48 protein-coding genes and 1 tRNA gene (1 of these 49 running past the window's edge) are annotated in these 57,671 nt (G+C 68.0%); 17 read left to right on the top strand and 32 right to left on the bottom strand.

Features of this window, described 5'->3' with window-relative positions; translation table 11 throughout:
• The 5 genes from VKT83_11015 to VKT83_10995 form a co-directional block, all read right to left on the bottom strand.
• On the bottom strand, positions 1–1,330 hold the 5' portion of the coding sequence (locus VKT83_11015; protein HLY22986.1) for an extracellular solute-binding protein. It extends 20 nt beyond the left edge of the window; only the first 1,330 of its 1,350 coding nucleotides appear in the window; the start codon lies at positions 1,328–1,330; the stop codon falls past the left edge of the window.
• A gap of 208 nt (positions 1,331–1,538) precedes the next feature.
• Positions 1,539–2,399: an ABC transporter ATP-binding protein gene (locus tag VKT83_11010; GenBank protein HLY22985.1), complete on the bottom strand. Its 861-nt coding sequence runs from the start codon at positions 2,397–2,399 to the stop codon at positions 1,539–1,541.
• Between the two features lie 16 nt (positions 2,400–2,415).
• Positions 2,416–5,586, bottom strand: coding sequence for an efflux RND transporter permease subunit (locus VKT83_11005; GenBank protein HLY22984.1), 3,171 nt, complete (start codon positions 5,584–5,586; stop codon positions 2,416–2,418).
• A gap of 28 nt (positions 5,587–5,614) precedes the next feature.
• Entirely contained in the window at positions 5,615–6,952 is a 1,338-nt protein-coding gene (locus tag VKT83_11000) for an efflux RND transporter periplasmic adaptor subunit (protein ID HLY22983.1), read from the bottom strand.
• Positions 6,949–7,434 carry a MerR family transcriptional regulator gene (locus VKT83_10995; GenBank protein HLY22982.1) on the bottom strand — a complete coding sequence of 162 codons (486 nt, stop codon included), beginning with the start codon at positions 7,432–7,434 and terminating at the stop codon, positions 6,949–6,951. The genes VKT83_11000 and VKT83_10995 overlap by 4 nt, the downstream gene beginning before the upstream one ends.
• 259 nt (positions 7,435–7,693) lie before the next feature.
• On the opposite strand from VKT83_10995, the gene VKT83_10990 reads away from it, so the two are divergent.
• Positions 7,694–8,095 (top strand): PPOX class F420-dependent oxidoreductase, encoded by a 402-nt coding sequence (locus tag VKT83_10990; protein ID HLY22981.1) that lies wholly within the window; start codon positions 7,694–7,696, stop codon positions 8,093–8,095.
• A gap of 43 nt (positions 8,096–8,138) precedes the next feature.
• On the opposite strand, the gene VKT83_10985 is transcribed toward VKT83_10990, so the two are convergent.
• Entirely contained in the window at positions 8,139–9,380 is a 1,242-nt protein-coding gene (locus VKT83_10985) for a CoA transferase (protein ID HLY22980.1), read from the bottom strand.
• Positions 9,381–9,465: 85 nt separating this feature from the next.
• The gene (locus VKT83_10980) at positions 9,466–9,792 is read right to left on the bottom strand and encodes a hypothetical protein (protein HLY22979.1); all 327 of its coding nucleotides are present in this window, start codon (positions 9,790–9,792) and stop codon (positions 9,466–9,468) included.
• 109 nt (positions 9,793–9,901) lie between these two features.
• Here VKT83_10980 and VKT83_10975 point away from each other — a divergent pair, with 109 nt between their 5' ends.
• Both VKT83_10975 and VKT83_10970 read left to right on the top strand, forming a co-directional pair.
• Positions 9,902–10,240, top strand: coding sequence for a hypothetical protein (locus tag VKT83_10975; GenBank protein ID HLY22978.1), 339 nt, complete (start codon positions 9,902–9,904; stop codon positions 10,238–10,240).
• Positions 10,241–10,365: 125 nt separating this feature from the next.
• On the top strand, positions 10,366–10,974 hold the full coding sequence (locus VKT83_10970) for a hypothetical protein (GenBank protein HLY22977.1): 609 nt from the start codon (positions 10,366–10,368) through the stop codon (positions 10,972–10,974).
• Between the two features lie 97 nt (positions 10,975–11,071).
• Here the strand turns inward: VKT83_10970 and VKT83_10965 are convergent.
• Positions 11,072–11,166 (bottom strand) — tRNA-Sec (locus VKT83_10965).
• Between the two features lie 124 nt (positions 11,167–11,290).
• Here VKT83_10965 and VKT83_10960 point away from each other — a divergent pair.
• On the top strand, positions 11,291–12,322 hold the full coding sequence (locus VKT83_10960; GenBank protein ID HLY22976.1) for a DUF3048 domain-containing protein: 1,032 nt from the start codon (positions 11,291–11,293) through the stop codon (positions 12,320–12,322).
• Positions 12,323–12,411: 89 nt separating this feature from the next.
• A complete protein-coding gene (locus tag VKT83_10955; GenBank protein ID HLY22975.1) occupies positions 12,412–12,789 on the top strand; it encodes a hypothetical protein in 378 nt (125 codons plus the stop codon).
• An 80-nt stretch (positions 12,790–12,869) separates the two neighbouring features.
• Here the strand turns inward: VKT83_10955 and selB are convergent, their stop codons facing one another.
• The 7 genes from selB to rny all read right to left on the bottom strand — a co-directional run bounded on the left by selB (position 12,870) and on the right by rny (position 20,339).
• Positions 12,870–14,897 carry a selenocysteine-specific translation elongation factor gene (gene selB, locus VKT83_10950; protein HLY22974.1) on the bottom strand — a complete coding sequence of 676 codons (2,028 nt, stop codon included), beginning with the start codon at positions 14,895–14,897 and terminating at the stop codon, positions 12,870–12,872.
• 7 nt (positions 14,898–14,904) lie between these two features.
• Entirely contained in the window at positions 14,905–16,314 is a 1,410-nt protein-coding gene (gene selA / locus VKT83_10945; GenBank protein HLY22973.1) for an L-seryl-tRNA(Sec) selenium transferase, read from the bottom strand.
• 18 nt (positions 16,315–16,332) lie between these two features.
• Positions 16,333–16,557 carry a zinc-ribbon domain-containing protein gene (locus VKT83_10940; GenBank protein ID HLY22972.1) on the bottom strand — a complete coding sequence of 75 codons (225 nt, stop codon included), beginning with the start codon at positions 16,555–16,557 and terminating at the stop codon, positions 16,333–16,335.
• A gap of 45 nt (positions 16,558–16,602) precedes the next feature.
• Positions 16,603–17,442 carry a PHP domain-containing protein gene (locus VKT83_10935; GenBank protein ID HLY22971.1) on the bottom strand — a complete coding sequence of 280 codons (840 nt, stop codon included), beginning with the start codon at positions 17,440–17,442 and terminating at the stop codon, positions 16,603–16,605.
• Positions 17,443–17,516: 74 nt separating this feature from the next.
• Positions 17,517–17,816 (bottom strand): stage V sporulation protein S, encoded by a 300-nt coding sequence (locus VKT83_10930; GenBank protein ID HLY22970.1) that lies wholly within the window; start codon positions 17,814–17,816, stop codon positions 17,517–17,519.
• A 120-nt stretch (positions 17,817–17,936) separates the two neighbouring features.
• On the bottom strand, positions 17,937–18,737 hold the full coding sequence (locus tag VKT83_10925) for a TIGR00282 family metallophosphoesterase (GenBank protein ID HLY22969.1): 801 nt from the start codon (positions 18,735–18,737) through the stop codon (positions 17,937–17,939).
• Between the two features lie 42 nt (positions 18,738–18,779).
• A complete protein-coding gene (gene rny / locus VKT83_10920) occupies positions 18,780–20,339 on the bottom strand; it encodes a ribonuclease Y (protein ID HLY22968.1) in 1,560 nt (519 codons plus the stop codon).
• Positions 20,340–20,661: 322 nt separating this feature from the next.
• Between rny and VKT83_10915 the strand changes: the two genes are divergently transcribed.
• The gene (locus VKT83_10915; protein ID HLY22967.1) at positions 20,662–21,306 is read left to right on the top strand and encodes an SCO family protein; all 645 of its coding nucleotides are present in this window, start codon (positions 20,662–20,664) and stop codon (positions 21,304–21,306) included.
• A gap of 2 nt (positions 21,307–21,308) precedes the next feature.
• Here VKT83_10915 and VKT83_10910 read toward each other — a convergent pair whose 3' ends face one another.
• The 10 genes from VKT83_10910 to VKT83_10865 all read right to left on the bottom strand — a co-directional run bounded on the left by VKT83_10910 (position 21,309) and on the right by VKT83_10865 (position 36,048).
• Positions 21,309–23,507 (bottom strand): AAA family ATPase, encoded by a 2,199-nt coding sequence (locus VKT83_10910; GenBank protein ID HLY22966.1) that lies wholly within the window; start codon positions 23,505–23,507, stop codon positions 21,309–21,311.
• Positions 23,504–24,634, bottom strand: a complete 1,131-nt coding sequence (locus VKT83_10905) for a DNA repair exonuclease (protein HLY22965.1) — start codon at positions 24,632–24,634, stop codon at positions 23,504–23,506. Before VKT83_10905 ends, VKT83_10910 begins: the two co-directional genes overlap by 4 nt.
• A complete protein-coding gene (locus VKT83_10900; GenBank protein ID HLY22964.1) occupies positions 24,631–27,801 on the bottom strand; it encodes a UvrD-helicase domain-containing protein in 3,171 nt (1,056 codons plus the stop codon). Before VKT83_10900 ends, VKT83_10905 begins: the two co-directional genes overlap by 4 nt.
• On the bottom strand, positions 27,794–28,444 hold the full coding sequence (locus tag VKT83_10895; protein HLY22963.1) for a regulatory protein RecX: 651 nt from the start codon (positions 28,442–28,444) through the stop codon (positions 27,794–27,796). Before VKT83_10895 ends, VKT83_10900 begins: the two co-directional genes overlap by 8 nt.
• 182 nt (positions 28,445–28,626) lie before the next feature.
• Positions 28,627–29,838, bottom strand: a complete 1,212-nt coding sequence (recA, locus tag VKT83_10890) for a recombinase RecA (protein HLY22962.1) — start codon at positions 29,836–29,838, stop codon at positions 28,627–28,629.
• Between the two features lie 154 nt (positions 29,839–29,992).
• Positions 29,993–30,643 (bottom strand): RNA 2',3'-cyclic phosphodiesterase, encoded by a 651-nt coding sequence (gene thpR / locus VKT83_10885; protein ID HLY22961.1) that lies wholly within the window; start codon positions 30,641–30,643, stop codon positions 29,993–29,995.
• Entirely contained in the window at positions 30,640–31,926 is a 1,287-nt protein-coding gene (locus VKT83_10880; GenBank protein ID HLY22960.1) for a competence/damage-inducible protein A, read from the bottom strand. Before VKT83_10880 ends, thpR begins: the two co-directional genes overlap by 4 nt.
• A gap of 13 nt (positions 31,927–31,939) precedes the next feature.
• Positions 31,940–32,974 carry a RodZ domain-containing protein gene (locus tag VKT83_10875; protein HLY22959.1) on the bottom strand — a complete coding sequence of 345 codons (1,035 nt, stop codon included), beginning with the start codon at positions 32,972–32,974 and terminating at the stop codon, positions 31,940–31,942.
• A gap of 132 nt (positions 32,975–33,106) precedes the next feature.
• On the bottom strand, positions 33,107–34,189 hold the full coding sequence (locus VKT83_10870; protein HLY22958.1) for a GDP-mannose 4,6-dehydratase: 1,083 nt from the start codon (positions 34,187–34,189) through the stop codon (positions 33,107–33,109).
• Positions 34,186–36,048, bottom strand: coding sequence for a bifunctional sulfate adenylyltransferase/adenylylsulfate kinase (locus VKT83_10865; GenBank protein ID HLY22957.1), 1,863 nt, complete (start codon positions 36,046–36,048; stop codon positions 34,186–34,188). The genes VKT83_10870 and VKT83_10865 overlap by 4 nt, the downstream gene beginning before the upstream one ends.
• A 339-nt stretch (positions 36,049–36,387) precedes the next feature.
• Between VKT83_10865 and VKT83_10860 the strand changes: the two genes are divergently transcribed.
• Positions 36,388–37,119 carry a hypothetical protein gene (locus tag VKT83_10860; GenBank protein ID HLY22956.1) on the top strand — a complete coding sequence of 244 codons (732 nt, stop codon included), beginning with the start codon at positions 36,388–36,390 and terminating at the stop codon, positions 37,117–37,119.
• 211 nt (positions 37,120–37,330) lie between these two features.
• Entirely contained in the window at positions 37,331–38,647 is a 1,317-nt protein-coding gene (locus tag VKT83_10855; GenBank protein HLY22955.1) for a GGDEF domain-containing protein, read from the top strand.
• A 22-nt stretch (positions 38,648–38,669) separates the two neighbouring features.
• On the opposite strand, the gene VKT83_10850 is transcribed toward VKT83_10855, so the two are convergent.
• Together VKT83_10850 and VKT83_10845 are read right to left on the bottom strand one after the other, a co-directional pair.
• A complete protein-coding gene (locus VKT83_10850) occupies positions 38,670–39,170 on the bottom strand; it encodes a hypothetical protein (protein ID HLY22954.1) in 501 nt (166 codons plus the stop codon).
• An 80-nt stretch (positions 39,171–39,250) separates the two neighbouring features.
• A complete protein-coding gene (locus tag VKT83_10845) occupies positions 39,251–39,847 on the bottom strand; it encodes a PEP-CTERM sorting domain-containing protein (GenBank protein ID HLY22953.1) in 597 nt (198 codons plus the stop codon).
• A 375-nt stretch (positions 39,848–40,222) separates the two neighbouring features.
• Here VKT83_10845 and VKT83_10840 point away from each other — a divergent pair, with 375 nt between their 5' ends.
• Positions 40,223–40,885, top strand: coding sequence for a response regulator transcription factor (locus tag VKT83_10840; GenBank protein ID HLY22952.1), 663 nt, complete (start codon positions 40,223–40,225; stop codon positions 40,883–40,885).
• Between the two features lie 52 nt (positions 40,886–40,937).
• Here the strand turns inward: VKT83_10840 and VKT83_10835 are convergent, their stop codons facing one another.
• Positions 40,938–42,047, bottom strand: a complete 1,110-nt coding sequence (locus VKT83_10835) for a DegT/DnrJ/EryC1/StrS family aminotransferase (GenBank protein HLY22951.1) — start codon at positions 42,045–42,047, stop codon at positions 40,938–40,940.
• Positions 42,044–42,874, bottom strand: coding sequence for a PIG-L deacetylase family protein (locus tag VKT83_10830; GenBank protein HLY22950.1), 831 nt, complete (start codon positions 42,872–42,874; stop codon positions 42,044–42,046). The genes VKT83_10835 and VKT83_10830 overlap by 4 nt, the downstream gene beginning before the upstream one ends.
• Before the next feature lie 268 nt (positions 42,875–43,142).
• On the opposite strand from VKT83_10830, the gene xrtA reads away from it, so the two are divergent.
• The 8 genes from xrtA to VKT83_10790 all read left to right on the top strand — a co-directional run bounded on the left by xrtA (position 43,143) and on the right by VKT83_10790 (position 52,307).
• Positions 43,143–43,970, top strand: coding sequence for an exosortase A (xrtA, locus tag VKT83_10825; protein HLY22949.1), 828 nt, complete (start codon positions 43,143–43,145; stop codon positions 43,968–43,970).
• Positions 43,967–44,644: an EpsI family protein gene (locus tag VKT83_10820; protein HLY22948.1), complete on the top strand. Its 678-nt coding sequence runs from the start codon at positions 43,967–43,969 to the stop codon at positions 44,642–44,644. The genes xrtA and VKT83_10820 overlap by 4 nt, the downstream gene beginning before the upstream one ends.
• Positions 44,645–44,789: 145 nt before the next feature.
• Complete coding sequence (locus VKT83_10815; GenBank protein ID HLY22947.1) at positions 44,790–45,425, top strand: hypothetical protein; 636 nt, start codon at positions 44,790–44,792, stop codon at positions 45,423–45,425.
• A 190-nt stretch (positions 45,426–45,615) separates the two neighbouring features.
• Positions 45,616–47,820: a tetratricopeptide repeat protein gene (locus VKT83_10810; protein HLY22946.1), complete on the top strand. Its 2,205-nt coding sequence runs from the start codon at positions 45,616–45,618 to the stop codon at positions 47,818–47,820.
• Positions 47,821–47,870: 50 nt separating this feature from the next.
• Positions 47,871–48,101, top strand: coding sequence for a CopG family transcriptional regulator (locus VKT83_10805; protein HLY22945.1), 231 nt, complete (start codon positions 47,871–47,873; stop codon positions 48,099–48,101).
• Positions 48,102–48,108: 7 nt separating this feature from the next.
• On the top strand, positions 48,109–49,482 hold the full coding sequence (locus VKT83_10800) for an alkaline phosphatase family protein (GenBank protein HLY22944.1): 1,374 nt from the start codon (positions 48,109–48,111) through the stop codon (positions 49,480–49,482).
• Complete coding sequence (gene cysC, locus VKT83_10795) at positions 49,482–50,027, top strand: adenylyl-sulfate kinase (GenBank protein ID HLY22943.1); 546 nt, start codon at positions 49,482–49,484, stop codon at positions 50,025–50,027. The genes VKT83_10800 and cysC overlap by 1 nt, the downstream gene beginning before the upstream one ends.
• A 174-nt stretch (positions 50,028–50,201) precedes the next feature.
• The gene (locus tag VKT83_10790; protein ID HLY22942.1) at positions 50,202–52,307 is read left to right on the top strand and encodes a hypothetical protein; all 2,106 of its coding nucleotides are present in this window, start codon (positions 50,202–50,204) and stop codon (positions 52,305–52,307) included.
• Between the two features lie 13 nt (positions 52,308–52,320).
• Here the strand turns inward: VKT83_10790 and VKT83_10785 are convergent, their stop codons facing one another.
• Genes VKT83_10785 through VKT83_10775 form a run of 3 tightly spaced genes read right to left on the bottom strand, consistent with a single transcriptional unit; the run spans position 52,321 to position 57,540 of the window.
• Positions 52,321–53,256: a glycosyltransferase gene (locus VKT83_10785; protein HLY22941.1), complete on the bottom strand. Its 936-nt coding sequence runs from the start codon at positions 53,254–53,256 to the stop codon at positions 52,321–52,323.
• A 34-nt stretch (positions 53,257–53,290) separates the two neighbouring features.
• Positions 53,291–55,465 carry a sulfatase-like hydrolase/transferase gene (locus VKT83_10780; GenBank protein ID HLY22940.1) on the bottom strand — a complete coding sequence of 725 codons (2,175 nt, stop codon included), beginning with the start codon at positions 55,463–55,465 and terminating at the stop codon, positions 53,291–53,293.
• Positions 55,466–55,479: 14 nt separating this feature from the next.
• A complete protein-coding gene (locus tag VKT83_10775) occupies positions 55,480–57,540 on the bottom strand; it encodes a hypothetical protein (GenBank protein ID HLY22939.1) in 2,061 nt (686 codons plus the stop codon).
• Between the last annotated feature and the right edge of the window lie 131 nt (positions 57,541–57,671).

Below are 57,671 nucleotides of genomic sequence, written 5' to 3'. Positions count from 1 at the left end.
TGCTCTTGATCTGACCCATACCCCACTTGATCGACCCTTCCAAATCGTTGCTCTGGACGTAGCGGGTCATCATGTCGGGCACGACAAACGTCGCAAACACTTCGGCCACGGCCGCGGTGTACGGCCCGGGATAACCACCGATGAGCGCGTATTTGCCCATGTCTTGCAGGTGCGTGACCGTCGGGTCGCTGCCCAACACGACCATCGGCTTCGTGTACCACTTGTTGAGCATCGGCATGTTGTAGCCCTTGCTCTCGGTCGCGCTGAACTTGACGTCCGCGATGTACTTTTCGAGGAACGCCTTGGCCGCGGCCTGGTTCTTCGAGAACTTCCAGATGCCCATCGCGACCGGGTCGACGACCGGCATCGGCCGGTCGACGCTGCCTTTCGGCTCGATCCACGGCCCGGCCACCTGGATCTTCTTGTAGAGGTCCGGATTGACTTTTTCGATCGACCGGAATGCCGAGATCGCGTCGTGGATCCAGATCGCCACACCTGACCCGAGATACCGGTTGTCGGAAACGTTGTCCCACGACAGCACTTGCGGGGTCATGCACTCGTCGTAGAGCGCCTTGCCGAAACGCATCGCTGCGCGCAGTTCTTTGGAATCCCAGGCGATCTCCTTGCCTGAGGGATCAGTTTCCTTGACGCCGAAGGCGTAGAAGATCGCGCGCCAGTCGTGGTCGGAATCGTTGCAGTGCGAGATCTGAACGCCGGTGTCGTGCTTCGGGGTCTTGCTCTTGCCCACGCGCCCCGCGACGCGGGCAAGATCCCACGTGCTCGGCTCCTTGAGGCCGTACTCTTTGAACAGATCGGTTCGCCACAGCATCGGCTGCGCGATGTAGAATTCCGGCAGCAGGTACCAGGTCCCGTTGACCCGCGCGATCTGGTCGGCCATCGGGATCCAGCCGCCGTTGGCCTTGCCGATCTTGTCCGCGAGGTCGCTCAACTCCACCAGCTGCTGATGGTACTGAGAGACAAGAATCCGTGTATGATGCTGGACGACATCGTGCCCGGCGCCCGCGGCCAGTTCGGAGGCGAGCCGGGCGGGCAGCTGGTCGATCGGGATGTGGTCCACGCGGACGGTGACGGCGTTTTCGACGCCCCAGTCGTTGGCGTACTTGTCGAACGCCGTGTCGTACGCCGGAATGAAGTGGCTCCACACCAAGATGCGAAGCGACGACCCACGGATCTGGGCCGGCGCAGCGCCCGCCTTCCACGGCGTCACCAGTTGCGATGCGGCCGCTCCGGCAATTCCCGCGCCGGCCGCCGTCAGGAGCCCCCGGCGGGTCAGGGTCCGAGCGGACTGCTTCACTGCGCGTTTTGCCATTCCCACACCTCCCGTGCGCACTTTAACGGTCCGACCGATCGCGTGCGGAAACCCGGGCGACTCACCCGGGCACGCCATCTGTCAACGCCTTACGATGGCGTACAGGATTGGGTTCTCGAAACTGGCTGCGTGGTTGGTTCGGCCCGGTTCGCCCCCACCCCGCGGGACTCCTGCCCTTCCCCGAAGATCCAACGACGGGGCGCGGGCCTCACTCGGCCCAGTGGCCGAGACGGCGGGCCTGGGTGACGATCGCCTGGGTGTAGGGGTGCTGGGGGGAGGCAAACAGCGCATGGGTCTCCGCCGACTCGACGATGCGGCCCCCGCGCATGACGTGAACCAAGTCGGCGGTTTGCGCCACGACGCCGAGATCGTGGGTAATGAGGAGCAGGGCCATCCCGAGGTCCCGCTGCAGACGGCCGAGCAGGTCGAGAATCTGGGCCTGCACGGTGACGTCGAGCGCCGCGGTCGGCTCATCCGCGATCAGGAGATCCGGGCCGGGGGCAATCGCGCCGGCGATCAGCACCCGCTGGCGCTGGCCGCCCGACAGCTCGTGGGGATAGCGGCGGAAAAACGTCCCGTCCAACCCGACCCGGGTCAGCGCCTCGACGGCCCGGTCGCGGGCCCCGCGCCGGCCCAGGTGGGCGACGATCCCTTCCATGACCTGGTCGCCGGCGGTCATCAGGGGATCGAGGGCGGCCCCGGGCTCCTGAAAGATCATCGCGACCCGGCGGCCGCGCACCCTCGTCAGCTCCCGCTCCGACATCGCGGTCAGATCCGCGCCGTCGAGGAGGATGCGTCCCGCGGTCACGCGGGCCGGCACCGGGAACAGGCGCAGTACCGCGTAGGCGGTCATGGACTTGCCGGCCCCGGAGGCTCCAACGAGCGCGGCCGTGCGGCCGGCCGGGACGAGAAGCGACACGTCCTCGAGCACGGGCAGCAGCCCCGGCGTCCGTCCCTGCCCGGACGGTGCCGCCCGCTCTAAGCTGACGCTCAGCCCCTCGATCCGCAGCTCGCCGCGCGCCGAAGCGGATCGCTCGGCATCTGCCTCCGGTACGGCGTTCGCGGACACCGCAGCCGGGCCGCCGCTACGCTTCGCTGCGGCGGCGCCGCGGGAGCAGGCGCTCGAAGAACACGTACAGGACCGGAATCAAGAGCAGCGTGAGGCCCGTGCTGACCGTCAACCCGCCGATCACCGCACGGGCCAGCGGCATGTTGGTCTCGCTGCCTTCGCCGAGGCCGGTCGCCATCGGAATCATCGCGAGGATCGTCGCGATCGCGGTCATCAAGATCGGGCGAAGCCGGATCCGGCCCGCCTGCAATACCGCGTCGTACGCGGACAGCCCCCGCTCCTGCATCTTGTTGGAGTAGTCCACCAACAGGATGCCGTTGCTGACCACGACCCCGATCATCGTGATGACGCCCATGAACGAGATGATCGAAAGGGTGGTGTGCGTCAGCAGCAGCATCCAGATCACGCCGATGAACCCCATCGGGACCGCGAACATGATGACGAACGGGTCGACAAGCGACTTGAACTGGCTGGCCATGATCATGTACACGAGCATGAGCGCCAGCACCAGCGCGAACCCGAGGCTCGAGAACGCCCCCTGCTGCTGCTCGGTCTGCCCCGCCATGTGGTAGGTGAAGCCTTCGGGGAAGGACGTCCGGTCCAGCGCTTTCGCGACGTCCTGCGACACCGCGCCCAACGGACGGTTGATGACGTTGGCCGTCACGTCGATCACCCGCTGTTCGTTCTTCCGGCCAATCTGGAGCGGCTGGCTGCCGAGCGTAATGCGCGCGACGTCGCGGAGGAGGACCGGCACGACCGGCGCCACCGTCCCCGCCGGCGTGGAGGCGCCGGCCGGCGGGTCGGTGAGCACGTTGAGTGGCACGCTGCCGAGATCCTCCGGATGCGTGCGATACGCGTCCTGCAGCTTCACCACGATATTGTACTCGTTGCCGGTGACCGGGTCGATGAACTGGCTCGCCGTCGCCACGTTGCCGGCCATCGCGGTGTTGACGGCGTTGGCGACGTCCGTCGGCGAGATGCCGAGCTGCGCGGCCTTTTCCTGGTCCACCTGGACATTGAAGTTCGGGTACTGTCCCCGCGGGGTGATCTGGACGTCGGCGGTGCCGGGGGTGCCCGCGACCATCGCGGCCACCTGCTGGGCGAACTGCGCGCCGACCTGCTGGTTGTAGCCGATGATCTGGATGTCGATCGGCGCCGCCGCGCCCACGTTGACGATCCGGTGCTCGAGTCCGCCGACGTTGACGAACATCAACACGCCCGGGAATTTGCCGTTGAGCGCCGCCCGGACCGCGTTGGACCAGTCGGTCGACGAGCGGCGCCGCATCGTCGGCGGCACGAGACGAACCTCGACCTCGCCGTAGTTGGGGCCGGAGTTCGACCCAAAACCGCCGCTGTTGACGCCGGTGTTGGTGTACACAGCCAGGACGTCTTTGACCGGGATCACCTTACGGACGACGTTGGCCACCTGCTCCACCACGTCCGAGGCCTGCTGGACCGCCGTGCCCTGCGGCACCTGCACCGCGACGGAGAACTGGCTCTCGTCAGTATCCGGGAAGAACTCGGTGCCGATCCCTCGGGCGGCGAAGACCGAGATCAGGAAGACCAGCGCGATTCCGGCCACCACGATTGAGGCGTGCCGGAGCGTCCATCCGAGCGCCCGCTCATAGCGCTCGTCCAGGCTCTCCATGAGGCGCTCGCTCCAACGGACGAAGCGCGCGACAAAGCCGTGCCGTTCGACCTCGGTCCCACGGCGAGCACGGAGGAGCCTGAGGCTGAGCACCGGGTCGATCGTCATCGACACCACGTACGAGGCCCCGAGCGCAAAGATGATCGTGAGCGCCATCGGCAGGAACAGACGCTGCGAGATGCCGCTCAGGAAGACGACCGGGAAGAAGACCGCGATCGTCGAGGCCGTGGACGCCAGCACCGGGAGGCCGACTTCCTGGGTCGCCTCCAGGACGGCCTGGAGCACCGGCGTCCCCGGCACGGAGAGATGCCGGGTGATGTTTTCTCGGACGACGATGGCGTCGTCGACCAGTCGTCCCATCGCCAGCGTCAGCCCGCCGAGCGTGAAGATGTTGAGGCTCTGGCCTGTAAAGTACAGGAGAAGCAGCGCGGTCGAGACCGACAACGGCACACCCAGGCCGATGATCACCAGGCTCCAGAGACTGCGCAGGAACACCAGGACGACGAGGAAGATGAGCACGGCGCCGATGACCGCCTCGCGCTGGAGCGTGGCGATTGCCGCCCGAATATACTGCGACTGGTCGAAGCCGATCTGGAGCGTCACGCCCTTCGGAATGCCGGACAGACGCGGCAGGGCCTGCCGCAGGGCATCCACGACCTGGATGGCGTTGGCATCGGGTTCGCGCGCCACGAACATGAGCACGCCCGGCTTGCCGTTGATCCGCACGATCTGCGTCTGGTCGGCCGCCGCGTCCTGGACTTGCGCGATGTCGGCGATGTGGATCGGGACGCCGTTGTGTGTGGTCAGGACGACGTTCTGGATCGCCGGGACGCTCTGCAGCAGGCTCGGGACGTTGAGCTGATAGTCGATCCGGTTGTTCCTGAGGTCGCCGGAGGGGATCAGGGCGTTGTACCTGGTGATCCCGCTGATCACGTTCTGCAGCGTCAGCCCCTTCGCCACCAGCCGGTTCGGATCGACGTTCACATTGAACTGCCGGACGAGACCGCCGTTCACGAACGCCTGCGATACCCCGGGAATGCGCTCCAGCTGCGGCTCGATCGTATTGTAGCCGAGGTCGTACAACTGGCGGGCGTCGAGGCCGCCCCCACCCACGACGACCTGGGCCACCGGAATGTTGGAGATGTCGAACTTGAGCACGAACGGCTGGGTCACGCCGGTCGGCAGGCTGCGCATCACCCGCTGCACGTTCTGGATGACCTCGACCTCGGCGATGTTAAGGTCCGTGCCCCAGTTGAACCAGACCTGGATGCTCGCGGTGCCGGTGCGCGTCGTGGAGAGGATCTGCTGGACCCCCGCGACGCGCGTCACCGCCTGCTCGAGCGGGTACGTGACGGTCCGCTCCATCGTCTCCGGGTTCGCCCCGCTGTACTGCGCGGAGACCACAATGACCGGAACGGTGATCTTGGGGAACAGGTCGCGCGGCAGGCGCTGGAGAGCGATCACGCTCAGCACCACCACCGCGATGCAGGCCATGAAGACCGCGATCGGGTTCTTCGTGGCGCCGCGGGTCAGGAACATCGCGCTCCTCCGGTCTCCTCAGCCGCCGTCACGGGGTCCCCGCCGACGCGGCGGGCGAGGTGCGGACCTGTTGTCCCTGGCGGACGAGATCGGCGCCGCGGAAGATGACGGTGTCGCTGGGCGCGAGTCCCCCAGTGATCTCGACGCTCTCACCGGTGGCCTGCCCCACGTCGACGTTCTGTTGCCTGACCTTCTCATCCTCAACGACCCAGACATAGTGCTGTGCGCCGAGGGTCTGCACCGCGGACAACGGCACGACGAGCGCCTGCCGCGTGCCGGCCGACAGCTGCACCGTCGCGTACATGCCCGGCCGCAGCATCTGCTGCGGGTTGGCGATATCGACCTCCACCTGGAGCGTTCGCGTCGTCGGATCCACGCCGCCCGCGATCCGGTTGACCGCGCCGGTGAACACCCGGCCGGGATACGCGTCGATCAAGATCTTGACCGGATCGCCCTTGTGGATCATCGGCAGGTCGGGCGAGCCGACGTTGAGGACCACGTCGAGGTGGTCGAGATCGGCGATCGTCAGAATCGACGTCGACGTGCCCGGGGCTACGTAGGCGCCGGGGTCGAGCTGCCGGCTGACGACCACGCCGGCAAACGGCGCGGTGATCGTAGCGTACTGCAACTGGACGCGCGCGTTCTCGAGCGCGGCGGTCTGCGTCGCGGCCTGGGCCTGCGCCGTTTTCACCTGCGACGCCGACGCGGCTTCCTGCTGGCGGGCCGCGTCGGCCTGCGCCATGGCCTGCCCGACCTGCGCGCGCGTCGCGTCCAGCGTGGCCTGCGCCGAGACGACCTGCGCCTTCGCGTCGTCGAGGCTCTGCTGCGCGATCGCGCCCTGCTTGGCCAGTTCGGCCGCGCGATTGTAGGTTGCCTGCATGTCCGCCAGTTCCGCCTGCGCCTTGACCACCGCCGCGCGTGCGTTCGCGACGCCCGCTTCGGCGCTCACGCGTTGCGCCCGCACCGCGGAGAGTTGGGCCTGCGCGGTCTGCACGGCGCTCTCGGAGGCGCTCAAAGTCGCCTGCTGCTGAGCCACCTGCGCATCGAGCTGCGCGTGGTCGATCTGCGCCAGAACCTGTCCGGCCCGGACGGCGTCGCCCGGCCGCACCGTCACGGCCAGGAGGTAACCGGACGTCTTCGGAAAGATCACCGACTGAGTGAGGGACGTGATGCTCGCCGTCAATTGGAGCGTCCGCGCCAACGAGACGCGCTGCGCGTGCCCGACCACCACGATGGGCGCGGGGCGACGGTTCCCCGTCTGGGAGGCCGGCGCGCTCGACCGCGGCGTCGCACCGCGGCCGACGACCAGGCCCGCCGCCAGCACGATGCCCGCGACGATCACCCAAACCCACACCGTTCGCTTCACTGCTCGCCTCCCGCCGCCTGTGTCGCGGACGCCGCCTTCACCTTCGGCACGGCGCCGTCCCGGTTCGACCGCAAGAGCCGCCGCAGGTCCCGAACGTGCCGTTCCAGTTTTTGTCCGAACGCCGTCAACTGGCCTATTTTCTCGTGCACGGACCGCGCCTGGGCCTCGGTCACGTCGAGCGCCTGCTCCAGCGCGGCGCGGCGCGCCGGCTCATCGGGCGCTTTGCTCGCCTCGACGAGGTGCCGTTTGCGCGCGTCCTCCGCGTCCAGCAGCCGCTTGACCTCGCTCAGCGACAAGCCGAGCAGCCGCCTCAGTTCTTTGATCTCTTCGATGCGCCCAAGGTCCGCCGCGGTATACAGCCGCTGGCCGCCCGCCAGCCGTTCGCTGGGGACGAGCAGTCCGATCTCGTCATAATAATGAAGCGTACGGGGCGTCAGGCCGGTGACGTGACATACCTCGCCGATTTGATAGAAGTTTCCCATGCGGCGCCATTGTAGAAGGGACCTGACGTGCGTGTCAACCCCCTGCCGTTCACGTTAGGTCTTGGCCCGACCACGTTGAGCGGGGCGATCGGCGGACCCCCGATCCGCCGTCACAAAAATATCGGGCGCGGGTCACGAACTCATGAACACCGGATGTAGGTTCCGCAGAAGACCGTCGAGGAAGTTCACCCACGACCGCAGGAGGCGGCGAGGCGGCCGGACGCTTCTGGGGAAGACAGGAAATCAGAGGTGATGCACGGTGGCAACCCAGATCCCGGAGCCGGTTCGCAAGTTCTTCGAGAAGCCCAACTTCGCGGTGCTGGCGACCCGCGCGAACGGCGCGCTCCAGGCTACCCCGATGTGGTTTTTGTACGAGGACGGTCAGATCGTCCTCAACAGCTCAGAGGGCCGCGCAAAGCTGCGCAACATGCACAAGCATCCGGAGGTGGCGCTGGCCGTCGTCGATCGCGACAATCCCTATCAGTACGTGCAGGTCCGGGGCACGGTCACGGCCTTTGACGCGAAGAGCGGCGCGCGCGACATCGACCGCCTCTCACAACGGTACAACGGCAGGCCGTATCCCTATCCCGGCGGCGACGCGCCCGAGAAGCGCGTCACGATCCGCGTCACGCCGACCAAGATCACCACACAGGGATTCTAACCAGGAGGCCGCGAAGCGGCCGGAGGTCCTGCGTCAGACGGGGCTACACCGCGCCCGCGGCGCGCAGGCGCGCGATCTCCCCGGCGTCGTAGCCGATTTCCGCCAGCACCTCGTCGGTGTGCTGGCCGACGAGCGGCGGCGCGAGCCGCAGCGAGGCCGGCGTTTCCGAAAACCGGAACGCCGTGCCCACGGTGCGGAGCGGCCCGTAGGCGGGATGCGGCAGCATCACGTCGAGGCCGAGCGCGCCGACCTGGGGATCCGCGAAGACCTCGGCTAAACCGCGCACCGGACCCGCTGGCACGCCGGCCGGCTCGAGGCGCTCGATCCATGCCGCGGCGGGCGCCTCCGCGAACCGCCGCGTGAGGTCGGCGATCAACTCCTGCCGGTGCTCGACGCGGCCCGCGTTGGTCGCGAGCCGCGCGTCGGCCGCGTGGGGCAGGTCGAGCGCCCGGCAGAACCGCTTCCACTGCTCGTCGGTCCCGACCGCGACGAGAAACCACCGTCCGTCGGATCCCTGAAACGCTTGGTACGGCACGAGGTTCGGATGGCCGGAGCCCGACGGCCGCGGCTGACGGCCTGTGGCAAAAAAGCTCTGCGCCGCGTAGGTCATCCACGCCACGCCGGTGCCGAGCAGCGAGGCATCGACCCGCTGTCCGCGTCCCGTGCGCTCGCGCGCGTACAGCGCCGCGAGCACGGCGCCCGCCGCGGTGGATCCGGTGGCCAGGTCGACGACGGCCACACCGACGCGCACCGGCTCCCCGCCGGCCTCGCCGGTCGTGGACATCAGCCCCGTGGCCCCCTGCATCAGCAGGTCGTAGCCGAGCTTCTTCGCGTCCGGCCCGACGGGACCGAAGCCCGAGATCGAACAGTAGACGAGCCGCGGGTTGAGCCGCGACAGCGCGTCCCAATCGGCGCCGAGCGCGGCCTGCGTGCCCGGCCGGAAATTCTCCACGAAGACGTCGGCGCCGCGCACGAGCCGCGCGAGCACCGCGCGACCCGCTTCCATGCCGAGGTTCAGGGTCAGGCTCCGCTTGTTACGGTTGATGGAGAGGTAATACGTGGCGTCGCGCGCGGGCGGCCCCGTGCCCGCAGACGCCCCGCCGGTCTGTTCCACAAACGGCGGTCCCCAGGAGCGCGTCTCGTCGCCCGCGCCCGGCCGTTCGACTTTGATCACGTCCGCGCCGAGATCGCCGAGCAGCATGCCACAGAACGGCCCGGCCAGAATACGCGACGCGTCGACGACACGCACGCCGGCGAGCGGTCCGATATTGGCGGATTTCTCCATGCGGCACTCTTTTGTCTGGCGGCGTGCGACTCCCTTTGCGCCGCGATGCCGCGCCGGCCGGAACGCGCGGCGCGCAGCGTCCGTATTAGTTGATGAACGTCCTCAACATGAATCGCGTGATCGTAAGGCCTCGGCCGGTCGTGGCGGGCACGCTCGCCGCGGTCGTTCTATGCGCGCTTGCCGGCTCCGCATTCGGCGTGGCCGGCACCTCGATCCCCCGCGCGCCGTCGCACCGCGCGCCCATCCTCAACTGGCTCACGGACGACCTTCCGCGGACGGACGCGGCCGTACTGAACGCGCCGGTCACGCCGCCGCGCCGCCCGCTCGCCCGTCCGGCCTCACGGTGGCGCGGGACGGGCGGCCCCACGACGGCTCCGCGCGGCGCGCTGTTCCGGTCCCACATTACGCGCATCTCTCTCCCTCCGCCGGCGCCCGGCACCCCCTAACACAATCCGCACACAACGCCGCGGGCGGTGCCGCCGCAGGCGGCCGCTCCGCGACTCAGAGGAGGGAAACCCGTCATGGGATTGTTCGATATGCTGCGCGCGCGATCCGGTCACCGGCCGGTCCAGCTCATCGGCCGCATCGCGGACGAGCCGCAGCTGGCCACGCACGACGGCGTGAAGTACATGGTGTTCCACCTCGAAGAAGGGTCCGGGAAGGAGTTCCGGCTGAAGATGCTGCCGACGACGCCGAAGCGGCGCCGCGGCGAGCGGGTAGACCTGACGTATCACGACGACGCGGCCGGGATCGCGTGGGTCGATGCAATGACCGCGGCGCCCGACGCGGACGCGACCCGGCGGCGCAACCAGGAATATCTGGCGAGTATTGAGGCCAGCCGGAGACGAACAGGCTCGTAAAAATCTCGTGAATGGCCTGCTCTTCACAATCATGGGAACCATATCGTCTCTCGGGTGGATAGATGGGATAGATAGTCGTGCCCGGCGGTAAGTTGTGGGCACGGCGTCCAGGAGGGACAGACAACATGCGAATTCCAATGGCGTTGGTCCTGAGCGTCGTTCTGCTCCCGGCCTTGGGGCTGGTCGGAGTCGGTTACGCCCAGGCCCAGCCCCTGCAGGTCTCGCCGGTTCCAATCTGGGGGATCGTGCTCGGGACAATTATCGTCGCCGGACTCCTCTACTTGCTCGTGCACGGTCCGGACGGCGGCTACTATCGGTATCCTTATTACGGCCAATACTACGGGCACTATTACCGTCCCTACTATCGACCATACAACGGCTACTATCTCGCGTCCGCCCCGATCATCACGGTCGCACCGCCGATTGCCGGGGTCGTCCTTGGGGTCATCGTCGTCAACCATCTCCAATACATCCTGACGCGTGACGCCGACGGGCATGAGTATCGCTATCCTTACTACGGTCCGTACCGGCAGGTCTACTATCGGCCGGCGTATCGGCCCTATACGAGTGCGTACCAGTATGCTCCGGTGCGGCAGGGAGATCAGCGCTGGGACAGTGACAGGAGAATTCTCGCGCCGGCGTCCCAGCGGCCGAACCCGACGTATCAGCGGCAACAGCAGCGGTGCGGGCATCCGCAGGAACCGCCCTGCCCCAACAATAACCAGCAGCCGTAAGACCCGGGATTCGGCGACCGGCCCCGGCTAGAGCCCACCTAGTGGGCTCGGCCGGGGCTGAGTCGTCGCCCCAACATTGGCTCCGCGCGGATGAGAGTGGCGGAGGGGTGTGGGAATCGAACCCACCGCGAACCCGAAGGGCCCGCCGCTGATTTTGAAGACCAGGAGACCCACCAGGATCCATGCCCCTCCACGACCGCGTACCTTTCGATCCGGCCTTGTCCGCCCCCCTCCGTCATGTTATGCTCTGGCGGCGGCGAAGGACTTTCCCGCGCATTCTCGCTCCGACCGTGAGCGTACAGCGAACAGGTTCGCGATGAACGACCGTCCCCGACCCATCGTCGCGGCGCTGGCCCTGGCCGGCGTCCTCGCCCTCAGCGGGTGTGCGCCGCGGTCGTCGTCCGAGGCGCCGCCCGCCTACGCCACCGCCTCCCCGGCGATCGTGGAGAGCCCGCTGGACGGGCAGCCCGTCCCCCGCGCCACGGCGACACAGCGGCCCATCGCCATTATCGTGGAGAACCATCCGGAAGCCCGTCCGCAGTGGGGGCTGTCGCGGGCCGCCCGCGTGTACGAGTCGCTGACCGAGGGCCCGATCACGCGATACCTCGCGATGTTCGCGCCGACCCAGGACATCGACCGGGTCGGGCCGGTGCGCTCGATCCGGACCCAGTTTCTCAACTACGTCATGGAGACCGGCGCGGCGCTGGCCCACGTCGGCGGCAACGAAGACGCGCTCGACCTGATCCCGGCCCTGCACGTCACCAACCTCGATGAGTTCAAGTTCCCGAGCGCGTACCGGAGAATCCCGCGGCTGGGCATCGCGTACGAGCACACGATGTTCACCTCGACCATGGCGCTGCGGGACGTGACCGACCAGCACGGTTGGGGCGAGTGGGCGGCCGTCGCCCATCCCGCCTGGAAGGACGGCGCGCCGCCGTCTCAACGGCCCGCCTCGCAGATCGTGACGATCGACTTTTCGGACCCCCGGTTTCTGGTCCGGTGGCTGTATCGCGCCACGACCAACGACTACGTCCGCGAGCTGGCCGGCGCGCCCGACATCGACGCCGGCAGCGGGACCGTGCTGCGCGCGTCGACAATCTCGATCATGGTCGTTCCGCGCGTCGAGGGGCGCACGCACATTCACGAAGACACATGGACATATGATGACGTCGGCGCGGGCCCGGCCTGGATCGTCGAAGACGGCGCCGTGACGCCGGCGACGTGGCACAAGGCGGCGCGCGGAGCGCGGCTCGTCTTCACCGACCGGACCGGCGCCGAGATCGCGATGAACCGCGGCCCCCAATGGATCGAGATCGTTCCCCCGACGGTGACGCCCGGATTCGAGTAGCCGCCCCGGTTACGGCTCCGCCCCCCTGTGGAAAAAACTAATGACCGGTTCCCGGGCGGAGCAGGTCCCCTTAAAGGAGGCTATCGTTTATGAGCAGGATTTTTGTGTCTCCGCGTGCGGCCGGCCGGGTGCTGTTGACCGTGATGGTCCTGTTGACGCTCGCGAGCACCGCGGCACTGGCGCAGTACTCACCCCCGCCGACGCCGCCTTCGTATCCGGCGCAGCCGTCCCAGCCCGCGCAGCCGTCCCAACCGGCGCAGCCGTCCCAACCGGCGGTGCCGTCCCAGCCCGCGCAGCCGTCCCAGCCCGCGCAGCCCTCGGCCCCCGGCGGCGCGATCCTCGGCATGAGCACGACGACCGCGGTGATCGTCGGACTGATCATCGTGCTGATTATCATCGTGGCGATCGTCGCGATCACCCGCGGCAGTACAAGCAGCAGCACGACGGTGACGCGCGACAGACTCTAGACGCATCACATCCGCGCGATCCCACGACCGCGCGGCCGCAACGGTCGAGGTAGGGAGCGAACGCGCCTCCCTACCTCGTCTTACGTCCCGGCCCCCCGGGTCACCCGCGCCGGCACACGCTTGTCGCCGACGCGCCGTGTCACGTGGCGCGCGTCGAAGTACTCGAGAAGGACGAGCGTAAACTTCCGGCTGTTGCCGAGCAGGTCGCGCAGCGACGCGACGGTGATCTCCCCGTGGCGCTCGAGATGGGCACGCACGCGCGCTTCTACGTCGGCGAGCGCATCGCGGTGGAACACGACGCCCGCGCCCGCGTCCACCAGCACGCCTTCGTCCAGCAGCGCCACCAACATCCGCTCCGCGGCGACCCGGTCCGTCGTCCGCGCCAGCGCGTCGGCCCGGTCCGGCGGCGCGTAGCGGCCCTCTCGGTAGGCGTCCTCGATCGCGCGCGCCGCCGCCTCGTCGGCCGCGCTCCGGCGTGGGACGAAGCCCCGCACGCGGGCGTGACCGCCCGCGAGCTCGACCTCACCCGACTCGGCCAGCGCGTCGAAGACGTGGCCGTACAGGCGGTCGTCGCCTCCCGCGAACGCGCGGGCCTTCAGCTCCTCCCGCGGCACGCCGACGCGCCACGGGGCCTCCTCGTGGCCGGCGGCCAGCGTCCGCAGAATCGCGTCCCGCACGCCGGCGGCGACGGCCGCCGCGAACAGCCGGCCGCGCATCGCGAGCACCCGGCCGCCGGACGTGAGCGCGTCGGCCTCGGCCGCGACGCGCTCCCGGCCCTCGCCCAGCAGCGGCGCGAGCGCGTCGAGCGACGTGCCGGCCGCCCCCGCGGCCCGGATCGCCCCGAGGATCCGCACGTCGAGGCCGGAGGTTTCGAGCGCTTCGATCTCGGCGGCGGCCGCCGCGCCCCGGCGGCGCAGCGCGGCCGGCGCGGCGATCACTTCCCCTCCGCCGATGGTCGTCATCGGCGAGTACCGCCGGAGCACGAACGGATCGCCGCGTAGTGCGACCGCCGGCCGCTCGAGCACAATCTGCGCGACCGCGGACTCGCCCGGCGCGAGGTGCGCGCGGTCGGGCAGCCGGACGCGCCCGATGACCTCATCGGCGGCGATATACATCCGCACCCGGCCGCGATCCCGCAGCGGCGGCGCGTCCCCCAGCAGCCGGAGGCGGGCGTCGATCACATGCGCCGGCGCGATCGTGCCGGGCGTGGCGAGCACGTCCCCTCGTCCCACCTCGTCCTTGCCGACGCCGGCGAGGTTGAGGGCAACCCGCTGCCCCGCGGCGGCCTCGGCGACGGCGGCGCCGTGGCTCTGCACGCCGCGGACGCGCACCACGCGCCGCCCGGGCAGCAGTTCGAGCGCGTCGCCGGCGCGGATGCGCCCGCTCCACAACGTCCCGGTGACGACCGTTCCAAACCCCTCCATCGTGAAGCTGCGATCCACCGGCAGCCGCGCCGGCGCGGCGAGATCGCGCCGCGGCGCCTCCTCCAGCGCGCGGCCGATCGCGGTGACGAGTTCGGGGAGTCCCGCGCCGGTCCGCGCGGAGACCCGAAGCACCGGCGCGCCCTCGAGAAACGTCCCGGCGCACAGCGCGCGGACGTCGTCTTCCACGAGCGCCAGCCAGTCCGGCTCGGTCGCCAGGTCCATCTTGTTGAGGACCACGAGGCCGCGGCGGACATGGAGAAACCGCAGGATGTCGAGATGCTCGCGGGTCTGCGGCATCACGCCTTCGTCCGCGGCAATCACGAGGAGCACGAGATCGAGGCCGGCCGCGCCGGCGAGCATGTTCTTGACGAGCCGCTCGTGGCCGGGGACGTCCACCACGCCGACGCGGCGTCCGCCCGGCAGGTCGAGATGGGCGAAGCCGAGATCGATCGTCATCCCGCGGCGCTTCTCCTCTTCGAGACGGTCGGGATCGATGCCGGTGAGGGCCGTGACCAGGGCGCTCTTGCCGTGGTCGATATGCCCTGCCGTCCCGATCACACCGCCGTCCGGCGCGGGACCCGAGGCGGCGGAGAGGGCCCGGGCGGCGAGCGCCGCGGAGGCCGGGCGGCGCGTCCCGTCCGGCGGTGTCCGGGTCGTGCGCGCGCCCGTCGGGCCCCCGGTCATCGGCCGGTCAGGCCGACGGCGGCGCGGGAGACTGCGCGGCGGCCCGCAGCGCCACAAGCAAGGGATCGACGTCGGCGGCCTCGAGCGTTCGGACGTCGAGCAGCAGGCGCTCGTCGGCGATCCGCGCAAACACCGGCGGACGATGACGGCGCAGGCGGCGGTCCCACACCTCGGGGCCGCCGGCCAACGGGCGCAGCGCGACCGCCCAGGAGACGAGCTCGACGCCGGGCAGCGCCCCGCCGCCGGCTTCGGACACGGTCTTCACGACGTCGACCTCGGCCGCGTTCCCAAGCGCCTCCGCAACGCGCGTGGCGAGGCCGCGGGCGGCGGTTTCGAGCGAGGCAGGCTCGCGGGCCAGCAGGCGGAGCACCGGCACCTCGTCCCACGCCCGCTCGGGATCGCGATACAAGCGCAGCGTGGCCTCGAGGGCCGCGAGATCCAGCTTGTCGATGCGCATGGCCCGGGCCAGCGGGTGGGCGCGGATGCGGGCCAGCGGTTCGCGGTGCCCGACGATCAGTCCGGCCTGCGGACCGCCCAACAGCTTGTCGCCGCTCGCGGTCACGACGTCGACGCCCGCCGTGACCGCCGCGGTCATGGTCGGCTCCGGCGGCAGCCCGCGCGCGCCGAGATCGACGAGCGCGCCGCTCCCCATATCGAACAACACCGGCACGCCGGCGCGCCGGCCGAGGGCCACGAGCTCAGCCGCGCCGACGTCGTGCACGAATCCCCGCATCGCAAAGTTGCTCCGGTGAACCTTCACGAGCAGCGCCGTGTCCGGCGTGAGCGCTGCCTCGTAGTCCTGCAGGTAGGTCTTGTTGGTCGTCCCGACCTCGACGAGCCGGCAGCCCCCGGCGGCCATGATATCGGGCATCCTGAAGCTGCCGCCGATCTCGACCAGCTCGCCGCGCGAGACGATGACGTCGCGGCCGCGGGCGAGCGCGGTGAGCGCAAGCAGCACCGCGGCCGCGTTGTTGTTGACGGCGAGCCCTTCCTCGGCGCCGGTCAGTTCGCGTAGAAGACCCGCGACGTGCGCCTGCCGGGAGCCGCGCACGCCCGTGGCCGCGTCGATCTCGAGCACCGTGTAGCCGGCGGCGTCGGCGACCGCGCGTCGCGCCGCGTCCGAGAGCGGAGCGCGCCCGAGATTCGTGTGCAGCACCACGCCGGTGGCGTTGATCGCCCGGGCGAGCGACGGCGCCGCGCGTTCCGCGAGCAGAGCGCGCGTCTCGACGACCAGCGTCTCCACGGTGGCCGCGCCGGCGCCGGGAACGTCGGCGAGGCGGCGGCGTGCGCGGTCCACGGCTTCCCGTGCGCAGGCGACAACGAGCCGGCGCGGATGCCGCCCGAGGTCTCCGGCCGCTTCCAGGCTCTGCAGCAGCCGTTCAATCGACGGCAGCCGGCGAAACGAGGCGTGATTCATGCGGGCACCCGGCGTCCGCTACTTGACCAGGAAGCCGAGTCCCAGGCCGACGGCGATGACCACGCCGGCGACCCAGAGAATCCGCATGAGATCGTAGGAGACCCGGCGGCGCAGGTCGGCGTCGGTCTCACGCGGCGCGCCCGCGCCGGCCGCCGCCGCGGCGGGACGCAGCCGGGCGCCGCACGCCCGGCAGACAATCTTGCCTTCCGGATTTTCCACCCCGCATCGGGGACAGCGCATCATCGAATCCTCCCAAGTCGCGCGGCCCCTCGGCCGCCATCATCAATTCTACTGCGCCGTCCGCGGCGCGGCAGCCCCCTGGGCCTCCTGCTCCGTCTGCGCAGGACCTCCGGCCGCCTTCTGGGCCTCCTGCCACCGCGCGCGCAGCGCCGGCACGACATCCGCGGGCACGCGCACGCTGCCGGGCGGCACGCGGGTCGCGAGCCCGCCGCCGTGAAAGTCCGTCCCGCCGGTGGCGACGAGTCCGTGCCGCCGCGCGACCTCGAGGTAGCGCGCGGTCATCTCCGCGGTATGATCAGGGTAGTATACCTCGAGCCCGGCGAGGCCGTGCGCCACCAACTGGGGCACGCGGTCGATCGCGGGGCCGCTCGACGCCCATCCGGGGTGCGCCAGCACCGGCACGCCGCCGGCCGCCCTCAGGGCCTCCACGGCTTCCTCCGGCGAGACCGCAAGGCGCGGCACGTACGCCGGGGCGTGCCGTCCAAGAAACCGCTCGAATGCCTCCTGCACGGTGGCGACCCGCCGCGCCTCGAGCAGCGCCCGCGCGATGTGCGGCCGTCCGATCGACGCGCCCGCCGCGATCGCCTGCACCCGGTCCCACTCGACCGGCACCTGAAGCGCGTGCAGCCGGTCCACCATCGCCCGCGCGCGCTCCACACGCCCCGCCCGCATGCGCGCGAGAAACGTCTGGAAATCGGCGCGTGTGTGATCGACGAAGTAGCCGAGGATGTGCACCTCGTATTCGCCGACGTCGGTGTTAATCTCGACGCCGGGAATCACGTCGATGTGGATGCGCCGGCCCTCCGCGAGCGCCTCGTCGAGCCCGGCCGTCGTATCGTGGTCGGTGAGAGCCAGCGTCCCCACGCCGTGTTCGCGCGCCGTGACCACGAGGCGCGCGGGCGCGAGCAGCCCGTCGGACGCGGTGCTGTGGGTGTGGAGATCGACTTTCAGATCGAGGGCGCCTACCTGGGCGATACGATGAGCTTGATCGCGGTGCGGTCCTGCCCGTCGATTTGCACATCGGCGAACGCCGGGACGCACACGAGGTCGAGTCCGCTCGGCGCGACGTAGCCGCGCGCGATCGCGATGGCCTTGATCGCCTGGTTGATGGCGGCCGCGCCGATCGCCTGCAGCTCCGCGGTCCCGCGCTCGCGCACGACGCCGGCCAAGGCGCCCGCGACGGCGGTGGGATTCGACTTAGCGGCGACCTTGAGCACGTCGGCGGTAGTCGTAGGCTTCGCAACGACCTTGAGCACGTCCATGCTTCGAGCCTCCTCGAGGGAGTGCGTCGACTGTGGCGCGGCGATGTGGCTGGCGAAGCCTGCTGATTCGAGAGTCCGGTTCACAATCCCTCCCCGACGGCGAACGTACGTACGTGCCTCTTACGACTTAGCGCCGTGCGACTCTTCGACGCGGCTCACGCGGCGGATCGCCGTCGCGTGCCCGGTCTCGGCGTCGATCTCGATGAAGACGCCGTTCAACTGCACCGGGCCCGACGCGACCTCAAACCGCGCGGGCAGCAGCGTGAGGAACCGCGGCAGCACGGTTTCGCGGCTCATCCCGATGATCGAGTCGCGCGGCCCCGTCATCCCGGCGTCGGTGATGAACGCCGTCCCGCCCGGCAGCACGCGCTCGTCCGCGGTCTGGACGTGGGTATGCGTGCCGACCACCGCGGAGACGCGGCCGTCGAGATACCAGGCCAGCGCCGCCTTTTCCGACGTGGCCTCGGCGTGCATGTCGACGAAGATCACGCGCGTCTCCGTGCGGAGCCGTTCGATCTCCTCGCGGGCGCAGTCGAACGGCGAGAGCAGCGGCTGCATGAACGCGCGGCCTTCGAGGTTGAGCACACCGACGCGCGTCCCGCCGGCGGCGGCGAAGACGCCCGCCCCCCGCCCCGGCGCGCCCGTGGGATAGTTCGCCGGCCGGAGGAGCCGCGGCTCTCCGTCGAGCAGCGCCGGCGCTTCGCGGGTATGCCAGATGTGGTTGCCCCCGGTGACGACGTCCGCCCCGGCCGCGGTCAGATCGTTGAACGTCTCCGGCGTGACCCCGAAGCCGCCCGCGGAGTTCTCGCCGTTGGCGATCACAAAATCGGCCCGGAGCTCGCGCCGGAGCGCGGGCAGCCACTGCGCGACCGCCCGGCGCCCCGGACGTCCCACGACGTCCCCGATGAACAGCAGATTCATGCGCGGTTCCGGCTCCGTTCGCCGACCCGGCGGCCGCGCCGTCTACTTCGCGTACTCGACGGCGCGCGTCTCGCGCAGGACCGTCACCTTGATCTGCCCCGGGTACTCCAGCTCCTCCTCGATCTTCTTCGCCATCTCACGCGCGAGCAGCGCGGCGGCGGGGTCGTCGATCTCCTGCGGCCGGACCAGCACCCGGATCTCCCGGCCGGCCTGGATGGCGTAGGCGCGGTCGACGCCCGTAAAGGACGTCGCGATGCGCTCGAGGTTCTCGAGGCGCTTGACGTACATCTCGACGGTTTCCTTGCGCGCGCCCGGCCGCGACGCGGAGATCGCGTCGGCCGCGGCCACCAGGACCGCTTCGACGCAGGTCGCTTCGGCGTCGCCGTGATGGTAGGCGATCGCGTTGAGCACCTCCGGCGACTCGTGGTACCGGCGCGCCACGTCCATACCGATGTCGCTGTGCGTGCCTTCGATCTCGTGCGTCAGCGCCTTGCCGATGTCGTGCAGCATGCCGGCCCGGCGCGCCAATTCGGGATCCGCGTCGAGCTGGCTCGCCATGAGGCCCGCAAGGAGCGCGACCTCGATCGAGTGCTGCAGCAGATTCTGCCCGTAGCTGAACCGGAAGTTGAGCCGGCCGAGCAGCTTGATCTCCTCGGGATGCAGGCCGTGGACGCCGGCCTCGAAGACGGCGCGTTCGCCGGCTTCCTTGATGCGCGTCTCGAGATCGCGCTGGGCCTTCTCGACCATCTCTTCGATGCGCGCCGGGTGGATGCGGCCGTCGGCGAGGAGCTTTTCCAGCGTGACTTTGGCGATCTCGCGGCGGATCGGATCGAACGACGACAACGTCACCGACTCGGGCGTGTCGTCGATGATGAAGTCGACGCCCGTCAGGCTCTCCAGGGCGCGGATATTGCGGCCTTCGCGGCCGATGATCCGCCCCTTCATCTCTTCGTTCGGCAGCGGGATCACCGACACGGTGACCTCCGCGGTGTGGTCCGCGGCGCAGCGCTGGATGGCGAGCGCCACAACCTCCCGCGCCCGCCGCTCCGCGCCCTCGCGGGCCTCCGATTCGATCTTTCGCGCGGTCTGCGCGACTTCGTGCCGGATCTCGCCTTCCGCCCGCTGCAGCAGTTCCTGCTTGGCCTCTTCCAGCGTGAGCGCGCCGACCCGTTCGAGCTCCCGCCGCTGGGCGTCGTGCAGTGCCTGAACGTCTTCCCGGACCCTGGAAACCTCCTGCTCGCGCTGTGCGAGGGCCTGATCGCGCTTCTCGAGCGCCTCCAACTTTCGATCCAGCGTTTCCTCACGCTGGACCACACGCCGCTCAAGACGCTGCAGTTCGGCGCGCTGCTCCCGAATCTCCCGTTCGGCGTCCCGCTTGATGCGGAACGCCTCGTCCTTGGCCTCCAGGAGCGCTTCTCGCTGTCTGCTGTCCGCCTCCCGTTGCGCGGCTGTCTTGGCCTCGTCGAGAATCCGCCGGGCGGCTTCTTCAGCGCTGCCGATCTTCGCCTCGCCGGCGTACTTCCGCAGAAGGTACCCAAGGAGGAAGAGCGCCAACCCGATCACGCCGGTCACAGCGTACTGGACCGTGCTCGTGGTGGTCACCCCCTCTTGGTGTTGCGTCGTGCGTCGCTGCTGGCCTGTGAGACCTCCATCCCGGTCCTGCTAGGACCGATGATCTCGTGCGCCGGTGCGATCGCCTAACGATGGACCGTCAAAAAAGACACGTTAACCGGACATCCGTACGCTATAATTTCAATCTATTGTAGCCCGCGCCCGGCCGGGGGGTCAACCCCGGCCGGGCCGGGGGGTCCGCGGCTCGGTCGCCGGCCCGGGACGGCCGCTGCGCCGGGCGATCTGCCGCCGCGCCGCCGGTGTATAAGAATATGGGACTATAGTGGAGGAGAACGATCGTGAAGGAGACGCAATGACACAAGCACGGCGCACCGGTCCGCGGTCGTGGTGGATCGCGGCGGCGCTCCTGATCATTCTGGCTGCCGGAGCGGGCCTGTGGGTGCGGAGCCGGCTGGCCCCCCCGCCTCTCGAAGGCGCGGTGCTCACCCCGCCCGTGCGGGCCTACGACTTCGAGCTGCCCGACCCCGACGGCCGGATGGTCTCGCTGGCGTCGATGCGCGGGAAGGTCGTCGCGCTCACATTCCTGTATGCGCACTGTCCGGATTACTGTCCGCTGGTCGCCGACCAAATCAACAAGGTCCACGCGCAGCTCGGGCCCCTCGCCGGCCGGGTGGCATTTGTCGCCGTCAGCGTCGATCCGGCGGGCGACACCCCCGACGCCGTGCGCCAGTTTCTGGACGCGCACCAGGTGACGGGGGTGCTCACCTACGTCCGCGGCACATCGGCGCAGCTGCGGCCGGTCTGGGCGCACTACTTCGTCGCAAGCGACGCCAAAGAAGGCGCCTCGGCCAGCGACGCGGCGGCCCACGGTATCGGCCACACCACGATCGTCTACCTCATCGATCCCCAGGGCCAGGTGCGGGTCTTCCTTCCCGCCAACTTCGATCCCAAGGATCTGCTCACGGACGTGCGGATCCTGGCCCGGAGCGCGCGCTAGGATCAGGTCGGGCTGGGTGACCGTGCCGGGGCGGGCAACGGTGCGCGCTCGCCGAGCACCACCACGTGGTCGGCGTAGCCGTCGTACATCGTGCGGCACGTGAACAGAAAGATCTGCCGGTCCCCCGCGAGACCTCGCAGAAAGGTCATCGCCGAGGCCTGACGGTCGTCGTCGTACGCGAGAAACGGATCGTCGAGAAAGAGCGGCGGCCGCCGGCCATCGGCCAGGACATCGGCCAGACCCAGCCGCAGCGCGAGATAACACTGGTCCACGCCGCCGCTGCCGATCTCGCGCGCCGAGACCTCCGCCCACTCCTTCGGCGCCCCCACCCACACCCTCGGCGCCAGCGTCTGCTCGTCCACCGCGATCCGATCGTAGGCGCCGTTCGAGAGCCGGCGCAGATAGCCGCTCGCCAGTTCTTCGAGGCGGGCCCGTCCGGGTACGATGGTCGCGCGGTGCGCGCGGTCCAGCACGTCGTGCGTGAGACGGAGCGCCTCGACCTGCCGCTGCTGCCGCGCCAGGCGGGCTTCCGTGTCGGCAAGCTCCTCTTCCACCCGCGCGAGCGCCTCGTGGGGCGATCGTCCGGCGAGGCGCCCTTCGAGCCGCTGCACGGCCGCCTTCTCCTGGTCGAGCGCCTGCCGGCGGTGCTGGGCGTCGAGTTGGCGCCGCTGGAACGCCGCGGCGTCCAGCCGCCGAAGTCCGAGATCGGGATCTTCGCGCTGCGCCTGCACCGCGCCGAGTTCGGTCCGCACCTGGCGGTGTGATTCGGCGATCGCGTCCCTCGACTGTCCGCCGAGAAGCCCTTCGAGCAGCTGTGAAGCGGCCTGCCGCCGGTCGCGCGCGGTGCGCGCCGCGGCGGCCTGCGCCGCGGCCGCCTCGATCGACGCGACGCCGAGCGCCGCGAGATCCCGACGGACCGCCTCCGCCGCCGCTCCGGCCTGTTCGCGCAGCAGAGTCAGCGCCCGGCCGGCCTGTTCGGCGCGCTCGCGTTCCTGGAGCGCCATCCGGCGGGCGTCCGCGCGCGCACGCGTGTGTACGACCGCCAGCGCTCCACCCGCGACGGCCGCGACCGCCAGCGCGACGGCCCCCGCCGCCGGGTGGTGCGCGGCGACGAGCGTGAGACCGGCGAGCCCGCCGGCAGCGGCCAACGTCGCGAGGAGCGGCGCGGCGGCGCCGGGCCGCGGCCTCCCGGCACCAGCCGGTATGGTTCCCCCCGCCTCCGGCCGGGCGCTCAACGGGGTTTGAGCCGGCGGCGTCTCCGCGGCTTCCAGCTGCTGCCGAAGCACATCCGCGCGCGCGTCGGCCTGCTGAAGCCCGCGCCACGCGTCGTCGGGAATCTCCGGCGCCTGAAGCGCCGGGTCCCGTTCGGCCGCGGCGAGGGCCCGCGCCGCGGCGTCGATGCGCTCCAAGCGCGCCGACAGATCGCCGCCGCGCCGGCCGGCCTCGTCCCATCGCCGGTCCAGCTCGAGCAGCCGGCGGTTGGCGCCAAGCAGCGCCTCGTCCTCGGCGACCGCGCTCTCCAGCTGGCTGATCCGCGCCGCGCGCACCTCGCGCTCGGAGGCGGCCCCTTCGATCTCCTTAACCTCGGCGGCGAGCCGCTGGCGTTCGTCGGCGAGGGCTTTGAGCCGGTCCTGACCGCGCTTGAGCGGCCCGGGCGCCGTCGCCGGCCGGCCGCGCAGGCCGATCTCCTGCCGTCGGACCCAGTCGGCGATCGCCTTGAGCACGCGGACGGCGTCCCCGTCCCCGCCCGTCATGATCCTCGACAGATGCGCGCCGATCTCGCGCGCCTCGCCCTCGGACGGGGCCAGCTGCCATTGCCCGATGTGCGCCGTCGCCCGAAACAGGGCGAGACTCCCGAACCCGAGCAGCGCGCCGACACGCGCGGCCACGTCTTTCGACGTCTCCCACTCGCCGCCGTCCACGCGCAGCAGGGTCTTCTGCGAGGCGAAGTCTTTTTGCAGCTCATAACGGCGGCCATCGGCCTCGAACTCCAGCATCACCTCTCCGTCCGCCTCGCCCCACGGGCGGTACGACTTCGCCTCGGACGGACGTACGGGGAAGAGCGCGGCGGAAAAGGCAAGGTGCAGCGTGGATTTGCCGGCGTCGTTGCGCCCGCGCACGACGTTGAGGCCCGGCGCAAACGCGAGCTCCTCATCGCCGAGCCCGCGGAAGCACCGCACCCGCACGCGCCGGATGATCATCCGGGGAGCTCCATGGTCCCCTGCAGCAGCGCGACGCCGTAGGCGAGCGCCTCCTCGGCGAGCGCGCGGTCGTCTCCCTGGCGCATCGCGATCTGCTCCTGCATCTCGCGCACAAAGCGGCCGATCACGGTGTGATCGGGATATTGCGAGGGATCGGCCACGTCGGGCCGGAGGCGCGATTCGTCGCGGAGATCGAGGCGGAAAAACGACGGCGCGAGGTCCTCGCGCAGCCGCTCGGCCAGGACCCGCGTGTCGAGGCCGCCGAGCCCCGTCAGGACAACGCGCAGCGCCAGGTTCGGATCGGCGTGCTCGCGGATGCGGCGGGCGATCGCCTCGCCGTCGCCCGCCGTCGCCAGATCGACGACGAGCCGCCCGCTGCGGCGGCGGCCCACGCGGCGCCGCTCGACCTCGGCGCGGCCGGGCTCGGGAATCGTGACGAGCAGCACGTGCCCGGATTGACCCTCGTCAAGATCGATCATCTCCGGCGCGCCGCTGTACCATGCAGCCACCCCGCCGGCCGAGACGTCCTGCGCCGAATGCCAGTCGCCGAGGGCAAGGTAATCGACCGCGCTCGCGGCGATCTCCCGCGGCGTGATCATCGTGAACTGCGCCTCGAAGTCGGGCCGCTGCACGCTGCCGTGGGCCACGGCGACCTGGTAGCGCGTGGCGCGGCGAACCGGCAGTCCGGCGAGCGGGCTCTCGACGGACAGCCGCCGCGGCGCCGACCGTCCCACGACCGTCAGATCGCACTCGGCGATGACGCGCTCGCCGAGCTGCTGCCCGAACACGGTCAGCCCCGGACAGCGGCGCTCGAGGTCCGTCCACACGCCGGCGCTGCCTTCGCCGAGGGGGTCGTGGTTGCCGGCGATCGCGCAGACGGGAATGCCCGCCTGTCCGAGCCGGCTCAGCTGTTCGGCGGCGAACGGCGCGTGCACGCGGGCCGCCGCCACCGAATCGAAGAGGTCGCCCGCGATCAGCACCGCGTCGACGCGCTCCGCGAGGGCGAGATCGATCAGGCGGGTCAGCGTCTCCCGCAGTTGCTTGCGGTGCTCCGGCCCCCGGTCGCCCAGCACCTTGAACGTCGCCCCGAGGTGCACGTCGGAGGTGTGCAGGAGGCGCAGGCTCATTCGGCCGCCGTGAACGGACAAATTTGCTTGAAGGCGCAGTACGGGCAGGCGCGATACGGATCCGGGGTCGCGGTGAACTGGCGCGCCCGGATGCCCTCGGCCGCGCGCTCGATCATCTCCCGCGCCTCCGTCACGTCCTCGGCGTCCTTGTGCGCCCGGCCGACCATGATCTCGCGGCCGAGAAAGTGCAGCTCGACGCGGTCCGGGAGCCGGCCGAGCACCTCCTGATATGCGAGGGAGTAGATCGCGAGCTGCTCGCTGTCCCGGGTGCGCCGGTCGGCGTCTTCCTGCGTCCGCACGTCCGTGCTCTTGAAGTCGATGATCACGACGTCGTTCCCGCGGATGTCGACGCGGTCCCACCGGCCGCGCACGTAGGCCCCCCCGGAGCGGAACCGGAACTCCCGCTCGACGAACGTGGGCACCGTCCCGCCGGCCTCCTGGTAGGCGAAGAAGCGGCGCAGCACCGCGCGGCCTTCTTCGAGGCGCCGGTCCTCGTGCTCGCGGCTGAGAAACCCCTCGCTGATCCACGCCCGCTCGAGCGTCGCCACGAGATCGTCCGCGGTGACCGGCTGGCGCCGCGCGCGGCGGCGGTTGTATTCCTGGACGGCCTCGTGGAGCGCCGCGCCGTACGCGATCCGATGGTCCCGCAGAATGGGGACGCGCAGCACGTGGATGTACCGGTACTTGTACGGACAGGTCGTGTAGTCGTCGACCTGCCGGAACGAGAGCGGCACCGGATCGTCGGACGGCGGCAGCAGCACGATCGGCCCCTCCGCCGGGGCGGCCGGCGGCGCGTGCCGCTCCACCGCCTGCGCGGGCGACGCCGCGGCCGCGGCCGGCTCGATCCGGGGCAGGTCGAGCGCCTCCAAGACGAACCGGCTCACTTTGCGGCGCCGCACGCCGCCGTAGTCCCACGCGCCGGTCAGGTAGAGCTCCCGGCGCGCCCGGGTCATGCCGACGTAGCAGAGCCGGCGCTCCTCTTGGAGGTGGAAGTCTCCGCTCGGCAGGATGTCGCGCATCAGCGCGTCCGGCAGGGCGAGCGGCTCCCGCCGCGCCCGCGACGGAAACTTCTCGGCGACGAGGCTGACCAGAAACACGACCGGGAACTCGAGGCCCTTCGCCTTGTGGATCGTGAGCACGCGCACGGCGTCGGTGTCCGCCTCGGCCTCCGCCGTCGCGGGATCGTCGCCGGCCTCGATCAGCAATTCCAAGTATTCGACGAACGCCGGCACGCGGTCCACCTTCGCGCTCTCCCCGTAGCGCGCGACGAGGTCGAAAAACCGCGCGATGTTGGCGACCCGGTGCGCGTCGGCCGGCTCCTCGGACGCGGCGAGGCGGTGCACGTAACCGGTATGCGTGACCGCATATTCGTAGAGCACGCGGCCGGTCTTCATCGTCGCGGCCAGCCGGCCCATCGCGTCGAGATCCTCGACGATCTTCGCGATGACCGCCCGCCCAGGCGCCGAGACCTCGAGGTCGTTGAGCCGCGGCAGCGCCCGGTAGACCTGGTTCAGCGACCGGTTGCGGCGCTGGCCGTAGCTGGTGCAGAGCGCGAGGTCCGCGGGGGGCACGTCGTAGAAGGGCGACGAGCTCAGCAGGTACAGGGACATACTGTCGCTCGGGTGCGCCAGCACGCGCAGGAACGCGGTGAGGAAGCGGATCTCTTCGCGATCGTAGAGGCCGCGGGTCCCGGTGAAGGTGAACGGAATGCCGCGCATGTTGAGGGCCCGCATGAACGGATCGGCGTCCCGGTTGGCGCGGACCAGGATCGCGACATCGCGGTACCGCCAGCGGCCGGTCCGCACGGCGTCCTCGATCCGGCCGGCCACGTCGTCCGCCTCCTCGGCGAGCGTCTCGAACTGGTGGTGGCGCGGCAGCTGCCCCGGCTCCGTGGCCGAGCGCAGCCGCTTGTCGATGCCGTGCCGGACCTCGAGGCGGTCGGGATCGTTGTGGCGGATCAGCCGGTACGCCGAATCGAGAATCAACTGCGTCGAGCGGAAGTTGCGGGTGAGCACGACCATCCGCGCGTCCGGATACGCCTCGGTGAAATAGGAGATGTTGCTGTACGACGCGCCGCGCCAGCGGTAGATCGCCTGGTCGTCGTCGGCGACGACGGTCAGGTTGCGCCGGCCCCCGGCCAACAGCTTTACGAGCTCGAACTGCGCGAAGTTGGTGTCCTGGAATTCGTCGACGAGCAGGTAGCGGAACTGCGACTGGTAGGCCTCGCGGACCGACGGGTGCTCCCGCAGCAGGCGCAGCGTCAGCACGATCAGGTCGCCGAAGTCGACGCAGCTCGCCTCGGCCAGCATCGTCTGATAGGCGCGATACGTCGCCGCGAGCTCGCGCTGCTGGCGCGCCTGCTCGGCCAGCGCGGCGTTGTCCGGCTGGGACGCGGCCTCCGCGGCGAGGCGCTCCGCGTAGGCCGCGTAGTCCTCCGGCGTGACGGCCTCGTCCTTGGCCCGGCTCCACAGCGTAATCAGGGCGTCGACGTACCGGGTCGGGTCGCCAAGCGGGCGGAAATAATCGAGGGGCAGCTGGAACAGCCGCTCGCGCATGAAGATGACCTGCTCGGGACGGCTCAGTACCCGGAAGTCCGGCGAGAGACCGAGGTGGAGGGCGTTCTCGCGGAGCACGCGGTCCCCGAACGCGTGAAACGTGCTGATCCAGGTATCGGTGTAGCCGTAGGGCACGAACCGGTCGACCCGTTCCTCCATCTCGGCCGCGGCGCGGTCGGTGAAGGTGAGCGCCAGGATCTCGCTCGGTCGGGCTTCCTTGGTCGCGATGAGGTGCGCGATGCGGCGGGTGATGACGGCGGTCTTTCCGGTGCCGGCGCCGGCGACGATCAGGAGCGGGCCGGCGGCGTGCGTCACGGCATCCCGCTGCTCGTCGGTGAGCCCGGCGAGGATCTCATCGGCGCGCGTGGTCGCCGTCGCGGCCGCGGCGGCGACCTCGGGTGATTGGACGTCGAGCGAGTGAGCGCCGTCGAGAAAACCGATGCCGGTGTCCTGGAGCGGCGCGAGGTCATCGACGTCGGTTGAAGCCAGCCCGAGGGCGAGTTGATCCGTGTCCGCGCCGCCGGGCCGTCTGCCCTTCAGAGGTACGGCTTTGATTTCATGGTTGCCGGCCGCTGGTCGGCCGGCGGGCCGCGCCTCGCGCCCGTTACGCATCCGAGATCCCACCGCGGTCGCTCCGTTGCACCGTCCGAAGAACGCGTGCGATTGTTGGTGCGGCGAATCCCCGGCGCTGGAGCAGGCCGGCCAGCCGCCGGATCCTGGCATCCCACGCGAGGCGCGCGTAGGCGCGGAGGCGACGCTCGACGAGATCGCGCGCGCGCCGTTCTTCCCCTGTCTCCGCAGGACCTCCGGCCGCATTCGCGGCCGCCGCTTCTTCTTCGCCGCACACCTCGCGGATCGCCTGCTCGATCAGCGAACTGGCGACGCCTTTTTCGCGCAATTCCGAGCGAAGCCGCAGCGCACCGCACGGCCGGACCGCGAGACGATTCTGCACCCACGCCCGCGCGAACTCCAAATCGTTGAGATAGCCGTCGTTCGTGAGGTCGGTGATGACCGACACCACCGATTCCAACGGCGCCCCGGCGCGCCGGAGGCGCGCCCGAAGCTCGGCGGTGCTGCGCGGCCGCGCCCCAAGCAGACGGAGCGCGGTCTCCCGCGCGCGCCGGTAGGCGTCGCGGCTCTCGAGCAGCAGGAGCGCCGGCGGGGCGAGCACAACGCCGGGCTCCAGACCGAGACGTGCGACCTCCTCGGCGTCCACCCGGAACCGCCGTCCGTCCTCCAGCACAATCAGGCGCAACTCGCCGGCACCGGACGCGGGCCCGCCGGACGCCCGAATCACGGCGATGCGGGCAGGCCCCGGGGCAGCGCCTCCGGAGGCCCCGGAGCTCGATTGCTCCGCGGACGCATCACGGCCGACGCCGCCTGAGCGGTGTCGGCCGCGAGACCGGTACCGGGCCGCAGGGACGCGCCCTGCGCGATTCACCGCTGAGCCCGAGGCGCGACTCCCTTCGCAACCACGGCTGCGCCGGCGACTTTCCTGAGCTCGTCTTCAGATGGCACGGAGGTGGGAACGGCCGGCCTCGGCGCCGGGCTTTTTGCTTCGGGAGCGGCGCCGTTGCCGTTCCCCCCTTCGGGGACTAGGCGGCGAGATGCGCTGCCGTCGGGCGCGGCGTCCGGCGCGGCCGCGGCGGAGGCCGGCACGCGCACGATCCCGAGCTTCTCGCGGGTCTTGGCGTCGATCTCGCGCGCCAGCTCCGGATTGTTCTCGAGGAACTCGCGGGCGTTGTCGCGGCCCTGGCCGATCTTCATGTCCTTGTAGGCGAACCACGTCCCAGACCGCGAGACGATCCCGTGGAGCGCGGCCACATCCAGCAGGCTGGCGGACTTGCTGATTCCCCGCGGGAAGATGATGTCGGCTTCGCAGTCCCGGAACGGCGCGGCGAGCTTGTTCTTGACAACTTTGATCCGCACGCGCTGGCCGATGGCCTGATCGCCCGACTTCAGCGTTTCGATCCGGCGGATCTCCATGCGCACCGAGGCGTAGAACTTCAACGCGCGGCCCCCGCTGGTGACCTCGGGGTTGCCGAACATGACGCCGACCTTCTCGCGCAGCTGGTTGATGAAAATCATCGTGGTGCGGGACTTGCTGATGGCGCCGACGAGCTTCCGCATCGCCTGGGACATGAGCCGCGCCTGCAGACCGACGTGCGCGTCCCCCATCTCACCGTCCAACTCCGCCCGCGGCACGAGCGCCGCCACCGAGTCCACCACGATCACGTCGATCGCGCCGGACCGAACGAGCATCTCGCCGATCTCGAGCGCCTGCTCGCCGGAGTCCGGCTGGGAGATCAGGAGGTTGTCGATGTCGACCCCGACGTTGCGGGCGTACTCGGTATTGAGAGCATGCTCCGCGTCGATGAACGCCGCGACCCCGCCTTCACGCTGCGCCTCGGCGACGACGTGATAGCCGAGCGTCGTCTTGCCGGACGATTCGGGGCCGTAGATCTCGACGATCCGGCCGCGGGGCACGCCGCCGACGCCCAGCGCGGCGTCGAGGGCCAGAATACCCGTGGGGATCACGTCGACGTTCAGCTTGGCCTGGTGCTCGCCGAGCTTCATGATCGAACCCTTGCCGAACTGCTTCTCGATCTGGGTCAAGGCGAGGTCCAGGGCGCGCTGCCGTTCGTTCATGGGGACCGTTCCCTCCGCCGCGTCGACGGTCGCTGATGCGACTTTTTCGCGTATTAAGTTGGCCCCAACATACCAAACAGTTGTTCGTATGTCAAGCCACGGCGTGAACTTTCGTTGACCACTGAGTTTTCACTTCGAAGAATTCGCCATCCATTCAATCGGACCCCCGGGAGGTGACGCCGAGGGCTGCCGTCGCGACGATCGTGTGCACGGGCTCGGACGCGCCGAGCACGCTCTTCACCACCACCAGTTCGGTCACGGACTGGTCGCCCAATACCACACGATCGAGCGCCTCGGCCTCGTGTCTCAAGTCCGGCGGCCGGCCGGTCCCGCGCGCCCGTGCGAGCGTCAGGTGCGGCGCAAACGGCCTGGGGTCGAGCGCGAAGCGCCGATCGCGAAGCGCGCGGGCGAGCGAGCCGGCGAGCGCGACGAGGCGCTCGGCGCCGCGCGTCACGCCCACCCACACCACGCGCGGCGCGGCCGTGGACGGGAAGGCCCCAACCCCCGCGAAGCTGATCGCAAACGGTGCGGTCGCACCGGCGGCGGCGCGGGCCGCCTCGACGGCCTCGGCCACCTCTGCCGTCGGAATGTCCCCGAGAAACTGCAGCGTCAGATGCAGATGCGAGGGCGAAACCCAGCGGAACCGGTCGGCGTACGCCGCGAGCGGGGCGCGCGCCCTCGCCGCGGCGTCGCGAACGTCCGGCGCGAGCGGAACCGCGATGAAGGTGCGATGACGATCCGCCTGGCCGGGGCGCGCCGCGTCGGGACCGGGCGCGCCCGCCCCGCCGCGCGGAGCGGGAGTCACCGCGGGGCGCGCTCTCCCAAGTCAAGCAGATACAGCCGGATCATGTCGAGCGAGGTCTGGGACGCGAGATACTGGACGCCCGCGCGGCCGGGCTCTGTGCCGTAGCGCATCTCGCGGACGTCCGTGCCGCCGGCATGAGCGAGCGCGATGAACACCAAGCCCACCGGTCTCTCGGGGGTGCCTCCCGACGGACCGGCAATGCCCGTCGTCGAGACCGCGAGGTCCGTTTCCGCGTGTGCGCGCGCGCCTTCGGCCATGGCCCGCGCCACCTCCGGACTCACCGCGCCGTGGCGCGCGATCAGATTCTGCGGCACCGAGAGCCAACGGTTCTTGGCCGCGTTGCTGTAGGCGATCACGCCGCCGTCCAGGTACATCGACGCCCCGGGGGTCCGCGTGAGGCGGTGCGCGATCAGCCCTCCCGTGCACGACTCGGCGACGGCGATCGTGAGGCCGGCGTCGGCCAGCTGCCTCGCGACGGTCTCTTCCAGCGTTTGCTCGCCGACCGCGTAGATCGCGCGCCCCAGACGTTCGCGGACCGCCAGTTCGGTCTCGTCGAGCAGGCCGTCGACGCCGGCCTCCTCCCCGCGCGCGGTGATGCGCAGATGGCATTCGCCGGTGTGCGCGTAGGGCGCGATCGTGGGGTTCGTGCCGGCGCGCATCAAGTCGCGGACGCGGTCTTCGACGATCGACTCACCGAGGGCGACCCGGAGAATGCGGGAGCGGATGACGTCGGTCCCAGCCAGGCCGCGCGCGCGGAGATACGGAATGACGTGATCCTCGATCATCCCCTTCATCTCGCGCGGCACGCCGGGCGTAAAGACGAGCGTCTTCCCCTCGTGCTCCACGACGACGCCCGGGGCGCTGCCCCGCGTGTTGGGGATCATGTGCGCCCCGCGGGGCATCATCGCCTGCTTCTGCTGCTGGCTCGTGAGCGGACGGTTGCGCCGCCGGAAGAATGCCTGCACGTGGGTCCACGCCTCTTCGTTCCGCTCTATCGGCAGGCCCAGCGCCTCGGCCACCGCGGCGACCGTGAGGTCGTCGTCGGTCGGGCCGAGCCCGCCGGTCGCGATGACCAGGTCGACGCGACTGAGCGCCTCGCGGAACACCTCCTGGACTCGCCCCACGTTGTCGCCCACCGTCGACCGGTAGTACACGGCGATCCCGGCGCCGGCCAGCACGTTGCAGAGCCAGACGGCGTTGGTGTCGGTGATCTGGCCGAGAAGATGCTCTGTTCCGACAGAAATGATCTCCGCGCGGGTCATCGCGCGCACCCCCCGTGCCATCGAACAGTCGCCGTCATTGGTGCTGGGTCGGGGCCGGATTCGTCGGGGTCACCGCCGGCGCGTTCGGCGGAGCGGGCGGGGCCGGCGCGGGGCGTGGTGTGGCCGGCGCCGGGGCGACGGGCGCGGGAGCCGGGGCCGCCGGCCGGGCCGGGGGCGTGGCGGGCGGAGCGGCCGCCGGGGTCGTGGCGGGCGGAGCCGTGGGCGCCGCCGGCGCGGTCCCGCCGGGGGCGCCGGACGTAAACGTCCGCTCCACGACGTCGCCCGGGTTGCCGAGCCGGCCGACGTTCTGACCGTTCACCGACAGATCCAAGGCGCTGGCGTTGCCCACCCGCAGGCTGACCTGATGCTTTCCCTCCCACACCTGGTGATCGCCGGCGCTCACGAATCCCTCGAACACCACGGAGCCATCGGAGACCACCCGCACCCAGGACCGATCTGTCGCCAGCGCGCTGACCACGACATTCTGTCCGCCGGTGGGAGTGACGGTTTGCCCCGGGGCGCCGGGTGTGGCCGGCGGCGCACCCGCCGCCTGTCCCCCAGACGTCGGCGTCACCGCGGGCGCACCCGCCGGTTGGGTCGCGCCGGGCGGAGACCCGGCGGGTCCGCCGGCACCGCCCGGCGCGGCCGCCTCCGGCCGCGGACGGGTCGCGGCAAACTGCCGCAGCTGTCCCACGAGAATGTAGGCGAGCACGACCGCGCCCGCGACGAAGACGACCGCGATCGCGGTGATAATCCGCCGGAGACGCGACTGCGGATTCGCCGGCGTGATCCGGACCTCAACCGGCCTCGGAACCGCGGCCGCCGGACCACCGGCAGATTGAGACGGGTAGAGACCCAGGATCTCATCGGCGGAGATGCCGAGCTGCCGCGCGTAGGATGCGAGGAACCCGCGGCCGTATGTGGTGCCGGGCAGTTCGTCCCACGCTTCACGTTCGAGGGCGTCCAAGTAGCGGCGCTTGATGCGCGTCGCTGCTTCGATGTCCTCAAGCGTCAGGCCGCGGGCCGTGCGCGCGTTGCGAAGGCGTTCGCCAATGCCCGCCAAAGCCATGGTGCCTCCGGGTTTCTCGGAACCAAAACTCCTATCCTGCGGCACCGGGGCGAAATCGTTCGCCGCTTACGGTTGTGCCCAGCGCACCGATATCAAAGCCGATCGAGGTCGGAGCCGACAAGGCCGAAGAGATTATGACGCGCCCTCTGCCGCCTGAGCAGTGCGTGCCGGCCTGCCTCCCGCACCGCCCGACTCACCGCTGTCGGCAGTCCCTCCGGGCGCAGCAGGATCCTCACCGTCTTGCGCCCGAAAGGCGGCGATCACACCAGACAAGATCTCGTCGAGCGTCCGGGTCGGGCGGTATCCAATCGCCGTGCGGAGTTTGGAGATGTCGGGCACTCGGTGGTGTGCATCTTCAAACCCTTCACCGTAGGCCTCTTTGTAAGGTACGAACTCGATCTTCGAGGCAGTGCCCGTCGCCCGCTTGATCCGTTCGGCCAATTCGATCACCGAGACGGCTTCGTCGCTGCCGATGTTGTAGATTTCTCCCACCGCACCCGGATGCGCCATCAGCGCCACCGTCGCTTTCACCGCATCACCTACCCAGGTGAAACTCCTGACCTGCGTCCCGTCGCCGTACACGGTCAACGGTCTGCCCTCCAAGGCTTGTTGAACCAGCCGGGGCATCACCATGCCGTACGCGCCGACTTGTCGGGGACCGACGGTGTTAAAATAGCGCCCGATCACCACGGGCAGTCCGTTTTCCTGGTAGCGGGCGCGTGCCTGATACTCGTCGAGGATCTTCGCTGATGCGTAGCACCACCGCATTGAAACGCCAAAGCGGATGTCATCGGTCTCGCGGAAACCCGGCGATTCATTACGCGCATCCTTCCCGTACACTTCGGAGGTCGAGGCGAGAAAGACTTTGCGCTTCCACCGACAGGCTGCTTCCAGAACGTTTTCAGTACCTCCGGCGTTGATCTTGATCGCGCGAACCGGGCGCTCGAAGATCAGCTTGACTCCGACCGCCGCGGCAAGGTGATAGATTTCGTCGCAATCCCGGATCTCGGCGTCCATCAACACCTCGTCCAATATTGACCCCTCCACCAGCCTGAACCGCGGATGCCGCAGCAACCCCGCGATGTTCTCGCGCCGCCCGGTCGACAGGTCGTCCAGAACGGTCACAGCCGCACCGGTGTCGAGTAAGGCTTCGGCAAGGTGCGAGCCGATGAATCCGGCTCCACCTGTGATGAGTAATCGAGATGTGGGTTTCATCTCTCCGCGTCGGAACCCGCGCGACGTTCTGATAGCGGAGCCGCTGTGGCGCCGCCAAGGTATCCCCGCTCGATCAGATATTGCAGGATCTTGTCGACGTTCGCCGCAGGCGTGCAATCCGTCGTCTTGAGCGTCAGTTCGGCGCCGTCCGGCATTTCATAAGGATCGTCGATCCCTGTGACGCCCTTGATCTCTCCTCGGCGCGCGCGCGCGTACAGGCCCTTTGGATCGCGTCGCTCGCACACGTCAAGCGGAGTATCAACCCACACCTCTACGAAGTGTTCAGTCCCGATCATCGCCCGACATTCCGCCCGCGTCGCGCGGTATGGGCTGACCGCGGCACAGATCACGGTGCCGCGGTGGCGGACGATCTCCGCCGCAACGTAGCCGATGCGCCGGACATTCGTGTCCCGATCGTCTCGGCCGAATCCCAGTCCGTCGGAGAGGTTCGTTCGAACGACGTCACCGTCCAGTACCGTAACGTGCCTACCCCACTCCATAAGTCGGAGCGCAAGCACCTCCGCGATCGAACTCTTGCCGGCCGCGCTCAGGCCGGTGAACCATACGCAAACACCCTGTTGTTCCCGGGACGGGTACGCGTTGGCGAGGATTTCCGCGACCTCCGGACGCGTGAACCACGCCGGGAGCGGTCGGCCGTTGGCTAGAAAATCACGGCGAACCTGCGTGCCGGATAACGAAAGGACCCGAGTGCCTTGGCGCACGGTGTGCGCTTCCGCGTAGCGCCCCTCATCGGGCACGTGCACCAACTCGTCGAACGGCAGAATCGTGACGCCGATCTCGGCCTGGACGGACTCGGCAAGCGCGCGGGCCTCATACGGTCCGTAGAATGGCTTGCCGGCGGAGTCCATGCCGGGGCCAGCGTGGTCCCGACCCACGATGAAATGGTTGGCACCGAAGTTCCTGCGGATGATTGCGTGCCACACGGCTTCCCGCGGTCCGGCCATGCGCATCGCCAACGGAAGAAGGCTGAGGATGGTCTTCTGCGGATCATAATAGCGACCCACGAGCGCCTTGTAGCACCGGACCCTCGTGTAGTGGTCGACATCCCCCGGTTTCGTCATCCCGACGACGGGGTGAATCAACAACGTTCCACGAACGCGCTCCGCGGCACGCTTGGTGAGTTCCTCGTGGGCCCGGTGCATCGGGTTTCGCGTCTGGAACGCGACTACATTCGTCGTTCCGCGCTCGGCGAGAAGTCGGCGCACCTCGGCGGGCGTTCTGCGCAGCTCCGTGAAATCGTAATGTCGCGGTAGATTCACAACGCGGAGCGGTCCCGACGCGTACCACGGCCCCCAAGTGTTCATCTCCGCGACAAGCGGGTGCCGCGCGTCGTCCGTCCCGAACACGCCTCGTGCCTCGAACGCAGGGTCTCGGCGGTAGATCTCCTCGACCCGCATGATCGCGATCACATCGTTTTGGGGGCTGCGAAGCGCCACGTCCTCACCTTCGCGCACCAGGGCCACATCCGCAACGGGGAGTGCGATGGGTACCGGCCATAGTGTTCCATCGGGCAGGCGCATGTCGCGGACGACGGCCTCGTACGCGGCGCGCCCCATAAACCGGTCGAGAGGCGAGAACGCTCCGGTTGCCAGCAACTCGATGTCGCAGAGCGACCGGAGCGACAACTGCAACGATCGAAGGCCGATCGCGCGCTCAATGAATGCGCGGCGTTCCTCCTCTGGAGCAATGAGATCAACGAGGCCGCCGCCGTACGGTGCAACCAACCCGGTGTCGGCGTGTGTGTCCAAAGTCTCCCCCTCGTGGGCCGCGCTGCCCGCCTTCCCACTGCCGGCGTCTGGTGCCTTCAACTTCCGCATGAATACCATGGACCAGTTCATATCATTCGTCCGACATGGCCGGCTGACCTGTCATGACCCTCCAAGGGGAGGCACGCCCCATCGAGTCCGAATCGGCAATACAAATCTGAGAGGTGGATTCTGGGTAGGAAGTCTAAGTGTACCCCTGCTCATCGCACAGCATACGAACGGCTGTTTCGAGGTCATATGCGGCACCAAATGCTGCCTCGGCTCCTGAGCGAGAAAGGCCACGTGCGGCACGGAGGGGAGCTCCACGGCGCGATTTTCACGACAGTCGAACGTGCCGGTCGATCGGATACAGCCGCGAAGGGAACCGTCTCGATGCTGCCGCGTCTCCGGCCAATCAAGGGAGGAGCCCCTGTGCCTCGGCGCTCGAAACACGCGGAACGTCCCGGTGTCGCGCGAAACCGCTCGTCCGGCACTCAGGACGTACTGTCGGTCATTGCCGATAGCCTGCATCAAGGTCCGGCGCAGCGCCTTACCGCCGCCGTCTGGCTCTTGGAGTCTTGCGAAGTCCGCCGGGGCCGGCGGCGCCTCGTCGACAGGGCGGCGTTGCGGAAGGCGATGGTCGCGGCGCGTTCCGCCTTGAAGTCTGTCCGGGCGATCATTTACCTGCTGCACTCCGTGATGACGGAAGACCCTGATCTCGCCGCGATGCTCCAACACATGATCGCCGATTTTCGTCGGACCACGCCCGTTAGATTTCACTTGAGGATCCGCAGCGCGAAAGTACTTGCTAACCTTCCGTTGGCCGTCGCGTGGGCGCTCGGTGCGATCGCCTATGACCGTCTGGTGAATGCGGTCATACAATCGAACACCCGCCGGGTCATGGTCGTCGTCTCGCAGCGCAGAGGCCTCGCGACGTTGCAGATCGTGAGCGACGGGATCGCGTGTCGGCGTCGTCCGGCGACGCTCTCGAACAGTGCTGAGTTAGGCTGGGCGAGAAACTTGGCTGAGGCGCTCGGCGGAACTCTGGAGACCTCAAACGATCCCGAGCGGGGAGCTTGCGTCAAGGCCGCCCTTCCAGTCGCGCTCGACCACCGTCGGCACCGCGCCAGAACCGCACACGGTGGCCGGAGGATAGGCCGGTAGTCGCCAGCATGGGCGCTTAATTCAACCGGACGGTGGATGCCTTCATCATACCAGCGAGCGTAAATTTAGGCGTGGGGCAAGGTTTGACGATCACGGTGCCTGACTGCGGAGCCTGTGCTGAGATGCCGGCTCATCTCCGTCGGCTTGGCGCGTTTCCGGCTATTCATGTGCTTCCGCCGCCCGCGCCTCGGCCGTCACCGATAGTGACGCGATGAACGACGTCTTCTTCATCGTCGCGGACGTCATGGTGCCGACTGCCGTTTCACTGACCGGCCGCGACACCGTCGCAGCGGCGGCGAAGTTGATCAAAGAACAGCGCCTGGCGGCGGCGCCGGTCGTTGAAGCAGACCGCATCCTGGGCATCGTCACCCCGCTACAACTGCTCGCCGCGCCGCCGTACCGACCGGTTGCCGAGGTCATGACCCCGGGCGCCGTCGCGGTGACGCCAGGACTCCCGCTGCTACAAGCATACGCCCTCATGTCCCGCCATCGGGTTGACGTGTTGCCGGTGGCCGAAGACGGAAAGATCGTCGGCCAAATTTCCGCGACGGCGATCCTCCGCAGGCAGAGCCAGCAGAGTGACCCCTTGACCGGTCTGCCGACGTCGACAGCCCTGCGGGCATGGGCAATGGCGGCGTTGGAGCGCGGGCATGAGATTATGGTGCTGTTCATCGACCTTGACAGCTTCGGCGCGGTGAACAAGATCCTCGGCCACGTCATCGGTGACGAGATGCTGTGCTCCGTGGCGAGTTTGCTCGGCAGCCTCGTGGACGAGAGGATCGACCTGCTTTGCCGATATGGCGGCGACGAGTTTGCCATAGCCACGACACGGCCCGAGGGCGACGCGCGCGAACTGGCACAGCGGATTCGGGATGTGGTGGCGATCTCCGGTGACATGGCCGGAGGGCCCCCCCGCGTCACGGCTAGTGTCGGAGTGGCCGGCGGACGTCGCGCCGAGGTGCGGACGCGGGGACACATCGCGACGACCGTCGAGGACCTGCTGACGCTCGCCAGCCTGGCGTCCACAACCGAAAAGGAGGCCAGGCGGGCTGCCGAGCCTGCGTCCAGACGGAATGAAGGGACGAAGGCCGCACTCCCCGCTGATCAGCCGGTCACGACGGCCGGGCGACGGGAGCCGCGTCTACAACTCATGGACGTAACGTTACAGACCGAGGACAGGGGAAGTGCGGCCACGGTTGCGCTGAGATTGGGAGAGCGCGAGAGCGTAGGACGCGCCGCCGGCCACGTCCACGGCCAAGGCACGCTGTTCCTCGTGGCCGAGGCAACACTCGACGCGATCCGGCAGACGGTTGGAGACGCGGGCAATTACGTACTGGAGGAATTGACAGAGGTTCCCACGTCTATGGAGAGGTTGGTCGTCACGGTGTTATCGAGGTCCGCAAACGAACCGCGCACCTTAATCGGCAGCGCGCGCGCGCCGGACCTCGAACACGCGGTGACCAAAGCAATCCTGGCGGCGCTCAATCGGCCAATGGCACGGACCCTAGCGAAACACGTCCCCGAATGACGCCCCCTGACCGGCCCACCGGTCAGGCGGACGGTGGGACCGACGGCACCTCCGACTCGGCGGAGAGCAGTGCGACGACGGAGGCGTCATCCTTGCCCAGCCGGCGTTCTTCGTCTTCTACCCAGAGTATCTCCTGATAGATGCCGAACGCTTCCTCGGAAATGAGGCGCCGCAGCCCTGCTTCCAGGACGAGCTTTCTAAAAAAGGCCCGCTCGCTCACCGCCTTTCGGTACAGCCAGATACACTGATCCCGCAGGCGGCCCACTTTCCTCTGCGTCGTGAAGCCGAGGTCCCGGCGTTCCGCGAGATCTCCGATCCTCCGGTAGCACCGCTTGAGATCACGAGACAGCACCGTGAGTTCGGTCGTGACGTCGTCAACCGGGACTTCTCGATCACCCGCCCGCACGAGCCGAAGCAGTCGGGTCTCTATCGCTATTAGCGTAACGAGAAGATCGGTGATATCCTGCGGCGCGGCCTCGATGCTCTCCCCCCGGATCGGCATCAACGGACCCTTCTCTCTCATCGCCGCCTTCTAGCCTACCGGGCGCTGTCTTGTCCCTCCACCTGACCGCTGTCGCACCGATCCGACGAGTTCCTCAAAATTCAAGCGTGCGGACGGAAGAACTGCCGACGACGCGCCACGATGAGCCCGACGAAACCCGGGAGAGCCGTTACGACAAGCAACGCTGTTCCCGGCTCCGGAACGGCGCTGAGGTTGCAGCCGTTGGTTCCGGTTTGACCGCTGGGCGCAAAGCTTCCAAACCATCCCGTGCAGGAACCGCCGTTTGATGAGGTGTACTTAGCGTGCATAACGTAGCCGCCGGTTGTATCGGCCGTCAAATCGGTCCAAGGGTTACAAAACTTTCCATTGCCGTTGACGGAATTTGGCGTGCATGAACCGTTGCTGAGGCTGAAGGTGTTTAGTGTCTTGCCGAAACCGTCGGCGGTGCACGCCGTTCTTCCAGTCGTCGTCGTATCCCAGCACTGCACATTCGTGCCGACTGGCGTATAGGTAATACCACCAAACGAAAAACTGTCGGCCGTCCACAAAAGGCTGCCGCTAGTAACGTCGACCGTACCGAAGGTAATCGTGCCCTGCGGCAGGCCCATCAAGTTTGTGTACGTCAGGTCGATTGTCGAGGCTGACGCCGAGCCTACGATTACCAACAGTGGCACAAGAACCACCAGAAATCTACCCACCAGACCGACCCTCGATCGCTTCTGAGGCCTGTTCATGGTCGCACTCCTGCGCTTTGGCGTTAGCCAAACAACCCAAAATTAGCAAACCCAGCCGTCAAATGTCGTCAATCTTTCGTATGGATTTTAGCGTCTACCGAACATACGATCGCATCTGCGGACAACGCGAACAGTTAAACAAAATACTAGGAGATTTTGGCCGTTCGAGGACCGGCAGGTAAATCTGATGATGGTGTCATAAATATGGCCTCCACCCGCGCGGTGGAGTCACAAGCTGACCCCTGTCACGGGCGACAACTCGCAACAACTGCCGCATGTCGACGCACACCGATCGACGGGCTCGGCGCTTCACCACGAACTAGGAGCGAGTGAACGGACATGGCGATCCGTGTGGTGATCACCGATGATCAGACCATCATCTTGTCGGGGCTCAAGGCCATCCTGAAGCCGGAACCGGATATCCAAGTGGTCGGCGAAGCAGTCAACGGTCACCAGGCGGTCGAAAGAGTCGCGGCGCTGCGGCCGGATCTTGTGCTCATGGATATGATGATGAACGGCGAAGACGGCGCCACGGTCACGAAAATCATCCGAGAGCGCTTTCCGCAGACCGCAGTGCTCGTACTCACCGCCCACGCCGACCAAAAACTGTTCCGCAGAGCGGCCGAGGCTGGGGCGTCGGGTTACATCCTCAAGGATATCACCCCTCACGACCTCGTCGCCGCCATACGGGCGATTCACGCGGGCAGCGCGATGATCAGCCCGACGATTTCCAAACAGATCTTGCAGTACTTCTCGACAGCGAAGCCGGCCGCCGACATCTGCAACGCCGCGCGCGTCTTTGGGTTGACACAGCGAGAGGTCGACGTGCTCGCCGCTCTTGTGGACGGCCTCAGCGACAAGCTGATCGGCCGGCGGCTGTTCCTGTCGGAGTCCACGGTGAAAACCCATCTGCGCTCGATCTACCGCCGGCTCCGCACGAGCAACCGGGCCCAGGCGGTGGCCGTCACCGTCGAGCAAAAACTCCTCGAGATCGCGCCATAATCGCGGATTGTCGCCGTCGGCCGAGTCACCGAGGTCAATTGACCCCGGCCGCCTACGCACCGACAACCGCTTCCACGCCGCGACCGCTGCCATGCGGTAGGGACTGCCTGGCGTCTCCGTCCAACAATGCGAGTTCCGCCCGCACCGCACCGGCGATCACGTCCACGTCCCCGTCGGGCAGGGACGGATAGATCGGAAGCGAGAGCGCGGATTGCATGGCCGCATCCGTCGTGGGAAAGCCTCGTCTCCGTAAGTAGTGGTGGAGCGGCCGAAACACGGGCAGTTTGCTCTCGATTCCTCGCGAACCCAATCGCCGGGCGAGGCGAGACGGGTGATCGACTCCAATGACGTAGCGGAGAAAGATGTGCCCGCGCCCCGGCGGAGCGATCGGGAGCCGAAGCGGCAGACCCTCCAGACACGCATCGTAGCGGGCGGCGAGGGCGCGCCGCCTCGCGAGAAACGCCGGAAGGCGCCGGAGCTGGCTCAGACCCAACGCGGCCGCGAAATCGGTCATCTTGTAATTGTAGTGCACAGCGAGCGCGTAGCGCCCGTCGTAGTCACGGAGATCGCGGATTCTGTTGAGCAGCACCTCGGAGTCGGCGACCACCATCCCGCCTTCTCCTGTCGCCAGCACCTTCGTCGCATAGAAAGAGCAGACGGCGACGGTCCCCATGCTTCCCGCCGGCCGCCCATCCACGCTCGCCCCAAACGCCTGTGCGCAATCCTCGATTACCGGAACGCCGAACGTGCGCAACGCCGTGACATCGGCCGGCAGCCCGAACATATGCGGCGCGATGATCGCACGTGTCCGGCGGCTGAGGCGGCGCCGCACATCCTCGGGCTCGAGACTGTAGGTATCGGGGTCGATCTCCGCCAGCCGCGGGGTCGCGCCGACGTAGTGGGCCGCCTGCAACACGGCTACACATGTGTACGACGGCATGATCACCTCGTCGCCGCGACCGACCCCGAGCGCCAGAAGGGCCAAGTGGAGGGCACTGGTCCCCGAGCTCGTCGCCACGCCGCCGCGCCGGCCCAGCGCCGCGGCGACGGCGGCCTCGAATCGGGCCACCTGCTCACCCTGAACCAACCGACCAGAACGAAGCACATCGGTTACCGCCTCGATGTCGGCCTGCTCAATCGTCGGGCGCGAATGCGGGATCACAGCACGATGCGGTGACACTCATAGGCCTCGGCCGCCTGCACGCCGATTTCCGCGCCCCGCAGGCGCGCGAGGGATTCGAGCGCTGGGAGGCTGCCGAGGTCCGGAAAGTGCCGCACCTGGGATGCGTGACAGCCCAGGGCGTCGAGTTTGAACCCTAGGTACTCGCTGATGTCGACGTAAAAATCGGGCCGGAACGGCTCGGGGCGCCACCCCAGCTGGGGGGCGTCGCTCACGAGGACGAGGTCCGCGAACGGTTTGTGTGCGCGCAAGCGCGGCCGGCAGGCGGCCAGTCCCGCTGTGAATAGGGCGACGTGGTCCTGATTGAATGAGGGTGCCGGCAGGATGACCATCGTCGGGCGCACCTTGTCGAGGGCGTAGGTCGCATCTCGCTCCAGACTGCCGATGAGATCCCGCTGGGGAACGGCATCCAACCGCAGGTGCGATTGGCTGTCGGTAAACAGGATCTCATACCCGTCGACACCGAGGAGCCGCATCGACGCCTCGAGTTCCGCCGCCCGCGTCTTCGCCGACACGCTGCGGCGGTTGCCGTTTCCGTTGTAATGTTGTAAATCGCCGACCGACGCGACGATCACGTACGCTTGGCCACCGCAGGCCTTTATCTTGGCAATCGTTCCGGCGCAGCCGTAGGCTTCGTCGTCCGCGTGGGGCGCGATCACGAGCAACCGCTGCCGCCCCCAGAATTCGCGCGCGACTCGCGCCTCGGGCTGCGGCCGGCTAAACCCGTTACGGGAAGCGGGCGAGTGTGGCTCGGCCACGCCCATCCTGCGATGGCCGTTGCCGTTCAAGAAAGAAGGGCTCTTGGCCATGATTTAAGCCGACTATAAGCCTCGGATCGCCGCACGACCCTCCATCAAGCGACGGAATTCATCGAATGAGATGGGGGGCGCCGTGACTGCTCAGACGCCCCGGAACCCATCGCATGATGGAGGAAACGCAGCGGCTGTTTTGGCTACAGTGTATTGGTACGAGCATCCGGGCGGTCGCCGAAGGGGAGGCGCCGGTATCGGCATCATCGTGCGAGGAGAGCTCGCGGCGCTCAGGGCGGGAGCCGCTGCGGCGCGGGGACGCCAGGCTGTGGCTGCCGCGTGGGTTGCGGGTGTGGCCGGCGCGCTGGCTATTCTGTACGCCCGAACTATTTGGGACCTCGTGCTGCAATGGCGCTCGGACGATAACGCGTCCCACGGGTTCCTGATCCCGTTTCTCTCAGCGTATCTTATCTGGGAGAGACGCGACCAGCTCCGGCGAGCCACCGCGCGCGTGGCCCCCGCCGCCTTCGTCTTGCTCCTGACCGGGACAGTCGTGTTCATCCTCGGGCAAGCAGCCACATTCGGATACCCGTCGCGCCTGTCGCTTGTCATTTCGCTCGCAGGACTGGTCGCTTTCCTCTACGGCCCCCAGGTGTTCCGGTTGGCGGCGTTTCCCCTCGCCTACCTGCTGTTCATGATTCCACTGCCCGTGCCGCTCCTCAATATCGTCGCCTTTCCGCTCCAACTGCTGGCGGCTCGAACGGCCACGACCGCCCTGGATCTCATGAACGTACCGGTGCTGCGCGACGGCAACATCATCGATTTGCCGACAATACGACTCGAGGTCACGGAGGCCTGCAGCGGTATCCGCTCGCTCGTGGCGCTGCTCGCCCTCGCCGCCTTCTTCGCCTACCTCAAGCGGAAGACATGGCAGGAACGCCTCGCCCTCACGCTCGCAGCCATTCCTATCGCGATTATCGCGAACGCGGCCAGGATCGCGACCACGGGGGTCTTGGTTCAACTCTTCGGTGCGCAGGCCGGTCGCGGCTTCTATCACATGTTTTCGGGCTGGGTCATCTTCCTCGTAGCATTCGGATTGCTGGCCGGAACCGAGTGCTTGCTGCCGCGGATGCGACCGGGCGGAGCGCTCTCGTGACGCGGTCCACGGCGGCGCTCGTGGCAATCGTCACACTGCTCGTGACGGCGGCCGCCGTCCGCGCCGTCGCCGAGACGCCCGAGATGGCCCTCAACGCGCCGCTCGGGCAATTCCCCATACGCATCGCCGGCTGGCAGGGATCTGATGAATTCTTCGATCCCGCGGTCGTTGCCGGCCTGCATGTGAACGACTACCTATTGCGGGAGTACTGGAATGCGGCCCGGGATAGCCTGTGGTTCTACGTGGCCTACTATGGCGCCCAGCCCGTGGATACCCGCGTCCATTCCCCGGCGGTGTGCCTGCCCGGCGCCGGTTGGGTGATCATGCATTCGGACCTGATCCCGATCGCTGTGGCGGATCCGGTGTCCGGACCGGCGGCGGCGCCGGGCGCGATCGTGGTGAACCGAATACTGATTCAGAAAGGCGACGAGAAACAATTAGTCCTGTACTGGTATCAGATTCACGGGCAGGTCGCCGCGCGCGAGATGCGGGCGATTGGCCTGCTGGCCTGGACGGCCTTCACCCGCCACGCTACAGATGAGGCGCTGGTCCGGATTAACGCGCCGATTGGCGGTTCGCTCGAGGCGACAAGCGAGCGTGAGGTCGCGTTCGTGCGAGCGATGTTCCCGACCCTGCGTCGGCTACTCCCCGGCCCGGCCGCGAACGGGGGATGAACCGTAATCCATCGCCCGCTACCGGGTCAAGCGAAATTCAATCCAGTGATGGATGGTGTTTTTATCTACTTAGGCTACACTTCTTTACAAAGGGATTTCGGGTGCAATCGGACTGGCAAGTATCCGAACGGTCGGGAGAGGATTCATGAAACTGCTGTCGTTCGGTGTTGTCGCAGGAGCGGCGCTACTCGGGCTGGGGATTCTCCTGGGCGTGAAGGCCCCTCCCGCAAACGCGGGCGCGTTCGTCGACTTCTCCTGCAGCAGCGGGAGTGCGACTACCCCCTGCGTCAGCGGAGCGATCACGGGCGTCGTGAGCAAGAGCGGAACCACCACTTACAGCTCGAGCGGGATCGCCGTCTGGAACGGTGCCCAGTTCAGCCTCGCGTCGCCGTTCGACTTCACGTTCAGTACGAACGGGACTGCGGCCGGCACCACGGCCACGATAACCGGTACGGGCGCCTGGGCCGGTTATAACTTCACCGCGACATCGTTCGGCAGTCTCAACATTATCACCAGCTCGACTGAAACGACCATCGTGATGGCGAACAGCACGTGGGTGCTATCGCCACTTGCGGCAACAAAGTTTAACGGCGGGCAGGCCATCGACACCGGATCGGTCGGTTTCCCGACGATCAAGGTACTGGTCGGCACCAGCGTAGCCAACAGCGTGGATGTGGGGCTCGCGGTCACTCCGGAACCCAGTGCCTTGGTGCTATTCGGACCCGGGGCCCTAGGCCTGTTGGGCCTTGTCGTGCAGCGGCGCCGGTGGCACGCGGCCTAGCGTAGGGCTCAGTCGAGAAGACACCCGACCCTCGCCGGAAGCGGCGAGGGTCGGGTCTTTTTGTGGGGGAAGAACTGCCCGAGTCATGCGGGCGGTTCAACCAGACGATGGATGCTTGTCATAGACCGGGGGCGCTACTGTTAGTTTTGGAAACGGTTCCCAAATTCTCGTTCGGAGGGGATGACAGACCGTGTCACGCCTCATGCGTAGGCGAATCGCGCTCGTGCTCGTCGGCGCGCTTGTCGTCGCGGCGGCGTTTGGATTGCGTCAGTGGGAGAGCCCGGACGCGCGGGCCTCGCGGTTCCTGGCCAGGGGTACCCGTGCCCTTGCCGCTGAGCAGTACCGGGAGGCGATCCTGGAGCTGCGCGGTCTCATCCTGCTTCGACCACGATCCGCCGCCGGTTTTTACAGGCTCGGCGTCGCGTACCTGAAGACCGGCGACGCCGGATCGGCCGCGCTCGCGCTCGCCAAGAGCCTGCAAATCGACCCGAGCAATCTCGACGCGCATGTTCAACTGGGAACCGCACTTCTCGCGTTGGAGCGGCCGCAAGACGCGGAGACCCAGGCCCGCGCGGTCTTGACCAAGAACGCGGATGACGGTGCCGCCCACCTACTCCTGGCCCAAAGCTTCGCCGCGGAGGGGCGCCTCGCCGACGGACTTCGCGAAACCGAGGAGGCCGTCGCCGCGACTCCACGACCCGCCGGGGCCTATGCGGTTCTGGGAGCGCTCAGGGAGAGCATGGGAGACCTCGACGGGGCAGAACAGGCCTTCCGTCAAGGTGTTGCGGCGACTCCGACAAGTCCAGACGCGAGCATTGCGCTCGCCAAGTTCCAGGCCCGTCACGGTCACTGGAGCGACGCGGAACGGACACTCCTTAGCGCGTCCGCGACCATGCCCAAGCAGGCGGCGCTCCTGATCGCGCTTGGGGATCTCAACGCCGCCCGAGCGAAACCCGACGACGCGCTCGCAGCCTACCGCAAGGCAGAGGCTCTCAAGTTCGGCGGAGATGCCGCCGGCGTGAAGATCGCGACGCTCCTGATGGGACAGGCTCGATGGACCGAGGCCAAGGCTGAGGTGGCGCAACTTCTGGCGCGCGATCCTCAGGACCCGACGGCCCACCTGCTCGCCGGACAACAGTTCTTGACCGACGGAGATCCGACAGCCGCCGTCAAGGAGTTCCAGTTCGTGTTGTCGGTCCAACCCGGATTAGCCGTGCCGCGGCTGCTTCTCGGTCGCGCCTACCTTGCCGAGCACGACGGTAAGCAGGCGCGGGAGCAGTTCGTCCGCGCGACTGAACTGGACCCCGCGGCCCTGCCTCCACGCCTCGCGTTGGCGCAACTCGACGTCCAGGAGGGCCACCCCGAAGCTGCAGCCGCGGAACTGCGCGCGATGGAATCGGTGGCGCCGAACAGCCCGGTGGTTCACGCGACGATCGGCGACTTTCTAGTGAGCCAGCGGCACTACGCAGAGGCGATTGATCAATACCGCCGGGTGGTCACCGCCGTGCCGCACGATATCCCGATGCTGCTCCGGCTGGGCGCCGCGTACCGGCTGGCCGGGCGTCCGGAGGACGCGATTCGCGAGTTCGAGACCGCGCTTGCCCAGCAGCCCGACTCGGTTCCGGCGCTCACCGCCGAAGCGCAAACCTACATCGACACCAAGCGGGGAAGCCTCGCGCTCCAGCGCGTGCAGGCACAGATCGCGCGCACCCCCAAGACCGGCGCGTTCTACGCGCTGCTCGGATCCATCTATCAGGCCGCGGGAGACCGGACGCGCGCCGAAGACGCGTACTTTCAGGCGATCGCGGTCGATCCCAACACGCTGTCGGCCTATGTGATGCTCGGGACCATGTACGCGCAGGACAAGTCCTACTCGATGGCGACCGCCAAGTTCCGGGAAGCGGTCCGGGTGAATCCGCAGTACGCGCCCGGATACATGATGCTCGGCATGATCGCCGACCGGCAGGGCGATACCGCCAAGGCCCGCACCGACTATGAGGAGGCGCTCCGAATCAACCCGCAGCTGGCGCCGGCGCAGAATAACCTGGCTTGGTCCTACGCGCAGGACGGCGCCGACCTCGACAAGGCGCTGCGACTGGCGCTCGCGGCACATTCGGCAGTGCCGGATTCTCCGGAAATCACCGACACTCTCGGCTGGGTCTACTACAAGAAAGGGATGATGGGCCAAGCCCTCCCGCTTCTGCAGGCCGGCGTACGGAGCAGGCCGGATAGCGCGCTCGTCCACTACCATCTGGGCGCGGCGTACTATCGTACCGGCAATCTTGCGCAGGCCAGGCGGGAGTTGCGCACGGCGCTCGGGATTGGGGGAAGCTTCCCCGGAGCCGACGACGCGCGCCACCTGCTCAAAGCATCAGCGGACCAGAGCGGAGGATAAGACTGCCGGGCATCCCCACGCGCGAACGCGACACAATCCCGAGGAGGCTCATGATGAACCAGCCGGACGGTCAAGGGTACATTACCGTCTCCTTACCCCGGCCCCTCGTAGAGCGGATCGAGGCCCGCATTCGAGGGACCGGGTTTGCGTCGCCGGCCGCGTACGTTGAGTATGTGTTGGGGGAAGTGCTCTCGGACGATCCCAACCCCGGCGACGGGTTTAGCCCCGAAGACGAGGAGGCGCTCAAAGAGAAGCTCCGCGCCCTCGGATACCTGGGCTGATCCCACGATGAAAGCACTCGTGCTGGGTCTCGATTGCGCCGCCCCCGCCCTATTGTTCGACCGCTATGCGGACGACTTGCCGGTGCTCTCGGCGCTCCGCCGCCGGGGCGCATGGGGCGCCATGCAGAGCTGCGATCCGCCGATCACCGTGCCGGCTTGGACGGTCATGGCATCGAGCCAGGATCCCGGGCGGCTGGGCATCTACGGGTTCCGCCATCGGAAGCCATCCACTTACACCGAAGGATACACGGTCTCGTCCACCTCGATCACGGTCCCGCGGATCTGGGACTACCTTGGACAGCGGGGAAAGAATGTCATCGTGGTCGGCGTGCCGCCGTCATATCCGCCGCGGCCGGTCCGGGGTTGCCTCGTGTCGTGTTTCATGACGCCCGACGGCCGGCCGTGGACGTACCCGGCCTCGCTCGGCGAGGAGCTCCGCGGGTTGGTGGGTCGCTACAAAGCGGACGTGTTGTTCCGCAAGGACGACCGCGATCGGGTGCTGGCGGAGACCGTGGACATGACCGAGCAGCACTTTGCAATCCTCAAGCAGCTTCTCAAGACCAAGCCGTGGGACCTCGCGTGGTTCGTCGAGATCGGGCTGGATCGCATTCACCACGCGTTCTGGAAATTCTTCGACCCCACCCATCCGGGCTATGTGCCCGGCAATAAGTACGAGCGCGTGGGGCTCGAATACTATCGACTGCTAGATTCTCGCATCGGCGAAATCTTGTCCCTGCTGAACGACCAAACGGCTGTGCTGGTGATCTCCGACCACGGCGCCAAAGCGATGCGCGGCGCCTTCTGCGTCAACCAGTGGCTCGCCCGTGAAGGGCATCTGGCGTTTCACGAGGAGCCGAGCACTCCGATACCTCTCGAGCAGGCGCCGATCGACTGGTCCCGCACCCGCGCGTGGGGGTGGGGCGGATACTACGCGCGGATCTTTCTCAACGTCCGCGGTCGCGAGCCGTCGGGAGTGATCGCCTCCGAGGACTATGAGCGCGAGCGCGATCGCCTGGCCGCCTCTCTCGCCGCCGTTTGCGACCCATCGGGGCGTGTGATGGACACCCGGGTGTTCAAGCCCGAGCGGTTGTACCCCGTGCGGCGTGGCGATCCGCCGGATCTCCTCGTGTATTTCGACGATCTGTCGTGGCGGTCGGCCGGCACCGTCGGTCATCCGGATATGTACTTGAGCGAAAACGACACCGGCCCGGACGATGCCGTGCACGACTACGACGGGATCTTCATCCTGCACGACCCCCGCCGGGCGTCCGGCGGCCACGGGCGCCTGGACATCCTGGACGTCGCGCCGACGGTGCTGACGCTGATGGACGAACCGGTCCCTCCGGCGATGCAGGGACGCCCCTCGGAGGTGGTCGGGTAATGAACGGATGCGCGATCTGGCTGACCGGGATTCCAGCGTCGGGCAAGACGACGCTGGCCGGGTTGCTCGCCGAGCGTCTCAGACGTGCCGGGGCGCGCGTTGAGATCCTCGACGGAGACGAGATCCGCAAGGGACTGAGCAGAGACCTGGGTTTCTCCAAGGCAGACCGGGAGGAGCACAACCGGCGAGTGATCTTCGTGGCGAAACTTCTCGCGCGCAACGGGGTGGTCACGATCATTCCTCTCATCTCGCCGTATCGCGCGGTCCGCGCCGAAGCGCGCCGTGAGATTCCCGCATTCGTCGAGGTGTGGGTGCGGTGCAGCCTGAGCGAGGCGATCCGGCGCGACCCGAAAGGCCTGTACCGAAAGGCGCTCGCCGGAGAAATCACGGACCTCACGGGTTTGCAGGACACGTATGAGGCGCCGGAGGCGCCTGACCTGATCGTCGACACAGACCAAATATCGCCCGAAGAGGCGGCGACCCGCATCCTCGACGCTGCCGCGGAGAGAGAGTTTGTCCCGCGGGAGGCCCTCGCCTTCTCCTGACGCGCGGCGCCCCCCGCCTTCCCGCGCCTAGAAATCCCGCACAACCTCGCACCCCCATCGCGATGTCTTGTACCTGCTCAAGTTGGGCACAAGATCACGCGCGCACAACTACCGTGGCGACCGGCGCGCCAAGCCGGCGGAAGCCGGCGACGCGGGTCGCTTGAGGGTGGAACGATGGAATCTACCAAGACGCTACACAAACGCGGCCGCATGGGCCGCGTCGCAGCGATCGCCGCGGCCGCGGGCATGGCGGTCGTGCTCGGTGGCGGCGGCGCCGCCGTCTCGCCCGCGACCCTCCCCGCACTGACGCTACAGACATCCTACCGAACGGCCCAGGGCAACGCGGGGCATGTCGCGTGGAGCGACGACGGCACGACGCTGTTTCTCGCCAATGAGGAGGGCGTCATGCCGGCGGTGAAGATCGACGCCACCAATCCGTCCGCGCCGAGCATCGTCGCGACGGCAAAACCCGAGAACTTCTTGTACGCCGACGCGCAACGCAACGGCCTCCTGGTGTTCCAACCGTCGCTGGGAAGCGCCACGGTGGCCCTCGATCCCGCCACATTCGCGATCCGTTGGGGGACCAACGTGGGCGCAAGCCACGCGATCGCCACGGACGGGACCCACGTGTTTGTCCCCGTCGAGGGCAAACCCGGTTCGCTGGTCATGCTCTCGTCAACAGGGACGGTGATGGACCGCGTCTCCGTGCCCGATGGCTTGAGCCGAGTTTATGCGATGACATACGACCCGGCCACACGGCATCTGTACGTCGGGAGCGCCGCGGACGCATCGAAAGGCATTCCGGGTGGGATCTACATCTACGTCGCGCAAGGGGGAGGACCGGCGTACCTCGGACGCATCGCCCAACCAGCCTGGAACATTGCCGCATCCGGGGCGCGCCTCTGGACCGCGGTTGGCGCCACGCTTCAGGCCTGGAACGTCGGCGCCCCGGGCTCGCCGACATTGATCGGGTCCTGGACGGGCGCCCCGGTCACGCTCCCCGTAAGCCTCGTCAACCAGAGGGGCGTCACCGTGATACCGCAACTCGGCGGCGTGGCCGTAAACGCAGCGGGCACGCGATTGTACGTGGACTATCAGTCTGTGGACGCCGTGACCCGTCGCGTCAACCCGCTGGGCGGCGCGGGGTTCATGATCTTCGACGTGAGCAAGAGCACTCCGGTGGCACTGACGAACCAAGGATTGAGCGTGCAGGCGTTCAACGGCGACATGCGGCCGTATTGGGAATCGCCGTCCGCGCTTGCCCTGTCCCCGGACGGCCGGACGCTGGCCGTCGCGTATTGGGAATTCGGCGTTGCCTTGTACAACGTCGCCAGCGACGCGACGACCGCGCTTGGGCGCGTCGCGACGGCGGGAGAATCGCACGACGTCTACGTCGATTCCGGCGGCGTCGTGTACGATTTCGATAATGACGTCATCCAGGCGTTCAATCCGGCGACTCGAACGTTCATGAGCTCCACGCCCTTTGCGACGCAAGTAGACGGCGGGTGGAAGCCCTTTCGCGATGGTCGCGTCGTGCTGCCGGGGGCGCATCCCGTGGTTGCCGGCTTCCAAAAAGGGACCATTAGCTTCTGGCAGCCGCTGCCCAGCATCGGCATCACATGGGACGATGTCTTCGATGGCACCTACCTGTACTCCGGCGGCGACACCGGCACCATTACAGTCAGCAAGATCGGAGTGACAACGGCGGGGACGTACACGGCGACGGTCGTCGGCTCGGTCCGTGTGCCGCGGGCCGACGGTACCTACGGCAGCGCGCCGCTCAACGCCCTCGCGCTCCGGGGCACGGCGGTCTGGGCGCTCGGCCAAAACGTTGGCGTCGTCGCCGTCGATGTCAGTACGCCTACCGCGCCGAGACTGCTCTACCGCGACGCGTTCACGTTCAACACCAACGGAACCCACGACGGGCTCGTCGTCGCCCAGAATCGGATCTACGCCGGCGTGGGCGCATCCGGCCTCCTCATTTATGATCCGGCGAAGCTGGTACGGACCGGAAGTCTTGCGGGACTGAACGTGAATTTTCTGGACATCCTCAATCAGCAGAGCATCAACCCTAAAGTATATCTCGTCGTCTCAAACTACTGGTACGCGAAGTCACCTGACGGAACCTACGTCTATGATATCACCGGCAATCCCGACGTACCGGTCCTCACGGCGTGGTTCCCACAACCGCAGGGAGGCGCCAACTTCCGTGCGAGAAGCATTTCTGGGGCGATTTACCGAGCACCGTTGTATGGAATAGATGTCCTGGCACCACCCTAACTATTCAGGCATATTAGAGACCGGCCAATCCTGCCGCCGGACCACGAACCGGGGCGGGGCGCAGGATGCGCTCGAGATGCCCGAACCGCTTCCGCACGGCGAGCTCATGGAGAAACGCCCGGCGGGCATCGCCCGCGGCGCAGAATGCCAGCGTCTTGATACAATCCTTGCCGAGAATCGACCCTTCGTGCAGGAATCGAGGCGCGGCGAACTGCCGGCCGCTTTGAACCGCACGGAATCCCGCAGTCGCGCCCTCGGCGTATGCCCGATTCCGGAACCACCTCTTGGTCATACGGGCGCGCGGCACGATATGGAAGATGACGGCCTGCCCGCAATAGTAGACGCCGCGCCCCGAGTGCAGCACACGGGCGACAAATTCCACGTCCTCGTCGCCGTACAGTGACGCTCCGCATCGTCCCAGCCGCGTGTCGAAGGGACCGAGTACTGAGAACGCTTCGCGGCGTACGGAGAGATTTGCGCCGATAATTGTGGGAACATCGAGCCTGACTGTCTCTTCTCCGAGATCAAGGCGACTCAGGTACGCTGCGAGAAGCGACGAGGTTTCGTCAAACCACGCGGGGTGCGGCCCCGGGAACTGCAAGCGCACCCGGCCACCGATACACCAGGCGTCCGGGTGCGCTTCGTAGGCGTCGACAAGTCGCTGCAGCCAGCACGAGTCGGCAAGAACGTCGTCGTCGACGAAGGCGATGACGTCGCCGCGCGCGGCCGCGATCCCGGCGTTTCTCGCCGCCGAGAGACCCTGCCGGCCCTCGAACACATAACGGACCACGCCGCGGGAGTCACCGCTCAACCCTTCCACTACCGCCCGGGTGTCGTCGGAGGAGCGGTTATCGACGACAACGATCTCGAACGGCACGGTCGCAACCTGCGCCACCAGGGTTTCCACCGCCGTCCGAAGCTCCCGCGCACGATTGTACGTCGGGACCACGATTGTATACACCACTTGACTCCTCGGCGAGCCTCTATGCGGCGCGCGCGCCGGCGCGCCGCATGACGCGTTCCACCACGCCCCTGAGCGTGTCCGCCACAAAGGGGCCAACAACACCGCGCGCGACGAGCCAGACGAGCACTTTTCGGCGCAGCTTCGCGGGGTCCAGCACGATCGCCGCCGCCGCCGCGTAGCCTCCCGCGCGATGGTCCGGCTCGAACTCCCAGCCCAACGACAAGGACGGTGCCACTGCCGCCCACAGATCCGATCCAAACTGCTTTGTCCACACGCGGTCGTGTCGGTCGAGCCGCCCCAAGGCGGCACGGATCTCCTGCAAGAACCCTCGAATACCGGCGACCGGCGATCTCGAAGACCTCGCCAGGATCATGCCCATGCTCACAAGCAGCATGCGGGCCCAGGCGTGTCGTATGATCCAGGGGTACGTGCCAACCGCATCACGAAGGCACGCGCGCATTTGCCTATAGTCGCCGGCGGCGGCCAAGTCCCGAGCTACCTGCAACGATCCGCGCGCCCGCGCTTCCTCGTTGCCCGTCACGGATACTCCATCCACGTTGGCGCGCATGGCGGCGTCATATTCGACGGTGAAGCGCGGCGGTATGAAGGCGGCCGCGTCGTGATCCAGGGCTTGCGCCACAATACGAGGCTGAGGGCGACCTTGGATCTCGTCAAGACGCCGCTCGAGGTCGCGTGCGACGTCGTTGGGCGAAGCCTCCTGTCCGAGTGCCCGAGCCGCGATGTCACGCCCCAGCACATTGACCTGTTCGAAGGGATCGGAGCTCAAGTCGAAGAGCGCCCGGCGTTGGAAATGCATGTGTCGCAACTCCCGGACCAGGGCCTCCCGGCCGACCCCATTCGCAAGGGTGGCCAACACCGCCCTCATCTCGGTCGGGTCTTCGACGTGCCCCAGCAACTTGCGAACCGCCACCCGGGCGAATTCACCCTCCGGGAGAATCATCTCATCGTCGGTGAGATCACTCCCCGTTTCCGTGTACTTGTAGCGTGGCGTCCTCACGCAGGCCTGAAAGAGAAAATCGTCGCCGTTCCTGAGAGCCTGCCCCGCGCTGGTGTTCTGCCACCAGTGCACGTCGAGGGCGTTCCAGTCATGGTACCAGACCTCGCTGTACGCCTCCGCCCGCGCCTCTTGCGCGCGCCCTTCGAGGAGATCCCGTAGACTCACCCCGTCACAGGGACCCCACGCGCGCATCCCGGCATAGTTGAAGATCGTCGGCATGAGATCCACGAGACTCACTTGGGCATTGACGACCCGTCCCGACGGAACGCGGCCGGGGCAGCGGACAATTAGGGGGACGCGAATAAGCTCCTCGATCACCGCCTCTCCATGCTCAAACCGCATGGGCGGGCGGCGGTTCGCCCGTTTGGCCGAAGGGAGCGGCGCCTCTCCGTGATCGGCCATCACGATCAGCAGAGCCTCGTCGAGCAGATCGAGACCCCGCAGCCGCCCCAGGAACGCTCGAAACCTGCCCTGGTCGAATCTCGCGACGCCCCTCATATATCTCGGGAACATCACCGCATCGGCAACGCCGCGCTCTTCGCACGATTTCCTGACCAGCTGAGCAAGATCGGTCAGCTCCGCCCGGCTGTGCCTGTCATGGACCACCGGCGAGAACCCGAGCGCTTCCGCGCACCGCAGTTCCTCATCGTACGCGTCTTCGTTGTCACCGGGCTGTACGGGGCACGCGGAGTAATTGTACGGGAAGTGAACGTCGCCGAAATGCACGAAGACAAAGAGATGCTGATCGCGGCGGGTTCGCATGAGTTCGAGCAAGGCCTGATCGTCGGAGGCGATTACCTGTTCGAACCCGCGCGTGAGCCCGGTGAACCGGAAGAGTTCGTGGAAATCGATCGCGGCGATCGTGCGATAGCCGACCCCGCGCAGGGTCTTCGCGACCGTGCGGACCGACGGAGACAATGAATCTCGCAGAAACGCACGCACGCCGTGACGCGGCGGGTAGCACCCCGTGAAAACGCTGGCGTGGGAGGCGGTTGTGTACGGCGCCGCGGAAACGGCCTGCCGGAACCGCACCCCCTCTGCGGCCAAGGCGTCAAGGACCGGCGTATTGCGCATCTGTTCGACGCCGTAACGCCGCAAATAGCGGACGTCATCTTCGCACCCGATGGCATCGAAGCGAAGCGAGTCGATCGATATCAGAATGATGTGTTTGATCACCGCGTAACCCTCGTCTACGGGGCCTGCAGGATGTCCACGCCGTAGAGCGGCACCCGGTACACCCGGTCGCCGAACACGCGCGCGCGAAAGTTTGCATTGCCCTGTGGCTTAGGAAATCGGTCCGCGAAAACGGGACGGTCCGGGTTTGCACGGAGGTCGTACAGGTAGACGCCCTCGGGCTGCTGCGGGTACCAGTAGTTGGCCACGACCAGGTAGTCGTTGCGGATCACGTCGAGAAAGTTGACGTTCATGCCCTCGATGGACCCCGTCCGCTTGAAGGTCTGCGGATCGTAGATCAGCACGCCGTGGTCGCCCGCCCCCGCGTAGACCCGGCCGTGTGCGACGACCAGCCCGACGTGATTGCCGTTCTCCTTGAACGTGAAGGGATCCTGAAACACCCGCTGCGGCGACTCCGGGCGGCTGACGTCGAACGCCGCGACCCCGATCGTCGGCCCGAGCGCCCAGATGACGTCGCCGGCCTTGGCCAGTGCAAGCAGCTGTGAAGCCCCTCTCGGCTGTCCATCGGCCCGCGGGACGGTCGCGCGGCCGACCACCCGCGTGGTGTACTGGCCGTCCCCGGCCGAGGTGACGCGCGAGACGATCAGCATGCCGTCCTCCCCGCCGCTAAACAGAAACGGGTCCTCGAACACATTGTCCCAGATGTATGTCGGCACGCGCCGCACGACGTCCACCGCGGCGACCTTGGCATCGCGCAGCGTCAGAATGAGCGGCGGTCCTCCGCGGACAATGACCACGCCGTCCCCGAACGGACGCCACTGGCCGTCCCCGCCGCCCCTGAGTGGGACGTCGTCGAGATGCTCGCCCGACTGCGGGTCGATGATCTGAACGTCGTCGTTGGCGAAGACGTACATGATGCCCCGTGAATCGACGTACACATCGTGCGCCTCACCGGTCGTCGCCTGCCTCCCAAGCGAGACGATCGAATCCCGCGCCACCCCGAACAGCCGCACGCCGTACCGCCAGTACGAGACCGCGAGCGTGCTTCCGCCCGGGGACAACGCCACGGCCAGCGGCATCATGTAATAGGGACCATCATACTGCCACGCCTCGCTGGTGATCAGCGCGGGCGTGCTCCCGCTGACGTCGAAGATCAGAAAGCCCGCGGGCGCATCGGGAAACACTTGGGCGCCGGACCCTGGCGCGCCGCGCCCCACCCTCGCGGACACCGAGGTGTAGGCCGCGTACAACCGGGTCCCTGTGGCGTTCACCGCCACCGCGCCGGGCACCATCAGGATGGGCGCGCCGCCGGGGCCGCGGTCGACCTGCGCTTCCCAGGACCCCACCTGCTGCGGATGCTGCGCGTTGGCGACGTTCCAGACTTCCAGCACATCGCCGCGGGAGATCCATACCCGAGGCCCGTGCACGGCAACCTCTCCGGCCGTTCCCGGAATGCGGCCCCGGAACGCGGGCGCGGCGCCGCCCACCTCGTAGATGTAGATGCCCGCGGTGGAGGCGGTATCGTCCTTCGGATCCCGCGTGACCGAGATGTACAGCCGCTTCGTGGCGGCGTCGTACACTGCGCCGTACACGCCGGGCCAGGCGTTCGGGGCGGCCACGCGGCTGAGTTCCTTCCCGTCGGTCCCCAGCACCACGAGCGCGCCGAGGTTACCCTCCAGCGGCTGGAAGATGCGGGTTCCGTCGGTTGCGATCGCGTGGCTGTGGCCCAACTTGATGTTCCATAGCGACGCGAACGTGCGGGGGTCGAGCCGGAGGGTCCCTTCGTTTACCGACGAGTGAAAGACCAGCACACCATTCCGCTGATCGGCGGCCCACAGGAAATTGCCGGCGTCGTTCGTGGCCGCGATGCGCGGCTTCATCGGATTCGACGTGTCGATTTTCACGGCGGACATCCGGCCCTCTTCATTGGCTAGGAACAGCGTCTTGCCGTCGTCGCTCCAGACCAGATGCGCCGCGTTGCCGTGCCACGTCAGCACGGTCTTCACGAACTGCAGCTTCGGCTCGCCCGGACCCGCGGAGGGAGCGCCCCGCACAACCGAGCCCGTCCATGCGATCCCGATCACGGCAGCCGCGGCGAGCGCCGCGCGCCGCGCCACTGCATTCCGCATTCGCCGCATCACGCGGTCACCGCCCGACTTTCGGCTCGGCATCGCTTGAGCGCCGCGAGGCTCCCCGGCCCCTCGTTGAACAACAAGTCTACGATCGCGAGATCCGATATGAATCCGGC

It is taken from the genome of bacterium (assembly GCA_035308905.1).
Taxonomy (GTDB): Bacteria; Sysuimicrobiota; Sysuimicrobiia; order Sysuimicrobiales; family Segetimicrobiaceae; genus DASSJF01.
Note: the sequence above shows the minus strand (reverse complement) of the source record. Positions and strands in the feature narration are given on the sequence as shown.

Bases quoted from the DNA above. Each gene is read 5' to 3' on its own strand.
- VKT83_11005 (HLY22984.1), bottom strand. From the start codon at position 5,586: ATGTTCCTGACCCGCGGCGCCACGAAGAACCCGATCGCGGTCTTCATG.
- VKT83_10995 (HLY22982.1), bottom strand. From the start codon at position 7,434: ATGGGAAACTTCTATCAAATCGGCGAGGTATGTCACGTCACCGGCCTG.
- VKT83_10985 (HLY22980.1), bottom strand. From the start codon at position 9,380: ATGGAGAAATCCGCCAATATCGGACCGCTCGCCGGCGTGCGTGTCGTC.
- VKT83_10980 (HLY22979.1), bottom strand. From the start codon at position 9,792: ATGCGCGTAATGTGGGACCGGAACAGCGCGCCGCGCGGAGCCGTCGTG.
- VKT83_10975 (HLY22978.1), top strand. From the start codon at position 9,902: ATGGGATTGTTCGATATGCTGCGCGCGCGATCCGGTCACCGGCCGGTC.
- VKT83_10970 (HLY22977.1), top strand. From the start codon at position 10,366: ATGCGAATTCCAATGGCGTTGGTCCTGAGCGTCGTTCTGCTCCCGGCC.
- VKT83_10960 (HLY22976.1), top strand. From the start codon at position 11,291: ATGAACGACCGTCCCCGACCCATCGTCGCGGCGCTGGCCCTGGCCGGC.
- VKT83_10955 (HLY22975.1), top strand. From the start codon at position 12,412: ATGAGCAGGATTTTTGTGTCTCCGCGTGCGGCCGGCCGGGTGCTGTTG.
- selB (HLY22974.1), bottom strand. From the start codon at position 14,897: ATGACCGGGGGCCCGACGGGCGCGCGCACGACCCGGACACCGCCGGAC.
- selA (HLY22973.1), bottom strand. From the start codon at position 16,314: ATGAATCACGCCTCGTTTCGCCGGCTGCCGTCGATTGAACGGCTGCTG.
- VKT83_10940 (HLY22972.1), bottom strand. From the start codon at position 16,557: ATGATGCGCTGTCCCCGATGCGGGGTGGAAAATCCGGAAGGCAAGATT.
- VKT83_10930 (HLY22970.1), bottom strand. From the start codon at position 17,816: ATGGACGTGCTCAAGGTCGTTGCGAAGCCTACGACTACCGCCGACGTG.
- VKT83_10925 (HLY22969.1), bottom strand. From the start codon at position 18,737: ATGAATCTGCTGTTCATCGGGGACGTCGTGGGACGTCCGGGGCGCCGG.
- VKT83_10915 (HLY22967.1), top strand. From the start codon at position 20,662: ATGACACAAGCACGGCGCACCGGTCCGCGGTCGTGGTGGATCGCGGCG.
- VKT83_10910 (HLY22966.1), bottom strand. From the start codon at position 23,507: ATGATCATCCGGCGCGTGCGGGTGCGGTGCTTCCGCGGGCTCGGCGAT.
- VKT83_10905 (HLY22965.1), bottom strand. From the start codon at position 24,634: ATGAGCCTGCGCCTCCTGCACACCTCCGACGTGCACCTCGGGGCGACG.
- VKT83_10900 (HLY22964.1), bottom strand. From the start codon at position 27,801: ATGCGTAACGGGCGCGAGGCGCGGCCCGCCGGCCGACCAGCGGCCGGC.
- recA (HLY22962.1), bottom strand. From the start codon at position 29,838: ATGAACGAACGGCAGCGCGCCCTGGACCTCGCCTTGACCCAGATCGAG.
- VKT83_10880 (HLY22960.1), bottom strand. From the start codon at position 31,926: ATGGCACGGGGGGTGCGCGCGATGACCCGCGCGGAGATCATTTCTGTC.
- VKT83_10875 (HLY22959.1), bottom strand. From the start codon at position 32,974: ATGGCTTTGGCGGGCATTGGCGAACGCCTTCGCAACGCGCGCACGGCC.
- VKT83_10870 (HLY22958.1), bottom strand. From the start codon at position 34,189: ATGAAACCCACATCTCGATTACTCATCACAGGTGGAGCCGGATTCATC.
- VKT83_10865 (HLY22957.1), bottom strand. From the start codon at position 36,048: ATGAACTGGTCCATGGTATTCATGCGGAAGTTGAAGGCACCAGACGCC.
- VKT83_10855 (HLY22955.1), top strand. From the start codon at position 37,331: ATGAACGACGTCTTCTTCATCGTCGCGGACGTCATGGTGCCGACTGCC.
- VKT83_10850 (HLY22954.1), bottom strand. From the start codon at position 39,170: ATGAGAGAGAAGGGTCCGTTGATGCCGATCCGGGGGGAGAGCATCGAG.
- VKT83_10840 (HLY22952.1), top strand. From the start codon at position 40,223: ATGGCGATCCGTGTGGTGATCACCGATGATCAGACCATCATCTTGTCG.
- VKT83_10830 (HLY22950.1), bottom strand. From the start codon at position 42,874: ATGGCCAAGAGCCCTTCTTTCTTGAACGGCAACGGCCATCGCAGGATG.
- VKT83_10815 (HLY22947.1), top strand. From the start codon at position 44,790: ATGAAACTGCTGTCGTTCGGTGTTGTCGCAGGAGCGGCGCTACTCGGG.
- VKT83_10805 (HLY22945.1), top strand. From the start codon at position 47,871: ATGATGAACCAGCCGGACGGTCAAGGGTACATTACCGTCTCCTTACCC.
- VKT83_10800 (HLY22944.1), top strand. From the start codon at position 48,109: ATGAAAGCACTCGTGCTGGGTCTCGATTGCGCCGCCCCCGCCCTATTG.
- cysC (HLY22943.1), top strand. From the start codon at position 49,482: ATGAACGGATGCGCGATCTGGCTGACCGGGATTCCAGCGTCGGGCAAG.
- VKT83_10790 (HLY22942.1), top strand. From the start codon at position 50,202: ATGGAATCTACCAAGACGCTACACAAACGCGGCCGCATGGGCCGCGTC.